Origin of the sequence: Kitasatospora sp. NPDC101235, assembly GCF_044767505.1 — a bacterium.
GTDB lineage: Bacteria > Actinomycetota > Actinomycetes > Streptomycetales > Streptomycetaceae > Kitasatospora.
The window spans coordinates 376,528-434,198 of sequence record NZ_JBIWNZ010000002.1; the positions used below are offsets into that span (position 1 = coordinate 376,528).

At 72.4% G+C, this 57,671-nt stretch carries 47 protein-coding genes, 1 pseudogene and 1 riboswitch (1 of these 49 running past the window's edge); of the genes and pseudogenes, 20 read left to right on the forward strand and 28 right to left on the reverse strand.

The genetic code is table 11. The features are described 5' to 3' along the window. Positions 1-167 precede the first annotated feature (167 nt). From ACIRRH_RS05115 to ACIRRH_RS05140, 6 genes are all read left to right on the forward strand, one after another. On the forward strand, positions 168-1,193 hold the full coding sequence (locus ACIRRH_RS05115; RefSeq protein ID WP_403061949.1) for a carbohydrate ABC transporter permease: 1,026 nt from the start codon (positions 168-170) through the stop codon (positions 1,191-1,193). Further along, entirely contained in the window at positions 1,190-2,020 is an 831-nt protein-coding gene (locus ACIRRH_RS05120) for a carbohydrate ABC transporter permease (RefSeq protein ID WP_403061952.1), read from the forward strand. The genes ACIRRH_RS05115 and ACIRRH_RS05120 overlap by 4 nt, the downstream gene beginning before the upstream one ends. Positions 2,021-2,026: 6 nt before the next feature. Next, entirely contained in the window at positions 2,027-3,580 is a 1,554-nt protein-coding gene (locus ACIRRH_RS05125) for a glycoside hydrolase family 3 protein (protein ID WP_403061955.1), read from the forward strand. A gap of 438 nt (positions 3,581-4,018) precedes the next feature. Next, complete coding sequence (locus tag ACIRRH_RS05130) at positions 4,019-5,317, forward strand: extracellular solute-binding protein (RefSeq protein ID WP_403062425.1); 1,299 nt, start codon at positions 4,019-4,021, stop codon at positions 5,315-5,317. 228 nt (positions 5,318-5,545) lie between these two features. Then, complete coding sequence (locus ACIRRH_RS05135; RefSeq protein ID WP_403061958.1) at positions 5,546-6,625, forward strand: SIS domain-containing protein; 1,080 nt, start codon at positions 5,546-5,548, stop codon at positions 6,623-6,625. A gap of 433 nt (positions 6,626-7,058) precedes the next feature. Beyond that, complete coding sequence (locus ACIRRH_RS05140) at positions 7,059-8,579, forward strand: sensor histidine kinase (RefSeq protein ID WP_224280720.1); 1,521 nt, start codon at positions 7,059-7,061, stop codon at positions 8,577-8,579. A gap of 462 nt (positions 8,580-9,041) precedes the next feature. Here the strand turns inward: ACIRRH_RS05140 and ACIRRH_RS05145 are convergent, their stop codons facing one another. Both ACIRRH_RS05145 and ACIRRH_RS05150 read right to left on the reverse strand, forming a co-directional pair. Beyond that, positions 9,042-9,293 carry a WhiB family transcriptional regulator gene (locus ACIRRH_RS05145; RefSeq protein WP_014138019.1) on the reverse strand — a complete coding sequence of 84 codons (252 nt, stop codon included), beginning with the start codon at positions 9,291-9,293 and terminating at the stop codon, positions 9,042-9,044. Between the two features lie 368 nt (positions 9,294-9,661). Beyond that, the gene (locus ACIRRH_RS05150) at positions 9,662-10,633 is read right to left on the reverse strand and encodes a diacylglycerol/lipid kinase family protein (protein ID WP_403061961.1); all 972 of its coding nucleotides are present in this window, start codon (positions 10,631-10,633) and stop codon (positions 9,662-9,664) included. 50 nt (positions 10,634-10,683) lie between these two features. On the opposite strand from ACIRRH_RS05150, the gene ACIRRH_RS05155 reads away from it, so the two are divergent. After that, complete coding sequence (locus ACIRRH_RS05155; protein WP_363382554.1) at positions 10,684-11,112, forward strand: hypothetical protein; 429 nt, start codon at positions 10,684-10,686, stop codon at positions 11,110-11,112. Between the two features lie 62 nt (positions 11,113-11,174). Here ACIRRH_RS05155 and ACIRRH_RS05160 read toward each other — a convergent pair whose 3' ends face one another. The 7 genes from ACIRRH_RS05160 to ACIRRH_RS05190 form a co-directional block, all read right to left on the reverse strand. Continuing rightward, complete coding sequence (locus tag ACIRRH_RS05160; RefSeq protein ID WP_403061965.1) at positions 11,175-12,188, reverse strand: RNA polymerase sigma factor SigF; 1,014 nt, start codon at positions 12,186-12,188, stop codon at positions 11,175-11,177. Between the two features lie 169 nt (positions 12,189-12,357). Further along, positions 12,358-12,768 (reverse strand): anti-sigma regulatory factor, encoded by a 411-nt coding sequence (locus ACIRRH_RS05165; protein WP_403061967.1) that lies wholly within the window; start codon positions 12,766-12,768, stop codon positions 12,358-12,360. A gap of 188 nt (positions 12,769-12,956) precedes the next feature. After that, positions 12,957-13,433, reverse strand: a complete 477-nt coding sequence (locus ACIRRH_RS05170) for a GNAT family N-acetyltransferase (protein WP_403061970.1) — start codon at positions 13,431-13,433, stop codon at positions 12,957-12,959. A gap of 10 nt (positions 13,434-13,443) precedes the next feature. Continuing rightward, positions 13,444-13,827, reverse strand: a complete 384-nt coding sequence (locus ACIRRH_RS05175) for a nuclear transport factor 2 family protein (protein ID WP_363382562.1) — start codon at positions 13,825-13,827, stop codon at positions 13,444-13,446. Between the two features lie 87 nt (positions 13,828-13,914). After that, positions 13,915-14,907, reverse strand: a complete 993-nt coding sequence (locus tag ACIRRH_RS05180; protein WP_403061974.1) for an ABC transporter substrate-binding protein — start codon at positions 14,905-14,907, stop codon at positions 13,915-13,917. 25 nt (positions 14,908-14,932) lie between these two features. Continuing rightward, positions 14,933-15,757 carry an ABC transporter ATP-binding protein gene (locus tag ACIRRH_RS05185; protein WP_403061977.1) on the reverse strand — a complete coding sequence of 275 codons (825 nt, stop codon included), beginning with the start codon at positions 15,755-15,757 and terminating at the stop codon, positions 14,933-14,935. Continuing rightward, entirely contained in the window at positions 15,754-16,833 is a 1,080-nt protein-coding gene (locus ACIRRH_RS05190; RefSeq protein WP_403061980.1) for a FecCD family ABC transporter permease, read from the reverse strand. The genes ACIRRH_RS05185 and ACIRRH_RS05190 overlap by 4 nt, the downstream gene beginning before the upstream one ends. Before the next feature lie 92 nt (positions 16,834-16,925). Continuing rightward, a riboswitch (cobalamin riboswitch) is annotated at positions 16,926-17,075 on the reverse strand. A gap of 230 nt (positions 17,076-17,305) precedes the next feature. Here ACIRRH_RS05190 and ACIRRH_RS05195 point away from each other — a divergent pair. Together ACIRRH_RS05195 and ACIRRH_RS05200 are read left to right on the forward strand one after the other, a co-directional pair. Continuing rightward, positions 17,306-17,962: pseudogene (locus tag ACIRRH_RS05195) on the forward strand (hypothetical protein); the annotation flags it as partial. A 52-nt stretch (positions 17,963-18,014) separates the two neighbouring features. After that, positions 18,015-18,608, forward strand: a complete 594-nt coding sequence (locus tag ACIRRH_RS05200) for a zinc-binding dehydrogenase (RefSeq protein WP_403061983.1) — start codon at positions 18,015-18,017, stop codon at positions 18,606-18,608. A 53-nt stretch (positions 18,609-18,661) separates the two neighbouring features. On the opposite strand, the gene ACIRRH_RS05205 is transcribed toward ACIRRH_RS05200, so the two are convergent. The 3 genes from ACIRRH_RS05205 to sodN all read right to left on the reverse strand — a co-directional run bounded on the left by ACIRRH_RS05205 (position 18,662) and on the right by sodN (position 21,663). Continuing rightward, complete coding sequence (locus ACIRRH_RS05205; protein WP_403061986.1) at positions 18,662-20,218, reverse strand: MFS transporter; 1,557 nt, start codon at positions 20,216-20,218, stop codon at positions 18,662-18,664. Between the two features lie 68 nt (positions 20,219-20,286). Further along, positions 20,287-20,910, reverse strand: coding sequence for a TetR/AcrR family transcriptional regulator (locus ACIRRH_RS05210; RefSeq protein WP_403061989.1), 624 nt, complete (start codon positions 20,908-20,910; stop codon positions 20,287-20,289). A gap of 357 nt (positions 20,911-21,267) precedes the next feature. Then, positions 21,268-21,663 carry a superoxide dismutase, Ni gene (sodN, locus tag ACIRRH_RS05215; protein WP_224280729.1) on the reverse strand — a complete coding sequence of 132 codons (396 nt, stop codon included), beginning with the start codon at positions 21,661-21,663 and terminating at the stop codon, positions 21,268-21,270. Positions 21,664-21,938: 275 nt separating this feature from the next. On the opposite strand from sodN, the gene sodX reads away from it, so the two are divergent. Beyond that, positions 21,939-22,301: a nickel-type superoxide dismutase maturation protease gene (gene sodX, locus ACIRRH_RS05220; RefSeq protein ID WP_263455005.1), complete on the forward strand. Its 363-nt coding sequence runs from the start codon at positions 21,939-21,941 to the stop codon at positions 22,299-22,301. 6 nt (positions 22,302-22,307) lie between these two features. On the opposite strand, the gene ACIRRH_RS05225 is transcribed toward sodX, so the two are convergent. The 5 genes from ACIRRH_RS05225 to ACIRRH_RS05245 form a co-directional block, all read right to left on the reverse strand. Beyond that, entirely contained in the window at positions 22,308-22,889 is a 582-nt protein-coding gene (locus ACIRRH_RS05225) for a CGNR zinc finger domain-containing protein (RefSeq protein ID WP_403061992.1), read from the reverse strand. Positions 22,890-23,024: 135 nt separating this feature from the next. After that, complete coding sequence (locus ACIRRH_RS05230) at positions 23,025-23,828, reverse strand: amino acid ABC transporter ATP-binding protein (protein WP_403061995.1); 804 nt, start codon at positions 23,826-23,828, stop codon at positions 23,025-23,027. Continuing rightward, a complete protein-coding gene (locus tag ACIRRH_RS05235) occupies positions 23,825-24,799 on the reverse strand; it encodes an amino acid ABC transporter permease (protein WP_403061998.1) in 975 nt (324 codons plus the stop codon). The genes ACIRRH_RS05230 and ACIRRH_RS05235 overlap by 4 nt, the downstream gene beginning before the upstream one ends. Positions 24,800-24,836: 37 nt before the next feature. Further along, positions 24,837-25,757, reverse strand: a complete 921-nt coding sequence (locus ACIRRH_RS05240; protein ID WP_403062001.1) for an ABC transporter substrate-binding protein — start codon at positions 25,755-25,757, stop codon at positions 24,837-24,839. Positions 25,758-26,187: 430 nt separating this feature from the next. After that, complete coding sequence (locus tag ACIRRH_RS05245; RefSeq protein WP_403062004.1) at positions 26,188-27,114, reverse strand: ABC transporter substrate-binding protein; 927 nt, start codon at positions 27,112-27,114, stop codon at positions 26,188-26,190. A 584-nt stretch (positions 27,115-27,698) separates the two neighbouring features. Between ACIRRH_RS05245 and ACIRRH_RS05250 the strand changes: the two genes are divergently transcribed. Beyond that, positions 27,699-28,895 carry an NADP-dependent malic enzyme gene (locus ACIRRH_RS05250; protein WP_224283191.1) on the forward strand — a complete coding sequence of 399 codons (1,197 nt, stop codon included), beginning with the start codon at positions 27,699-27,701 and terminating at the stop codon, positions 28,893-28,895. A 98-nt stretch (positions 28,896-28,993) separates the two neighbouring features. After that, positions 28,994-29,956, forward strand: coding sequence for a zinc-binding dehydrogenase (locus ACIRRH_RS05255; protein ID WP_403062007.1), 963 nt, complete (start codon positions 28,994-28,996; stop codon positions 29,954-29,956). A gap of 103 nt (positions 29,957-30,059) precedes the next feature. Here ACIRRH_RS05255 and ACIRRH_RS05260 read toward each other — a convergent pair whose 3' ends face one another. The 7 genes from ACIRRH_RS05260 to ACIRRH_RS05290 form a co-directional block, all read right to left on the reverse strand. Further along, positions 30,060-31,094 (reverse strand): PadR family transcriptional regulator, encoded by a 1,035-nt coding sequence (locus ACIRRH_RS05260; RefSeq protein WP_403062010.1) that lies wholly within the window; start codon positions 31,092-31,094, stop codon positions 30,060-30,062. 1 nt (position 31,095) lies between these two features. Next, positions 31,096-32,004, reverse strand: coding sequence for a DUF4097 family beta strand repeat-containing protein (locus ACIRRH_RS05265; protein ID WP_403062013.1), 909 nt, complete (start codon positions 32,002-32,004; stop codon positions 31,096-31,098). Between the two features lie 212 nt (positions 32,005-32,216). Then, positions 32,217-32,396 (reverse strand): DUF6104 family protein, encoded by a 180-nt coding sequence (locus tag ACIRRH_RS05270; protein WP_049649445.1) that lies wholly within the window; start codon positions 32,394-32,396, stop codon positions 32,217-32,219. Between the two features lie 46 nt (positions 32,397-32,442). Beyond that, entirely contained in the window at positions 32,443-34,425 is a 1,983-nt protein-coding gene (locus ACIRRH_RS05275) for a protein kinase (RefSeq protein WP_403062016.1), read from the reverse strand. 302 nt (positions 34,426-34,727) lie between these two features. Further along, positions 34,728-38,450, reverse strand: coding sequence for a multifunctional oxoglutarate decarboxylase/oxoglutarate dehydrogenase thiamine pyrophosphate-binding subunit/dihydrolipoyllysine-residue succinyltransferase subunit (locus tag ACIRRH_RS05280; protein WP_403062019.1), 3,723 nt, complete (start codon positions 38,448-38,450; stop codon positions 34,728-34,730). 233 nt (positions 38,451-38,683) lie between these two features. Continuing rightward, positions 38,684-39,871 carry a sensor histidine kinase gene (locus ACIRRH_RS05285; protein ID WP_403062022.1) on the reverse strand — a complete coding sequence of 396 codons (1,188 nt, stop codon included), beginning with the start codon at positions 39,869-39,871 and terminating at the stop codon, positions 38,684-38,686. A 93-nt stretch (positions 39,872-39,964) separates the two neighbouring features. Beyond that, positions 39,965-40,702 carry a response regulator transcription factor gene (locus ACIRRH_RS05290; protein ID WP_030057574.1) on the reverse strand — a complete coding sequence of 246 codons (738 nt, stop codon included), beginning with the start codon at positions 40,700-40,702 and terminating at the stop codon, positions 39,965-39,967. 618 nt (positions 40,703-41,320) lie between these two features. Here ACIRRH_RS05290 and ACIRRH_RS05295 point away from each other — a divergent pair. The 4 genes from ACIRRH_RS05295 (at position 41,321) to ACIRRH_RS05310 (ending at position 46,625) form a co-directional block, all read left to right on the forward strand. Next, on the forward strand, positions 41,321-42,031 hold the full coding sequence (locus ACIRRH_RS05295; RefSeq protein WP_403062025.1) for a rhomboid-like protein: 711 nt from the start codon (positions 41,321-41,323) through the stop codon (positions 42,029-42,031). 217 nt (positions 42,032-42,248) lie between these two features. Further along, positions 42,249-44,711 (forward strand): endopeptidase La, encoded by a 2,463-nt coding sequence (lon, locus tag ACIRRH_RS05300; protein ID WP_403062028.1) that lies wholly within the window; start codon positions 42,249-42,251, stop codon positions 44,709-44,711. An 87-nt stretch (positions 44,712-44,798) separates the two neighbouring features. Further along, complete coding sequence (locus ACIRRH_RS05305) at positions 44,799-45,398, forward strand: GtrA family protein (RefSeq protein ID WP_403062031.1); 600 nt, start codon at positions 44,799-44,801, stop codon at positions 45,396-45,398. A gap of 18 nt (positions 45,399-45,416) precedes the next feature. After that, the gene (locus ACIRRH_RS05310; protein ID WP_403062034.1) at positions 45,417-46,625 is read left to right on the forward strand and encodes an ROK family protein; all 1,209 of its coding nucleotides are present in this window, start codon (positions 45,417-45,419) and stop codon (positions 46,623-46,625) included. A gap of 102 nt (positions 46,626-46,727) precedes the next feature. Here the strand turns inward: ACIRRH_RS05310 and ACIRRH_RS05315 are convergent, their stop codons facing one another. Further along, entirely contained in the window at positions 46,728-47,768 is a 1,041-nt protein-coding gene (locus ACIRRH_RS05315) for an ABC transporter permease (RefSeq protein ID WP_403062037.1), read from the reverse strand. A 126-nt stretch (positions 47,769-47,894) separates the two neighbouring features. Here ACIRRH_RS05315 and ACIRRH_RS05320 point away from each other — a divergent pair, with 126 nt between their 5' ends. After that, on the forward strand, positions 47,895-48,344 hold the full coding sequence (locus ACIRRH_RS05320; RefSeq protein WP_403062040.1) for a MarR family winged helix-turn-helix transcriptional regulator: 450 nt from the start codon (positions 47,895-47,897) through the stop codon (positions 48,342-48,344). A 154-nt stretch (positions 48,345-48,498) separates the two neighbouring features. After that, positions 48,499-50,052 carry an MDR family MFS transporter gene (locus tag ACIRRH_RS05325; RefSeq protein WP_403062042.1) on the forward strand — a complete coding sequence of 518 codons (1,554 nt, stop codon included), beginning with the start codon at positions 48,499-48,501 and terminating at the stop codon, positions 50,050-50,052. A 115-nt stretch (positions 50,053-50,167) separates the two neighbouring features. Here ACIRRH_RS05325 and ACIRRH_RS05330 read toward each other — a convergent pair whose 3' ends face one another. Continuing rightward, on the reverse strand, positions 50,168-50,419 hold the full coding sequence (locus ACIRRH_RS05330; RefSeq protein WP_403062045.1) for a hypothetical protein: 252 nt from the start codon (positions 50,417-50,419) through the stop codon (positions 50,168-50,170). Between the two features lie 26 nt (positions 50,420-50,445). Further along, complete coding sequence (locus ACIRRH_RS05335; protein ID WP_403062048.1) at positions 50,446-51,618, reverse strand: anion permease; 1,173 nt, start codon at positions 51,616-51,618, stop codon at positions 50,446-50,448. A 337-nt stretch (positions 51,619-51,955) separates the two neighbouring features. Here ACIRRH_RS05335 and ACIRRH_RS05340 point away from each other — a divergent pair, with 337 nt between their 5' ends. Further along, on the forward strand, positions 51,956-53,494 hold the full coding sequence (locus ACIRRH_RS05340; RefSeq protein WP_403062050.1) for a C40 family peptidase: 1,539 nt from the start codon (positions 51,956-51,958) through the stop codon (positions 53,492-53,494). A 92-nt stretch (positions 53,495-53,586) separates the two neighbouring features. Here ACIRRH_RS05340 and ACIRRH_RS05345 read toward each other — a convergent pair whose 3' ends face one another. Next, positions 53,587-55,866 carry an FdhF/YdeP family oxidoreductase gene (locus tag ACIRRH_RS05345; RefSeq protein WP_403062053.1) on the reverse strand — a complete coding sequence of 760 codons (2,280 nt, stop codon included), beginning with the start codon at positions 55,864-55,866 and terminating at the stop codon, positions 53,587-53,589. Positions 55,867-56,063: 197 nt separating this feature from the next. Between ACIRRH_RS05345 and ACIRRH_RS05350 the strand changes: the two genes are divergently transcribed. After that, positions 56,064-57,671 carry the 5' portion of a protein kinase gene (locus tag ACIRRH_RS05350; protein ID WP_403062055.1) on the forward strand. Its footprint extends 195 nt past the window's final position, so only the first 1,608 of its 1,803 coding nucleotides appear in the window; the start codon lies at positions 56,064-56,066; the stop codon falls past the right edge of the window.

Sequence of the window (57,671 nt, forward strand, 5' to 3'; positions counted from 1 at the left end):
GGCCGCCCCCCCCCCCCCCCCCCCCACCCCCCCCCCCCCACCGCCCCCCCCCCCCCACCACCCCCCCCCCCCCCCCGGGGGGGGCGCGCCCCCCCCCCCCCCCGGGGGGGGGGCGGCCCCCCCCCCACGCCTTCCGTCGTGGTCGGGTTTGCAAGGAAGAGAGAACGATGGCTGCGCAGTCGGAACGGGTGCAGACACAGTCCCCGGAACCAACGAATTCCGTGGTGGCGTCGACAGACGAGTCCACCACCCCCGGTGCCGAGCGCACCCCGAGGAGGAGCGGCAGACCGTCGGACGGGCCCAGCGCGCTGTCCAGGTTCGCCCCCTACCTGCTGCTGCTGCCGGCCATCGCGGCGACCCTCGTCCTGCTGGTCTGGCCGTTGATCCAGACGGCCGTGGTGTCGTTCCAGAACCTCAACAGGCGGCAGTTCATCCAGCGCGCGACCGAGTGGAACGGCTTCACCAACTACACCGACCAGCTCGGCAGTTCGGAGTTCTGGACGATCACCCTGCGCACGGTGGTCTTCACGGCGGTCAACGTCGTGCTGATCATGGTGTTCGGCACGCTGGTCGGCCTGCTGCTCAACACCCTCGGCAAGCGGATGCGGCTGCTGCTCTCGGTCGGCCTGCTGCTGGCCTGGGCGATGCCGGTGGTCGCCGCGACCACCGTCTACACCTGGCTCTTCGACCAGAACTTCGGCGTCGTCAACTGGTTCCTGGACAAGCTGGGCTGGCACTCCATGGCCCACTTCAACTGGACCAGCGGCCAGTACTCCACCTTCTTCGTGATCATCCTGCTGATCGTGTGGCAGTCGGTCCCGTTCGTCGCGTTCAACATGTACGCGGGCCTGACCACGATCCCCAAGGAGCTCTACGAGGCCGCCCGCATGGACGGCGCCGGCTCGGCCAAGATCTGGAGCTCGGTGATCTTCCCGATCATGAAGCCGTTCCTCCTGGCCACGACCTTCCTCGAAGTCATCTGGGTGTTCAAGGCCTTCACCCAGGTCTACCTGATCAACAAGGGCGGACCGGACGGCCTGACCCGCACCCTGCCGGTGCACGCCTTCCTCGAAGGCATCGGGTCCCAGCACTTCGGTGTCGGCTCCGCGATCGCGGTGCTCACCATCCTGATGCTGTCCGCGCTGATGGCCTACTACTTCCGCATCATTCTCAAGCAGGAGGACGAGCTGTGAGGCGCTCGCTCATCGGACGCACCTGGCCGAACCTGATCGCGGTCGTCCTCTTCGTCTTCTTCATCTTCCCCGTCTACTGGATGTTCTCGACCTCGTTCAAGCAGAACAAGGACATCGTCAGCCGGGACCCCGTCTTCCTGCCGCTGAACGGCACGTTCGAGCACTTCGACCGGGCCGTGAACGTCCCGCACTTCTGGACGTACGTCACCAACAGCCTGATCGTCACCGTCGGCGCGGTGCTCGGCTCGCTGGTGATCGCCACCCTGGCCGCCTTCGCGATCGCCCGGATGCGCTTCCGCGGCCGCAAGAGCTTCGTCCTGGTCGTGATGGCCGCCCAGATGGCGCCCTGGGAGGTCATGATCATCGCGGCCTACCTGATCGTCCGCGACAACGAGATGCTCAACAGCCTGGTGCCGCTGACCGCCTTCTACCTGATGATGGTGCTGCCCTTCACGATCTGGACGCTGCGCGGCTTCATCGCCGCCGTGCCGAAGGAGCTGGAGGAGTCGGCCATGGTGGACGGCTGCACCCGCACCCAGGCCTTCGTGAAGGTGATCTTCCCGCTGCTGGCTCCCGGCCTGATGTCGACCTCGCTGTTCGGCTTCATCACCGCGTGGAACGAGTTCCCGCTGGTCAACATGTTGAACAAGAACGAGACGGCGCAGACCCTCCCGGTCTGGCTCTCCTCGTTCCAGACGGCGTTCGGCACCGACTGGGGCGCGACCATGGCCGCGTCCACCCTCTTCGCCCTGCCGATCCTGATCCTGTTCATCTTCCTGCAGCGCAAGGCGGTCAACGGACTGACCGACGGCGCCGTGAAGGGCTGAGTCAACGTGAGCATCCTCGTTCCCACCGTGCAGGACAGCGACCAGCTGCACCGCGACGCCCTGACCGTCCTCCAGCCCGGCTTCGTCGGCACCGAGCCGCCGGAGTGGCTGCGCCGCCACCTCGCCGCGGGCCTCGGCTCGGTCGCGCTGTTCGACCGCAACGTGGCCGACCTCGACCAGCTGTCCATGCTCACCCGGGCGCTGCGCGCCGAGAACCCGGACCTGCTGATCGCCATCGACGAGGAGAGCGGCGACGTCACCCGGCTGGAGGCGGGCTCCGGCTCGTCCTGGCCCGGCAACCTCGCGCTCGGCGCGATCGACGACCCGGCGCTGACCCGGGACGTCGCCCGCGAGCTGGGCCGGGCGCTGGCCGCGGCCGGCGTCAACTACAACTGGGCGCCCACCGCGGACGTCAACTCCAACCCGCGCAACCCGGTCATCGGCGTCCGCTCCTTCGGCGCCGACCCCGAGCTGTGCGCCCGGCACACCGCCGCCTGGGTCGAGGGCCTGCAGTCGGCCGGTGTGGCCGCCTGCTCCAAGCACTTCCCCGGCCACGGGGACACCGCGGTGGACTCGCACCACGGGCTGCCGGTCATCGACGTCGACCTGGACGTGCTGCGCGCCCGCGACCTGGTCCCGTTCCAGGCGGCGATCGCGGCCGGCACCAAGGCCGTGATGACCGCCCACATCATGATCCCGGCGCTGGACCCGAAGCTGCCCGCCACCCTGAGCCCGACCGTGCTGCGCGACCTGCTGCGCGCGGCCCCGGCCGACGGCGGCCTCGGCTACCAGGGCCTGATCGTCAGCGACGCGATCGAGATGGGCGCCATCGCCGACACCTTCGGGATGGGCGAGGGCACCGTGCTGGCCCTGGCGGCCGGCGCGGACGCGATCTGCGTCGGCGGCGGGCTCGCCGACGAGGAGACGGTGCTGATGCTGCGCGACGCCATCGTGGCGGGCGTGCGCTCCGGCCGGCTCGCCGAGGAGCGGCTGGCGGACGCCGCCGAGCGGGTCCGGTCGCTGGGCAGCTGGGGCCGGATCGCGGCCCAGGGCGAGCGGATCGAGCCGGACCTGGCGGTCGGCCTGCGGGCCGCGCGCCGGGCGCTCAGGGTGGTCCGGTCGCCGGGCCTGGTGGTGCCGCCGGTGAGCGAGCGCCCGTACGTGGCCTCGTTCTCGGACGAGCCGAACATCGCGGTCGGCGACGTCACCCCGTGGGGCGTGGCCGGCATGCTGGCCGACCGCTTCCCCGGCACCCGTACCCGCGAGGTGTCGGCGGCCGAGGCCGCGCCGGAGCTGCTGGACGCCCTGGTCGACGAGCTGGTGGCCGGGGCCGAAGGGCGTCGTCTGGTGCTGGTGGTCCGGGACGTGCACCGGCACGCGTGGATGTCCGCCGCGCTGGGCCGCCTGGTGGCGGCCCGGCCGGACGCCGCCGTGGTCGAGATGGGCCTGCCCCAGTCCGAGCCGGTCGGCGCGCTCCACATCGCCACCCACGGCGCCGCCCGGGTCTGCGGGCTGGCGGCCGTGGAGGTCCTCACCGGGCAGCCGGGAGCGGTCGGCTGAACCGATCGACGAGACGTCACCGGCCGTGTCCGGCAGGCGTCGGCCGACGGGCCCGTCATGCGCATGTCGCATGGCGGGCCCGCGCCGTTTCCCCGGCGTTGACCTGCGGGTTCGCCAAGTGACCGTGCTCCCTCAAGCAGGCCTTAAATCCACCTTAAGATCCACTTAGGGTGACGGAACGGCGACTGGCCGCCACGCGGTACAACAGCTCTGCAACGGCCCCCCCGAGTAAGGCTTTTGGTCGTTGACACCACCTATGGTCTAGGCCAGAGTCCAGTCATCCGGTTCGAGATTCAACCTCGCCGGATGTGGTATCGGCCCTCCCTGAAGCTCTTCGCCGCCCCCTGTCCGGACTCTCCGCCGCGGGCGCCAATCACGCTGCCGGCGGGCAACACGGCTCTACACCCCTCGGAGGATGGCGTGAAGAAGCGTCAGCTCATGTCGACGCTCGGGACCATGGCACTGGCGGTCGGCCTGACGGCCTGTTCCTCGTCCGCGAAGCCCGCGGGCGACGGCGGCGCGAGCGGCTCCGCGGACCCGAAGGCCGCCGGCGGCACCGTCACCGTCTGGCTGATGGACGACGCCCAGAAGAACTGGCCGGACCTGGTCCAGCGGGTCAACGACGAGTTCGCGGCGAAGTACCCGAACGTCAGCCTGAAGCTCACCTACCAGGGTTGGGCCGACAAGGTGGGCAGGCTCGACAAGGCCATCGCCGACGGCAACGCACCCGACGTGGTCGAGCTGGGCAACACCGAGACCATGAAGTACGTGCTCTCCGGCGCACTGGCCCCGGTGGACCGCAGCACCTTCGACAACTCCGACAGCTGGATCAAGGCGCTCGCCAACACCTGTACGTACCAGGACAAGCTCTGGTGCGTGCCCTACTACGCCGGCTCCCGCGTCGCCATCTACAACTCCGCCGCCTTCCAGCAGGCCACCGGCAGCGCCGACTTCCCGAAGACCGAGGCGGACCTGCTGGCCGCGCTGGACAGGATCGCGGACCGGAACAAGGCCGACAGGACCTTCTCCCCGCTCTACCTGCCCGGCCCGTACTGGTACGCCGCGATGAGCTACGTGGCCGGGTACGGCGGCAGCATCGCCAAGTTCGACAGCTCCGGCAACTGGCACGGCACCCTGCACGACCCCAAGTCCCAGCAGGGCATCAGCCACTTCGTCGACCTGGTGCGCAAGTACAACAAGGGCGACCTGGCGGTGAACGAGCAGAACCAGTTCGAGTCGATGGCCCGCGGGCACGCCGCGTCCTTCTACGGCAACGGCTACGAGGCGGCCAGCGTGACCGCGCCGGTCACCGGCGACCCGAGCATCAAGGACGCGGTCAAGGTGGCCACCATGCCCGGTCCGGACGGCAAGCCGCTGCCGACCTTCATCGGCGGCTCCGACCTCGCCGTCACCGCCAAGTCCCCGCAGGTGGCACTGGCCACCGACTGGATCCGGATGTTCACCAGCACCAAGTCGGAGCAGGCGCTGGCCGACAAGGACATCCTGCCGAACAACCTGACCCAGCTGAACCCGCTGAAGAACAAGCCGGCCACCGCCGCCGCGGCCAACGCCGTCCCGGACGCCTGGTTCACCCCGCTGGCCCCCGGCTGGGGCGCGGTCGAGAAGCAGAAGATCATCCCGGACATGCTGACCGCGATCCTCAAGGGCAAGTCGGTGGACCAGGCCACCAAGGAGGCCGACGCCGCGATCGACCAGCTGATCAACAAGCCGTCCTGACCTTCCGTCGAGCCCGTCGCGGTACGCCCCTGCCGCCTCCGGAGGGGCGTACCGGAGGGGCCTGACGGGGGAGCGCACGAGCGTGCGGACGGAGGTGCCCGGCGGCAGGTGCGCCCGTAGGATTGCGGGACGAAGAACCGCAGCGAGTGTGCGGACTCGCCGCCGTGGAGGTTCCCGCCGGGCAGCCGCCCGAGCGGGGTCGAACCGTCTCATCGGAGGCAGACCCAGATGTCCGACCCGCAGACCGTTCCCGGCCGGATCATGGCGGCGGAGATGGCCGAGCAGCCGGCCGTCCTCCAGCGCATCCTCGACGAGGGTGCCCCACAGATCCGCGAGGTCGCCGCGCAGATCGCCGCCCGCAACCCGCGCTTCGTCCTGCTCACCGCGCGCGGCACGTCCGACAACGCCGCGCTGTACGCCAAGTACCTGATCGAGATCCTGCTCGGCAAGCCGGCCGGCCTGACCTCGATGTCCACCACCACCGCGTACGGCGCCAAGCCGGACCTCACCGACGTCCTGGCCGTCACCGTCAGCCAGTCCGGCGGCTCGCCCGACCTGGTGGCCTCCACCAAGGCCGCCCGCGAGGCGGGCGCCATCACCCTTGCGGTGACCAACAACGCCGCCTCGCCGCTGGCCGAGGTCTCCGAGTTCCACATCGACGTGCTGGCCGGCCCGGAGAAGGCGCTGCCGGCCACCAAGACGTACACCGCCGAGCTGCTGGCGCTCTACCTGCTGGTCGAGGGCCTCGCGGAGGCGTGGGGGTACCCCCGGCCGAAGGCCGGGGGAGGATCGGCCGCCAGGGAGCTGCCCGGCCTGGCCGCCGGGGTGCTGGCCCGCAAGGACGAGGTGAAGGCGCTGGCCGAGCGCTACCGCTTCGCCCAGCGCCTGGTCATCACCTCGCGCGGCTACGGCTACCCGACCGCCCGCGAGGCGGCGCTCAAGCTGATGGAGACCACCTACATCCCGGCCACCCCGTTCTCCGGCGCCGACCTGCTGCACGGCCCGCTGGCCATGGTGGACAACGTCTCGCCGGTCATCGCGATCGTCCCGGACGGCAAGGGCGGAGAGGCCCTCCAGCCGGTGCTGGACCGCCTGCGCGGTCGCGGCGCGGACCTGATGGTGGTCGGCCGGCAGGAGCAGGTGGAGGCCGCCTCGGCGGGCTTCGTGCTGCCGGCCGGCGTGCCCGAGGAGGTGCAGCCGATCCTGGAGATCCTGCCGCTGCAGATGCTGGCCTACGAGGTCACCATCGCCCGCGGCCAGGATCCGGACGCCCCGCGCGCCCTGGCCAAGGTCACCGAGACGAGGTAGCCCGTTGGCATGCGAGCGGGCCCCCGGTCCACAGGCTGTGGACCGGGGGCCCGCTCCCTGAGCGGCGGAACATGGCTCCGGGGGCCGAAAACACTACGGGCCACGGCGCCGACACGGGACCCTCAACCCATGCGGCACCGCAGCCCGGAGCTGTCGTCGGGCGCCGGGCTCGATCGAGAACTGTGCGGGGTCCTCGATCTGCGGCGTCCGACCGAGGAGGGGTCGCGCGCGGTCAGGGCAGTTGCGCGAGAGCCTCTCCTTGGTGCCCTTCCATTGTGGACTAGACCAATCTAGGTTGTCCAGGCCTCTCGGAAAATTGGTCTAAACAACTCTCGGAGGCGGGCAGGCCCCGCCGGGCCTCCCACCAGGCCCCCGCGGGTCCGTCCGCCGGTCCGCCGCGCCCCGCCCGGACCGGCGGCGCTACGCTCGCAATGTGCCCTCGCTGAACGAACTCGTCCGCCGCCACACCACCCTCACCGGGGCCGACGTGGAATGGCTCCACCATCTGGTCTCGGAGTGGCAGCTGCTCTCCGACCTCTCCTTCGCCGACCTGGTGCTGTGGATCCCCACCTGGGACGGCATCCGCTACGTCTCGGTGGCGCAGATGCGGCCCAACACCGGACCCACCTCCTACCAGGACGACATGGTCGGCCACCTCGTCCCGCGCGGCCGCCGCCCGCTGCTGGACGCCGCCTTCGACGAGGGGCGGATCGTGCGCGAGGGCGACCCGGAGTGGCGCGAGGAGGTCCCGGTCCGGGTCGAGTCGATCCCGGTCCGGCGCGAGGGCAAGGTGCTGGGCGTGATCGCCCGCAACACCAACCTGCTGACCGTCCGCACCCCGAGCCGGCTGGAGCTCACCTACCTCCAGAGCGCCTCCGACCTGGCCCAGATGATCGCGGCCGGCTCCTTCCCCTACCCCGGCGTCGAGCAGGCCGACATGGACGCCGCCCCCCGGGTCGGCGACGGCCTGATCCGCCTGGACGCGGACGGCATCGTCACCTACGCCAGCCCCAACGCCCTCTCCGCCTACCACCGCCTCGGCCTCACCACCGACCTGGTCGGCAGCCACCTCGGCCGGGCCACCGCCGACCTCGCCCCGCCCTCCCGCTCGGCCGTCCACGAGGCGCTGGTGAAGCTGGCGAGCGGCTGGGCGCCCCGGCAGACCGAGGTGGAGGCGCAGGGGGGAGTGGTGACCCTGCGGGCGATCCCGCTCAAGCCCAAGGGCACCCTGACCGGTTCGCTGGTGCTCTGCCGGGACGTCACCGAGCTGCGCCGCCGCGACCGCGAGCTGATGACCAAGGACGCCACCATCCGGGAGATCCACCACCGGGTGAAGAACAACCTCCAGACCGTCGCGGCCCTGCTGCGGCTGCAGTCCCGCCGGATGGAGTCGGAGTCCGGCCGGGCCGCGCTGGACGAGGCGGTGCGCCGGGTCGGCTCGATCGCGATCGTGCACGAGACGCTCTCCCAGGCGCTGGACGAGCAGGTGGCCTTCGACGAGATCGCCGACCGGGTGCTGGCGATGGTGATGGAGCTGTCCCAGGACGGCCGGGTGGCGACCCGCCGCACCGGCAGCTTCGGCATCCTGTCCGCCGAGGTGGCCACCCCGCTGTCGATGGTGCTGACCGAACTGCTCCAGAACGCCCTGGAGCACGCGTTCGGCCCGACCGCCTCCGGGAACCTGGAGGTCAGCGCGCTGCGCGGGCGGGCCCCGGCGACCGGGAAGGGCTGGTCGGACAGCTGGAACGGCGGCGCCCGGCCGGAGGAGTACCTGCTGATCACGGTGCAGGACGACGGCCGTGGAATGCCGGAGGGGTTCGACCCGAAGACGGCGGGCAACCTCGGGCTGCAGATCGTCCGGACGCTGGCGACCGGTGAACTGGGCGGCACCTTCGACATGGTGGCCGGCCCGAACGGCGGAACGAAGGTGGTCCTGGAGATCCCGGTCCGCTGAGGCACTGGTTCGCGGAGGCTCCGGTTCGCTGAGAAGCTGCTGAGAATCCGTTGCGCGAAGGCGTACGGCGGGGGCGTGCGCTCGGCGGAAGCGCCGCGTGCACGCTCCACGCGCCGGAGTGCGGAAGCCGGAGCGCGAAAACAGAAACGAGGCCCTGTCGACCGGGGGGGTGGGTCGACAGGGCCTCTCAACCCGTTCCGGCCGTCGGGGGGAGTCGGCCGGAACGGGGGCTCTGGGTGGTGCGACACCTCGCCGGTGCGTTGCACACGGTGAGCGCCACAGCTCCACGATATTGCTCTAAGTGAACAGTATCAAGTGTCTGGGCGGGCTCGGTGTCGCGGGACCTGGCTGGGCAAGGTCCTTTGTGCGGAAGGCTTCACCAGGAGGTGCAGGGAAGCCTTTGATCATGTGTCGATCGGTACTGCGGTTCTGCCGGTGCTACGGCGTGTGATCGCTGGGCGATCAGGCGGTGCGGGCGCGGTTGCGGGCGGCGCGGCGCTTCATCGCGCGACGCTCGTCCTCGCTCATGCCGCCCCAGACGCCGGCGTCCTGGCCGGTCTCGAGCGCCCACTGGAGGCACTGCTCCATCACCGGACAACGGCGGCACACGGCCTTGGCTTCCTCGATCTGCAGCAGAGCAGGACCGGTGTTCCCGATCGGGAAGAACAGCTCCGGGTCCTCTTCGCGGCAGACAGCGCGGTGGCGCCAGTCCATGGTCGTCCAACTCCTCCTGCCGCGGGGGGTGGCCCGATCGGCATAATCGAATGGCTTGTGAATGTGAACGCTTTCACGAATCCCGCAACAGCAAAAGAGACCAAAGGCCCACCGGGCCCGGGTGGTCTGTGCTGGGGGGATTCGGCGATTCGAGGGGCACTCCGCGGTCGGCGCTCCTGTGGTTCCGGAGTTGCCGTCGCTGCGATGTGTCCCGATCGCCATGTAGAGGTTCGCAAACCTCGGGCTCGGATACAACCCCCTTCGGGGAGGAATTTTGGATTCTTCGGTGTCGCCTAGCTCACAGCCAGTACTTCTATGGAGTGAAGGGGGCTTGTGCGTTCGAGAAGAAGGGGGAAGCCCCATTCCAGTCACACAATCACACGCAGTGCCCGCCGTACGCCTGTGAAACTGACGCGACTCCTGTCTCCAAGATGGTCCCCGTCGACCTGGAACGGGGCCGGTTCCTCTGAAACCAAGGTGAAGTGTCTGACGTCGTGATAGGAGACGACGTGCCTCCCGGAAGGCCCGACCGGAGGGGCGCCGTCGCTCGAAGACGTGTACGACCGCAGGATCTGACGGACCGTTCGAGCCGTGCCGAACGCCGTCATCCGGGTGATGCCGAAGACGTCCAGATCCGTGTCGAAGGAGGCCAGCGGTGAGGGGTAGACCGGACGGTTGCCGAGGAAGGTCCAGGGCGAGGTGTTGCTGACTATCGACAGGACCAGGCCCGGAACCCGTTCGCGGCCCGGCAGCTCCAGGGAGATCGGGCCGGAGCGGCGCTGCTCACGCTGGGTGAAGTAGTGCCGGAGCGCCTGGCCGACGTATAGGGCGTGGGTGGACTTGCGCCCGGCCCGGCGCTGCTCCTCGACCCGGCCGACCACCCCGGCGTCGAAGCCGAGGCCGGCGGTGAAGGTGAACCAGCGGTCCGGCAGCCCGTCGGTCATCGCCTTGCCCAGCCCGATCGGCCGCTCCCGGCCGTGCTCCAGCGCGTCCAGCAGAGCGCCGGTGGCCTCCACCGGGTCGTTGGGCAGACCCAGCGCGCGGGCGAACACGTTGGTCGAACCGCCCGGCACCACGGCCAGTCGCGGGACCTTCTCGCCCGGGCCGTGCGCCAGCAGCCCGTTCACCACCTCGTTGACGGTGCCGTCCCCGCCCAGCGCCACCACCAGGTCGACCGTGCCGTCCTCCGACGCCTCGCGGGCCAGGTCGCGCGCGTGGCCCCGGTACCGGGTCTCGGCGACCTCCAGCTTGAGATCGCTGCGCAGCGCGTGGATCAGGACGTCCCTGGTCCGGCCACTGGTGGTGGTGGCCTTGTGGTTCACGACCAGGAGAGCGCGCATGGGGAAAGCCTACGGGTCGGTACGGACCAACCGGCGGCTACCCTGCTGGAGTGACCGCAGAAACCTCCGCACCCGCACCCTCGGCCGGCTCCGGCCGCCCGGCCTCCCTGACCCTGGGCGCCGCCATCACGGCCCTGGAGGGCGCCGCGCTGGCCGTCGTCGGCGTCTGGGACATGGTGGCCGCGCTGTCCGGCCAGGCCAAGCAGCTGGCCCTGAACGAGTTCGGTGGAGCGGTCATCGTGCTGCTCGGCGTGCTGCCGGTCCTGGCCGCCCTCGCGCTGCTCAAGGAGCGCCGCTGGGGCCGCAGTCCGGCGGTGCTGACCAACTCGATCTGCCTGCCGGTCGCCTACTACATGTTCCAGAGCGGCGGCGCGATGGTCGCGGTCGGCGTGCTGGTCGGCGTGCTCGGCCTGGTGGGCATCGGCTGCCTGCTGAACCCGAAGTCGACGGCGGCCCTGTACGCCCCGTCCGAGGACTAGGGGCGCACAGGGCCGCCGGGTGGCCGCACGGCCGCCGAGCCGGAGCTGGGCGGCCGTCAGTCCTACTCCTCCACCAGGAGCTTCTCCCGCAGCTGGGCCAAGGTCCGGGCGAGCAGCCGGGACACGTGCATCTGGGAGATCCCCACCTCGGCGGCGATCTGCGACTGGGTCATGTTCCGGAAGAACCGCAGCACCAGGATCTTCTGCTCCCGGGGCGGCAGTTGGGCCAGCAGCGGCTTGAGCGACTCGCGGTACTCGACGCCCTCCAGCGCCTCGTCCGTCGCGCCCAGGGTGTCCGCGACGGCCGGCGACTCGTCGTCGCTGTCCGGAACGTCCAGGGACAGCGTGGAGTACGCGTTGGCGGACTCCAGGCCCTCCAGGACGTCCTCCTCGGAGATCCCCAGGTGCTCGGCCAGCTCGTGCACCGTGGGGGAGCGGCCGTGCCGCTGGGAGAGCTCGCTGGTCGCCGTGGTGAGCGACAGCCGCAGCTCCTGGAGCCGGCGCGGGACGCGCACCGCCCAGCCCTTGTCGCGGAAGTGCCGCTTGATCTCCCCGACGATGGTCGGCGTCGCGTAGGTGGAGAACTCGACGCCGCGCTCGTGGTCGAAGCGGTCCACCGACTTGATCAGGCCGATGGTGGCGACCTGGGTGAGGTCGTCCAGCGGCTCGCCCCGGTTCCGGAAGCGCCGGGCCAGGTGCTCGACCAGCGGGATGTGCATCCGCACCAGCTGGTTGCGCAGCTCGACCCGCTCCGGGGAGCCCTCGGGCAGTGCGGACAGCCGGACGAACAGCGCGCGGGCGGCCTCCCGGTCCGGGGCGCCGGTGCGGTGCGAGCTCTGGGCGGGCACGGCGCCGTGCAGCTCGGCCTCGACCTCCTGGTCCGTCCCGTCCACCGGATCCGGCGGTGGCACGGAGGCAGGCGTCGGCTCGGACGTCGGCTCGGTGGGGTGGCTCATCCGGTGGGCGTCCTTCGGGTGCGCTTCGTCGTTGGCGGCGAGGCCGGGAACGCTCGCCTGGGTCGGTACGGCAGGTCCCGCCGTCGCGAGGCCGGTACGGTCCAGATCACTCACGGCCATTCCCCCGTTCCGTTCCGGGAGCACCGGGGCCGGTGGCCCCGGAATTGTCTCGTTGGTCGTACCGCCCGGGGGCGGTACCGGGAGCCGTCCGTCGGGCCCCGGGTCGGGGGAGCGGCGGACGGCCCTTGCGTGGGTGCTGCTCGGTCGTGCGGTTCGGTCCGGCGCCCGACTAGTGGGCGGGGGACCCGCCGCGCTTCTTGTGCAGGCTGATCGACACGGTCTTGTCCTCGCCGACCGAGGAGTCGACCTCGCCGGCCAGGGCGGAGAGCACCGTCCAGGCGAAGGTGTCCCGTTCGGGCGCCTTGCCGTCGGTGGTCGGGGCGGAGACGGTGACCTTCAACGAGTCGCCGACCAGCCGGAACTCGCAGGACAGTACGGAACCGGGCACCGCCTGCTGGAGCAGGATGGCGCAGGCCTCGTCGACCGCGATCCGCAGGTCCTCGATCTCGTCGAGCGTGAAGTCCAGCCGGGCCGCCAGCCCGGCCGTCGCTGTTCGCAGCACGGAGAGGTAGGCCCCTGCTGCGGGCAGCCGGACCTCCACGAAGTCCTGAACACCGAGATCGCCGTCGATCTGGGACACCCTTGCCTCCTGGGTGGCGCGCTGTGCTTTCTTGGTACCCCGCTTGTTACCGCTTGCTACCCCCGAAGGGGGCCCGGCGTCGCGGATCCGCCATCGCTCTGCCTTCCGCACCCCGGTTCGGGAGTTACTCATGGTAAGGCATTGCGACGCAGGGTGGCAGACCCTTTCCCCGGACTCCGGACGGCCGTTCAGCGCCGTCCGGCGGAGGCCAGCGCCTCGTCGGTGAGCCGGTACACCGTCCACTCGTCCATCGACACCGCGCCGATCGACTTGTAGAAGTCGATCGAGGGCTGGTTCCAGTCCAGGACCGACCACTCGACCCGGGAGTAGCCGCGCTCGACGGCGATCCGGGCGAGCTCCAGCAGCAGCGCCTTGCCGTGGCCGCCGCCGCGCGACTCCGGGCGGACGTAGAGGTCCTCCAGGTAGATCCCGTGGGTGCCGCGCCAGGTCGAGAAGTTGCGGAACCAGACCGCGAAGCCGACCGGCTCGCCGGTGGCGTCGTCCTCGGCGATCAGCCCGAACAGGGCCGGGTTCTCGCCGAACAGGGCCTCGCGCAGCTGCTCCTCGGTGGCCTTCGCCTCGTGCAGGGCCTTCTCGTACTCCGCGAGTTCGCGGATCATGGCGTGGATGACGGGGACGTCGGTGGCGACGGCGGTGCGGATCATGCCTGTGAGCCTACTGCTCGGGACCGGTCTCGTCCCAGGCCTGGACGGAGGTCTGGTCGACGATCCGGCCGTCCCGCAGCCCGGCCATCGAGGACATCAGCACCCGGACGCCGTCCGGGTAGCGGCAGGACTCCAGGAAGGCGACGTGGTCGCCCTGGACCACCACCTGTTCCAGCTTGTGGGTCATCTCGCGGCCGTAGATGTCGTCCAGCATGGCGCCGATCTCCTCCCGCCCGTGCATCACCAGGGGGTGGCTGGGCTGGGTCCTGCGATCGACCATGCGCAGTTCGGCGTCCTCCGCGTAGAGCGACAGGAGGGTCTCGGCGTCGCAGCGTTCGATGCCCTCGCGCAGTGCGCGGGTGTCGAAGGCGGTGGGTGCCGCCATGGTGGTCATGATCTCGCTCCTCCGGTCGGGTTCCGTCGGCTCGTACCTTGAGCGTACGCCCGGCCGCCCGTACCGGAGGGGCGGGATCCGGGCCGGTCAGCGGGCCGGCACGGTGCGCAGGTACTCGGCCAGCGCGCTGATCGCGGCCGGGTTGCGCGGGCTCTCCACCAGGTCGACGTAGTCCATGACGAAGATCCGGTCGTTCCTGATCGCGGAGACGTTCGCCAGCGCCGGGAAGGACTTGAGGAACTTCCGCTTCTCCTCGGCCCCGGGCGTCGCGTAGTCGTTGATCACGATCACCTCGGGGTCGCGCTGCACCACGCTCTCCCAGCCGGCCGTGACCCAGCTGTCGGTGAGGTCGCCCATCACGTTGGTCCCGCCGGCCCTGGCGATGATCTCGTTCGCGGCGGCGAACTTCCCGGCGGTGTACGGCTTGTCCTGCCCGCTGTCGTACAGGAAGACGGACGGACGGCGCTCGGGCTGCGGGACGGCGGCGATCTGCGCCTTGAAGTCGGCGATCAGCCTGTCGGCGCGGTCCTTGACGTCGAAGACCTCACCGAGGTTGGCCAGGTCGGTGTAGAGCGCCTCCAGCGGGTCCATCACGCCGCGCTCGGTGCCCTTGCCGCTGCGGCAGGACTCGCTGAGCACGTACGAGTCGATGCCGAGCGCCTTGAAGGCCTGCGGGGTGACGCCCCGGCCCTCGTCGAAGCCGTAGTGCCAGCCGGCGAAGACCAGGTCGGCCCTGGCGTCCAGCGCGATCTCCTTGGTGATCTCCTGCTTGGAGAGCCACGCCGTCTGCTGGTAGCCGTCCTTCCAGGCGACCTTGTCGATCCGCCCCTTGTCGTCGGGCATCACGTAGCCGGCCATCCGGTCGGCGAGGCCGAGCGAGAGCATCAGCTCGGTGATGCCGACGTCGTTGGTCACCACCCGGGCGGGCTTCCGGTCGAAGGTGAGCTCGTCGCCGCAGTTGCGCACGGTCACCGGGTAGTGGGCGGAGGCGGTGGCGGCCTCCTTCGGGGCGATCTCGGCGCCGCAGGCGGTGAGTCCGAGGACGAGCAGGGCGGTGGTGGCAACGGCCTTGGTGCGCACGGTGGTTCCTCTGGAGGGGGTGGGATCAGGCGGAGGGGTCGAGGCGGTCGAACAGCAGCTGGAGGGCGCCCGTCGCCGGGTGCCGCACCGGGGTGCCCCGGACGCCGAACACCTCGGCCAGCAGGGCGGGCCGGAGCACCTCGCCGGGTGGACCGGAGGCGACGATCCGGCCGGCCCGCAGCACGTACAGCAGGTCGCAGTGGCTCGCCGCCAGATTGAGGTCGTGCAGCGCGGTGAGCACCGTCGGACCGGCCTCGCGGGCGAGCGCCAGCACCTCCAACTGGTGCGCGATGTCGAGGTGGTTGGTGGGTTCGTCCAGCACCAGCAGGCGCGGCTCCTGGACCAGCGCGCGGGCGAACAGCACCCGCTGCTTCTCGCCCCCGGACAGGCTCAGGAAGCCCCGCTCGGCGAGGTGCCCGGCCCGGACCTTGCGCAGCGCCTCGGCGCAGCGCTCCTTGTCCCCCTCGGCCGGGGCGCCGAAGCCGCGGCGGTGCGGCAGCCGGCCCATGGCGACCACCTTGGCCACCGTGAAGTCGAACTCGGCGGAGTGCTCCTGGGTCAGCGCGGCCACCCGGCGGGCCGTCTCGCGGGCGGTGAGGGCGTGCAGGTCGTCGCCGGCCAGCCGGACCACGCCGCCGGCCGGCTTCAGCACCCGGTAGACGCAGCGCAGCAGGGTCGACTTGCCGCTGCCGTTCGGGCCGACCAGCCCGACCACCTGCCCGGCGGCGGCCGCCAGGCTCACCTCGTGGACCAGCCGGGTGCCGGCCAGCTCCACCGAGACGGCGTCGACGGCGAGGTCCTGGGCCTGCGACGGTCCGGTCGCGCCGGTCACCTCGGTCTCGTCGGTCATCGGGTGCCTCCGAAGGCCTGGCCGCGGCGGCGCATCATCACCAGGAAGGCGGGCACGCCGAGCACCGCGGTGAACACCCCGACGGGCAGTTCGGCGGGCGCCAGCAGGGTGCGCGAGGCGATGTCCACCCAGACCAGCAGCAGTGCCCCGGCGAGCGGCGCGATCACCAGCACCTGGCGGTGCCCCGCGCCGACCAGCATCCGTGCCAGGTGCGGCATCAGCAGCCCGACGAAGCCGATCGCCCCGCTGACCGCGACCACGGTGCCGGTGACGGCGGCGGTCACCACGAACAGCTCACGGCGCAGCCGGTCCGGGTCCACGCCGAGCGAGGCGGAGGTCTCGTCGCCCATGGCGAGCGCGTCCAGCCGCCCGGCGGCGCAGACCAGGTAGGCGAGGCCGGCCAGTACCGTGACGGCGGCGATCGGCACCTTGCCCCAGGTGGCGCCGCCGAGGCTGCCGAGCAGCCACATCATGGCGTCCCGGGCGGCCTCGCCGCGGTCGGCGGCGAAGACCATCAGGGTGGTGGTGGCGGAGAAGCCGTAGGACAGGGCGGTGCCGGTGAGCACCAGGCGCAGCGGGGTGAGCCCGTACGCGGTGCGGGCGGCGAGGTAGACCAGCGTCATGGCGGCCAGCGCGGAACCGAAGGCGGAGGCGGAGACCGCCCACACCCCGAGCGAGGCGAAGGCGCCGAACAGCAGCACGGCGTTGGCGCCGACGGCCGCGCCGGAGGAGATGCCGAGCACGAAGGGGTCGGCCAGCGCGTTGCGCACCAGTGCCTGGACGGCGACCCCGCAGGCGGCCAGCCCGGCGCCGACCACGGCGGCCAGCACGGTGCGCGGCAGCCGGATCTCCCAGACGATCGCGTACGCGGCCGCCTCGCCGGCGTCCAGCCGGCCGCCCGTCAGCCCGGCGCCCAGCAGCCGCAGCACGCGGGGCAGGCCGAGCCCGGAGGAGCCGAGGGCGACCCCGCAGACCAGCGAGAGCAGCAGCGCGGCGGCGAGGCCGGCGGCGAGCGGGACGACGGGTATTCGACGAGCGGGCGGGCCGACTGCACGGTTGACGGGTGCGCGGTTCACGGGTGCGCCTTGCCTCGGGCCGCGGGTGCGCCGGGGCGGGCGCCGGCCGGAGGCGTGCCGGGGCGCCGTTCCCCTCGCAGTCCGCGGCGAGTTGTCGGGAGGTCAGCGGCCGAGGGCGATCGGGCTGGCGCGGTCGTACGGGCTGGTACGGGCCGTGCTCACCGTTGCGGGTCAGCGCCGGATTCACACCGGACTTCCCCCTCGGACGCCCTGGCAGCATAACAGCCGCTCAGGGCAGGCAACCCTTACCGCGCCGGATCGGACGTGAACGCACGACCGCCCCCGTCCGGCGGCGCGGACGGGGGCGGTCGGGCGGCGGCGCGTCGGGGCGTCACCGCTCCGGCGTGACGGAGCGGCTGAGCGCCGTCGAGCAGGAGCCGCACCCGAACCGGGGCCTAAACCGACACCAAACGGTCCGTCAACTGGGCCTGGTGTCAAGATAGTTTGCTCTTCAGGCGGCTATGGCCGGATCATGAACCAGCGCAATCGCAGCGGGCTCGGGGCGGTCCGCGCCCGGGTCGCGGCCGTCCCCCGGTCCTGGGTGCCGGCGGCATCGGGCCTGGCCTGTCAGGTGATCGGCCTCCTGGACCTGTTGAACGCCGTCTTCCCGGGGTTCAGGCGCTCGCGCGTGCACGGCTGGCTGGGCGGCTTGCCCGGCGGCGTGACCACCCTGGCAGCGGTCGGATCGCTGACCAGCGGGCTGTTGCTGCTCCTGCTGGCCCACGCGCTGCGCCGACGCAAGCGCCGGGCCTGGCGGGCGGTGGTCGTGCTGCTGCCCGCGAGCGCGGTGCTGCACCTGCTGCACCGGCATCCGGCGGCCGCCGTGGTCCCGCTGGTCCTGCTGGCGGCGATCCTGGTCCACCGACGGGAGTTCTACGCCGCCGCCGACCCCGGGACCCGCCTGCGGGCGCCGGCGGGCCTGCTCGGCCTGGGCACGCTGAGTGTGCTGCTGGGGCTGGTCATCGTCAGCGTCCATCCGTCGAGCCAGAGCCCCGGCCCCACGCTCGCGGAGCGTCTGGAGCACGTGGTGTACGGCCTGGTCGGGGCCGAGGGACCGATCCGGTACGCCTCGGAGCGAGCCGCCGACCTGGTCGGCTGGTCGCTGGGCACGCTCGGTCTGCTGACCGCTCTCGCCACCGCCTACCTGGCGCTGCGCGCGGAGACGCCCGAGCCGGGGCTCGGTGCACGCGCTCTTCGAACGCCGCCCGGTCCGCCTCGGCGAGACCGTGGTGGTCCAGGGCAGCGGCCCGGTGGGCCTGGCCGCCGCCGCCCTGGCCCGGTTGTCCGGCGCCGCCAAGGTGGTACTGGTCGGTGGCCCGGAGCAGCGGCTGCGGCTGGCCGCGAAGGCCGGGATCGGGGACGTGCACATCGACATCGCCGGGGCCGCCGACCCGCAGCAGGTGCTCGCCGAGGTGCTGGCGGCCACCGGCGGGCACGGTGCCGACCTCGTCATCGAGTGTGCGGGCGTGCCGGCCGCGGTCGCCCAGGGGTTGTCCCTGGTCCGCCGCGGCGGCTCCTACCTGGTGATCGGCCAGTACACGGACGCCGGCGACACGATGCTGAACCCGCATCAGATCGTCCACCGGCAGCTGGACGTGGTTGGTTCGTGGGCGTTCTCCGGCGCTCACGTGATCGAGTACGTCAGGCTGCTTCCGGCGCTCACCGAGAGCTTCGACCTGGCGGGCCTGGTGACGGTCTTCCCGTTGGAGGCGCACGCCGAGGCACTCGCCAGGGTGGGCGACGGGTCGGTGATGAAGGCCGTGTTCGCCGGCTGAGCGCCGCGGCGGGCGGGGGCTCCCTGATCGGGGGTCCCCGCCCGCCGCTGTGCTCAGGCGTGCAGGGCCGGCTCCTGCGGGTGGGTGGACTGGTCTTCGGCGGGGGCGGCGCCCTGGCGCGGGGCGTCGATCAGGGTGAAGGCGACCACGGCGGCCGCGGCCAGGGCGGCCACCGCGCACCAGGAGGCGGTGGCGAAGCCGTGCACCGTCGCCCGGTCGGCGAAGTGCTCGGCGCCGAGGGCGGGCGCGTCGGCCAGGTGGGTGCTCGCCCAGCGGTGGGCGGCGCCGGCCGCCAGGGTGCTCAGCAGCGCGGTACCGAGCGCGCCGCCCACCTGCTGGGAGGTGGAGACCATGGCGGAGGCGACCCCCGCGTCGCGCGGCGCCACCTTGTGGGTGGCGAGGCTGGTCGCAGGCATGAACGCCGTTCCCATCCCGATCCCGAGCAGGACCTGCGCCGGGAGCACCAACGCCACGTACGAGCTGTCGGGGGTGAGCCGGGTGAGCAGCAGGATGCCCAGCGCCGAGGCCAGGAAGCCCGGGCCCATGAGCAGCCGGGGCGGGAGGCGGTTCATCAGCCGGGAGCCGATCTGGGTGGAGCCGGTCACCATGGCCACGATCATCGGCAGGAAGCTGAGGCCGGAGGCGACCGGAGAGTAGCCCTTGACCGTCTGCAGGTAGTAGGTGAGGAACAGGAAGAGGCCGAACATGCCGATCACGGCCAGACCGAGCGCGAGGTAGACCCCGCCCCGGTTGCGGTCGGTGACGACGCGCAGGGGCAGCAGCGGTGCCGCGGTGCGGCTCTCGACCAGGACGAACGCGCCGAGCAGCAGCACGGCCGCGACCAGCAGGGCGACGGTGGTGCGGGCGTGCCAGCCCTCGGTCTCCGCCCGCGAGAAGCCGAGTACGAGGGCGGACAGGCCGCTGGTGGCCAGCAGGACGCCCGGCACGTCGAGGCGGGGCGGTTCCGGGAGCCGGCCGGCGGGTTCGCGCACGACGGTCAGGGCGCCGATGATGCCCGCGGCGGCGAAGGGGAGGTTGACGAACAGTGCCCAGCGCCAGCTCAGGTACTCGGTGAGGACGCCGCCGAGGATCAGTCCCAGCGCGCCGCCGCCGCCGGAGACGGCGCCGTAGATGCCGAACGCCTTCGCCCGTTCGGCGGGCCGGTGGAACATCACGGACAGCAGCGACAGGGCGGCGGGCGCCAGCAGCGCGCCGAAGACGCCCTGCAGCGCGCGGGCGGCGAGCAGGGTGGCGGTGGAGACGGCCGCGCCGCCGAGGGCGGAGGCGCCGGCGAAGCCGATCAGGCCGATGGTGAACATCCGGCGCCGGCCCACGAGGTCGGCGATCCTTCCGCCGAAGAGCAGCAGTGAGCCGAAGGCCAGCGAGTAGGCGGTGATGACCCACTGGCGGTTGTCGTCGGAGAAGCCGAGGTCCTGCTGGGCGGAGGGCAGCGCGATGTTCACCACGGTGGTGTCGAGGACGACCATCAGCTGGGCCAGCCCGATGAACAGCAGCGCCTTCCAGCGCCGGGGGTCGGCCGGCGGGGCGAGTTCGGCGGGCTCGGTGTGCCGGGTGGGTTCGGTGTCCGGATCGTCCGGTGTCCGTGGCATGGCGTTCCCCCGCGGGAGTCGGTGGTGGACCCGGCTGTCGTGGGCTTGCGGCGCGGCCGGGTGGGGGCTCAGTGCGCCGCGGTGATGCCCAGTTCCGGCAGGATCGCGGACAGCGTCCGCACCGCGTCCTCCAGGGCCTGCCGGGCGCCGGCTCCCTCCCCCGCGGTGCGGGCGAGGATGCCCTCGCGCATGGCGAGCAGGGTCGCTGCGACGGCGCGCAGCGGGACGGCGGTGCGTGCCGTCGCCGGGCGGGAGCGTTCCAGCAGGCCCGCCAGGGCGTCGGTGACGGCGCGGTCGTGCTCGTGGAGGCGGTCGGCGAGCTGCGCGTCGCGGGCGGCGTGCGCCCGGAACTCCAGGAACAGCAGGATCCAGTTCCGCTCGACGGGGTCGACCTCCAGCAGCGAGCGGGCCAGTGCGTCGAGCCGGCCGTGCGCGGGCGCGTCGAGCAGCCGTTCCAGCTGGTCGAGGCGGTTGGCGGCGTGCTGGTCGAACAGCGCCAGGACGAGGTCGTCCTTGCTGGAGAAGTTGGAGTAGAACGCGCCGCGGGTGTAGCCGGCGGCGGCGCAGACGTCCTCGATGGTGGCCTGGGCGTGGCCGCGCTCGACGATGACCCGGCCGGCGGCCTCCAGCAGGCGGGCGCGGGTGTGCACCCTGCGGCGGGGCGGGCGGGCATCGGGGCTGGGTGTGCTCACCCGGCTGACGATGCATCACGTATTTAATACGCACCATATTGAACGGTGGGCGCGGCGGGGCGCGCCCGTGCCCGTCGGTGGTGGGTGAACGGGCGTGTGGTGCGCGGGTGTTGGGGTGCCGGCGCGGGGGCGGGTGGAGGTGCGGGAGTGCCCGCATGTCACCCTCCCCGCGTCCCGAAACGGAGGAGCCCCTCACCCCGGAAGGGGGTGAGGGGCTCCTCGTGCTCACGATCGTTCGGGTGACGAGCGGGTGATGACCTCGGGTTTCACCCTGCGTCGCGGTGCGTCGTGCTGCACCCGAACGGCATCGGCCATCGGCGCTCCCGGTCGGGATGGCGCCGGAAGGCCGCGTCGGGCTCAGGCCTGCTTGGTCTCCCAGAAGATCTTGTCGACCTCGGCGATCAGGTCCAGCAGGGCCTGGCCGGTGGCCGGGTCGGTGGACGCCTTGGCGGCCGAGGCGGCCTTCAGGGTGTCGTTGATCAGCTGGTGCAGCTGCGGGTACTTCTCGAAGTGCGGGGCCTTGAAGTAGTCGCTCCACAGCACCGAGATGTGGTGCTTGACGGCCTCGGCGCGCTGCTCCTTGATGATGATGGCGCGGGCGCGGAAGTGCGGGTCCTCGTTGGCCTGGTACTTCTCCTGGGTGGCCTTGACCGACTCGGCCTCGATCCGGGCCTGCGCCGGGTCGTACACGCCGCAGGGCAGGTCGCAGTGGGCGTGGGCGGTGGCGCGCGGTGCAAACAGACGAGAGAACATGGGAGTCCTTCCTTAGATCGTCTTCCCGCGCCCGAGATTACCCTTCCGCCCTCCCGGTTTCGCGATCGGGCGGTGGGCCTAGGGCAAAAGGCGGACCTGGAAACGGGGCATTCGGGACATCGAACGGGTGACGGTCCGTACGGCAGACTGGGGGCGGGCGGATCGGAGGAGGAGTCGTGGCGCGGAGCACGCGGCCGGAGGATGCCGGAGCCGGGAGGCAGGGCCGGGACGGTGGCGCGCTGCCGTTCGGGCTGGTCGACGTGGCGGGGCCGTCGATGGTCCCGACCCTGCGCGAGGGCGACCAGCTGCTGGTCCGCTACGGCGCGCCGATCCGGCCGGGCGCGGTGGTGGTCTTCCGCCACCCGTTCCAGCAGGACCTGCTGGTGGTGAAGCGGGCCGCCGAGCGCCGGGCCAAGGGCTGGTGGCTGCTCTCCGACAACCGTCCGGTGGACAGCGACAGCCGCAGTTACGGCGCAGTCCCGGACGAGCTGGTGCTCGGCCGGGCGCTGCTGCGGCTGCGCCCGAGCCCGGCCTGGCTGGCGCCGGGGCGACGCCTGGAGCGGCTGCTGCTCGCCCCGCGGCTGGCCCGGGTGCCGGGCCTGGCCCGCCGGCTCGGCGTCTGGGTGGAAGAGGTCTAGGACCGGCTAGGCGCGGGCCGCGGCTTCCGCCTCCTGGCGCTTGCGGGCCCGGTAGGCGGCCACGTTGGCGCGGGTCGCGCAGCGGTCCGAGCAGTAGCGGCGGGAGCGGTTGGTCGAGGTGTCCAGGTAGGCGTTGCGGCAGGGCGCGGCCTGGCAGATGCCCAGGCGGTCGGCGCCCAGCTCGGTCAGGTGGACGGCCAGGCCCATGCAGGCGACCGCGCTGAAGTGCGCGGTGGCGGTCGGCGAGTTGTCGGCCAGGTGCAGGTGCCAGCGCGGCCGTCCGGCGTCGTCCAGGTGGTCGTGCCCGGAGATCAGCGGGCTGACGGGGTACTCCATCAGCAGGCTGTTCAGCAGGTCGACCCCCCGGGTCTCGTCCCCTTCGGCGGCGGCCTCGAAGACCCCGCGCAGCCGGGTCCGCACCGCCCGCAGCCGGGGCAGGTCGGACTCGTCGGCGAGGGCGGCGGCCCGCGAGGAGTCGGAGAACAGGGCACGCACCGCCTCCACGGAGGTCAGAGTGTCGGTGCCGCGCTCGGGCTCCTCGGTGTTCACCAGCCGAACGGCGAGATCGGCGTAGGCGGCGAGCTCCACAGGGGTCCTTCCAGAATTCGGTAACGGGCTGACTGCCTCCAGCCTATTACCCGTGCGGGGCTCCAGCCGCTTTTTCCTGGCGGGAAGGCGTCGGCGCCCGGCAGGACGGACCTGTCGGGCGCCGACGGTACGGGCTCAGAGCACCTTGGACAGGAAGGCCCTGGTGCGCTCGTGCTGGGGGTTGGTGAGCACCTCGCGGGGGTTGCCGGACTCGACCACCACCCCGCCGTCCATGAACACCAGCGCGTCGCCGACCTCGCGGGCGAAGCCCATCTCGTGGGTGACGACCACCATGGTCATGCCCTCCTCGGCGAGGCCGCGCATGACGTCGAGGACGTCGCCGACGAGCTCCGGGTCGAGCGCGGAGGTGGGCTCGTCGAAGAGCATCAGCTTGGGCTTCATGGCCAGCGCGCGGGCGATCGCCACGCGCTGCTGCTGGCCGCCGGAGAGCTGCGAGGGGTAGTTCCTCGCCTTGTCGGCGAGGCCGACCCGCTCCAGCAGGGCCATCCCGCGCTCGCGGGCGTCGGCCTTGCTCTCACCCTTGACCTGGACCGGCGCCTCCATGACGTTCTCGATGGCGGTCATGTGCGGGAACAGGTTGAAGCGCTGGAAGACCATGCCGATGTCGCGCCGCTTGAGGGCGACCTCGCGGTCCTTGAGCTCGTGGAGCTTGTCGCCCTTCTGCCGGTAGCCGACCAGCTCGCCGTCCACCCAGAGGCGGCCGCCGTTGATCTTCTCCAGGTGGTTGATGCACCGCAGGAAGGTGGACTTGCCGGAGCCGGACGGGCCGATCAGGCAGAACACCTCGCCCTGCCTGACCTCCAGGTCGATGCCCTTGAGCACCTCGACCATGCCGTAGGACTTGTGCACGTTCTCGGCGCGGACCATCGGCTCGGCGGACGCGCCGGCGCCGGCGGGGGTCTTGGTCAGATCGGTCATACGTGACCACCTCCCTCGAGCCCCGGGACGACGTCGGCGTTCGTCCTGGGGGCGGGCTTCCCGGCGAACAGGCCCCGCAGCCGCTGCAGCGGGGTGGGCGGGAGGGTGCGGTTGGAGCCTCGGGCGTAGTGGCGCTCGATGTAGTACTGGCCGATGGTCAGCACCGAGGTGAAGAAGAGGTACCAGATGCTGACCACGATCAGCAGCGGGATGTTCTGGTAGTTCCGGGAGTAGATGACCTGGCCGGCCCGGAAGATCTCCTCCAGGGAGATCACGGAGACCAGCGAGGTGGTCTTGAGCATCGAGATGGTCTCGTTGCCGGTCGGCGGGATGATCACCCGCATGGCCTGCGGCAGGACGATCCGGCGCATGGTCTGGAACCGGCTCATGCCGAGGGCGTGCGAGGCCTCGGCCTGGCCCTCGTCCACCGACTGGATGCCGCCGCGGACGATCTCCGCCATGTAGGCGGCCTCGTTGAGGCCGAGGCCCAGCAGCGCGGCGACGAAGGTCGGGATCAGCACGTTGGTCTGCTCGGACCAGAACTCCGGCCCCCACGGGACGCCGATCGACAGCTTGGCCCAGATCAGGCCGAGGAAGTTCCAGAACACCAGCTGCACCAGCACCGGGGTGCCGCGGAAGATCCAGATGTAGACCCAGGCGACGCCGGCCAGCAGCGGGTTCGGGGACAGCCGCATCACCGCGAGGATGATGCCGCCGACCACACCCATGAGCATGGCGAGCGCAGTCAGCTCCAGCGTCACCAGCAGGCCGTGCATGATGCTGTCGTGGAACAGGTACTGACCGACGATGTCCCACTTGAAGGCGGGGTTGGTGAAGAGGGCGCTCAGCAGCATCGCTCCGAGTACGGCGATGACGACTGCGCCCGCCCAGCGTCCGGGGTGGCGGACCGGGACGGCCTTGATGGTCTCAGGCCGCCCCTTCTCCGCCGTCCCCTTGTCCAAAGAGTTCACGGTGTGGCCTCGGGGGAGAAGGTGAAGCGTACGAGGGTCAGTTGGCGCCGTTGATGACCGACTTGTCGATGGCTCCGGCCTCGACACCCCACTTGGTGAGGATCTGCTTGTAGGTGCCGTCGTCGATCAGCGACTGGACGGCGCCCTGGATGGCCGGGGCGAGCTTGGAGCCCTTGGCCAGGGCGACGCCGTAGGGGGCCACGCCGTAGGTCTCGCCGACCTTCTCCAGCTGGCCGCCGGACTGCTTGACCGCGTAGTCCACGACCTGGGAGTCGGCCATCATCGCCTGGTCGCGCCCGGAGACCACGGCGTTGGTGACGTCCGTCTGGAGGTCGAATTTGTCGCCGCCGTTCTGGATGCCCGGCTTGCCGGCCTTGGCGCAGTCCGGGTCGCGGGTGTCCTTGATCTCGTCGGCCTGGGTGGTGCCGGTCTGGACGGCGACCTTCTTGCCGCAGAGGTCCTTGGGGTCGATCTTCTCCGGGTTGCCCTTCTTCACCGCGACGGCGCTGCCGGAGTTGAAGTAGGTCACCATGTCGACGATCTGCTCGCGCTCCTTGTTGTCCGTGAAGGACGACATGCCGAGCTGGAACTTGTTCGACTGGATGCCGGGGATGATCGCGGTGAAGCCGGAGTCCTGGACCTCGGCCTTCAGCCCCAGCTTGGCGGCGATGGCGTTGGCCAGGTCGACGTCCAGGCCGATGACCTTGCCGCTGTCGTCCTTGAACTCGTCCGGCGCGTACGAGGCGTCCGCGCCCACCACGAGCTTGCCGGCCGACTTGACGTCGTCCGGGACGAGCGCGGCCAGCTTGGGGTCGGCCTTGACCTCGTTGACGGTCGCGGAGGCGTTGGGGGCGCCGCTGCTTTCGCTCGTGCTGCTGCAGCCGGTCAGCGCGAGGGAGACGGAGGCGGCGACCAGACCGGCTGCGAAGAGCCGGTTGCGCCGGGTGCGGGTGGTCATGAGGGGGATCTCCATCCTGGGGGAGAGAGGTCGGGCGGAGCGCGCCGCGGGAGCGGCGCACCGGAAACGGCGAGCCGCGCGGCTCGGTACGGGTGCGTGTCGCCGTACGTCGTCGTACGTGCAGGCCGGGTCGTGCAGCTGCCCGGGCGCGGGGGAGCCGCCCGGGGTTCTACGAGGTACTGCTACCGCCACCCTCCGCCGAGGTGGACGTTGACCGAACGGCCTCGACCAGTGGCCGACTCGATCCGGGATGGGGGGAATCCTGCCATCTGATGACAGTCAGGTGGCCCTCATCCAGATCAAAATCGGATAACGAGGGGCCGCGCTGTCCGCTATTCGGACTTATCCCGTGTCCCTGTCACGCTGCGCATAAGTATGCAGACCTGTCTGTTCCGCTCCCGGAGGCCCGCCGCCCCGCCGCCCCGCCGGCTCAGATGCCCCCGTTGACCACCGCGTTCTGCGCCGCGCCGGCGCTGACGTTCCACTTGGCCAGGATCTTGTCGTACTCGCCGCCGCGGATCAGCTGGTCGATCGCCTTGGCCAGCACGTCGCGCAGCGGCGTGTCGTCCTTGCGCACCGCGATCCCGTACGGGTTGGAGGTGGACTGCCCGCCGGTCACCTCGAAGCGGCCGCCGCCGTCGGTGGTCTTCGCCGCGTAGGCGGCCACCGGGAAGTCGTTCAGCTCGGCCGCGGCGGCGCCGGAGGCGACCTCGGCCAGTGCCTTGGTGTCGGTGTCCAGCTTGTGGGGGGTCAGCGGCGGGCGGCCGACCCGCGCGCAGACGGCCACCTGACGGGTGACGATCTCGTCCTGGGTGGTGCCCTGCTGGAACGCGACGGTCTTGCCGCACAGGTCGTCCAGGGACTTGATCGCCCTGGGGTTCCCCTTCGGGACGACGATCGAGGTGCCGGCGATGAAGTAGTCCACGAAGTCCACGCCCGGACCGGCCTGCTTGCCGTTCTCGTTCAGGGCGTCGCGGCGCTGGCGGGTGTCGCTGAGCGCCGACATCGCCAGGTCGTACTGCTTGGCCTGGAGGTTCGGTATCAGCTTGTCGAAGGGGGTGTCGACGAACTCGACCCGCACGTCGAGGATCCGGCCCAGGGCGGCGGCGATGTCCGGGTCCAGGCCGGCCGGCTTGCCGTCGGGGCCGGGGAACTCCACCGGGGCGTAGTTGACGTCCATGCCGATCCGCAGGACCCCGGCCGCCCGCTGGGCCTTCGGCAGCTTGGCGCGGAGGTCCTTGACCGGGTCGTCCTGGGCGGCCTGCCCACCGCCGCAGCCGGTCAGCAGCAGGGCTCCGGCGGTGACCAGGGCGGCGCCGGCCGGGATCGGGCGACGGGCGTGGCGGACGTGAGGCATGAGGGCGGCTCCTGAGGGCGGGACGTGCGGTCGCCACGGTGTCGCGGGGGTGTACGCGAAATGGCGGACAAGCGATCCTGCCATCCCGACCTGCCGGGCCCGGCGGCGGGTGTGTCAGAATTCGGTACCGGGTGACCCCCGAACGCTCGAACCGGACCGACGAGCCCCGACAGGCTCGGGGTGCTCGGGAACGGAAGTCCTCACGCGGCTCCGTATCCGGGGCACCGACTCCCCTTCGGATCTGCGTTCACTCCTGCGGGTGCGCGTGCGCTCATGCCGTTGCCGCCGCCGGAGCCCGGCGCTTGAGACGCCGGGCCCCTGTGAAGCGACAGCGCGGCGATGAACCGTACGCGACGAGGACGAAAAGGCATAGGTGCGATGCCTTTGTCCGACCTACGCTCGGCCCGGAAGCACAACGCGGACAACACAGACCCCATAACACCCTCATCCGAGGGCGCCGCCCGACGGCAGCGCCCCGACCCTGACCCCGGGTCCGCTTCGGCGTACCCGGTTTCCGGTTTCCGGACGGGTCGCCCTGCCCGTCGGCCGCGCGTCCTCGCCAGATCAATGACGAAGAGGTCATCGTGGCAGCGGAGATCATTCACAGCAGCACCCAGGACACCGACGATCCGGTCGACGCGGTTTTCGCGCTGCACCGCGGCGGCAAGATGGAGATCCGGGCGACCGTCCCGGTGCGCGACGCGGACGACCTGTCCCTCGCCTACACGCCCGGTGTCGCCCGGGTCTGCACGGCCATCGCCGAACAGCCGGAGCTGGTCGACGACTACACCTGGAAGTCCAACACCGTCGCGGTGGTCACCGACGGCACCGCGGTGCTGGGCCTCGGCGACATCGGCCCGCAGGCCTCGCTGCCGGTGATGGAGGGCAAGGCCATCCTGTTCAAGCAGTTCGGCGGCGTGGACGCGGTGCCGATCGCGCTCGCCTGCACCGGGGTCGACGAGATCGTCGAGACCGTGATCCGGCTGGCGCCCTCCTTCGGCGGCGTCAACCTGGAGGACATCTCCGCGCCCCGCTGCTTCGAGATCGAGCGCCGGCTCCAGGAGGCCCTGGACATCCCGGTCTTCCACGACGACCAGCACGGCACCGCGATCGTCACCACCGCCGCCCTGTGGAACGCCGCCAAGGTGACCGGCCGTGAGATCGGCTCGCTGCGGGCCGTCATCTCCGGCGCCGGCGCGGCCGGCATCGCCATCGCCAAGATGCTGGTCGCGGCCGGCATCGGCGACGTGGCCGTCTGCGACCGCAAGGGCGTGGTGTACGAGGGCCGCGGGGACCTCACCGACGTCAAGGCGGAGATCGCCGGGCAGACCAACCGCACCGGCCTCAAGGGCTCGCTGGCCGACGCGCTGGCCGGCGCCGACGTGTTCATCGGCGTCTCCGGCGGCACCGTGCCGGAGGAGGTCGTCGCGACCATGGCCGAGGGCGCGTTCGTCTTCGCGATGGCCAACCCCACCCCGGAGATCCACCCCGAGGTCGCGCACAAGTACGCCGCGGTGGTCGCCACCGGCCGCAGCGACTTCCCGAACCAGATCAACAACGTGCTGGCCTTCCCGGGCATCTTCGCGGGCGCCCTCCAGGTCCGCGCCTCCCGGATCACCGAGGGCATGAAGCTGGCCGCCGCCAAGGCGCTGGCCGGCGTCGTGGCCGACGAGCTGACGCCGCAGAAGGTCATCCCCTCGCCGTTCGACGAGCGGGTCGCGCCGGCGGTCACCAAGGCCGTCGCCGAGGCCGCCCGGGCGGAGGGCGTGGCGCGGATCTGACGATCCGACCGGACATTCGGCAAACGGCCCGGGGCCGGGACACGCGTCACACCTCCGCGTGGTTCCCGGCCCCGGCCGTCGCGGCTATCGTCCGGGGCATGTTCGCTGCCTATGCCGCACGTATCGACGCCGCCGACCCGTTGAGCGGGCTGGAGCTGGGCGACCTCCCCGAGCCGCAGGCCCGTCCCGGGTGGAGCGTGGTCACGGTCCGGGCCGCCAGCCTCAACCACCACGACCTGTGGTCGCTGCGCGGGGTCGGCCTGCCCGCCGAGAAACTGCCGATGATCCTCGGGTGCGACGCCGCCGGCGTCGACGAGCACGGCAACGAGGTGGTCCTGCACTCGGTGATCGGCCAGAGCGGCCACGGGGTCGGCCCCGACGAGCCGCGGTCCATCCTGACCGAGCGCTACCAGGGCACCTTCGCCCAGCGGGTCGCGGTGCCCACCTGGAACCTGCTGCCCAAGCCCGCCGAGCTGAGCTTCGAGCAGGCCGCCTGCCTGCCCACCGCCTGGCTGACGGCCTACCGGATGCTGTTCACCAACGCCGGGGTCAAGCCCGGCGACACCGTCCTGGTGCAGGGGGCGGGCGGCGGGGTGGCGACCGCGCTGATCGTCCTCGGCAAGGCGGCCGGCCTGCGGGTCTGGGTCACCGGACGGGACGAGGCCAAGCGCGCCCGGGCGGTGGAGCTCGGCGCCGACGCGGCCTTCGAGAGCGGCGCCCGGCTGCCCGAGCGGGTGGACGCGGTGCTGGAGACGGTCGGCGCCGCGACCTGGTCGCACTCGGTGAAGTCGCTGCGCCCGGGCGGCACCATCGTCATCTCCGGGGCCACCTCCGGCACCAACCCGAGCTCCGTCGAGCTGAACCGGATCTTCTTCCTGGAGCTCAAGGTGGTCGGCTCGACCATGGGCACCAAGGAGGAGCTGGCCGGGCTGCTCTCGTTCTGCGCCAACACCGGTGTCCGGCCGGTGATCGACTCGGTGCTGCCGCTGGCCGAGGCCCGGGACGGCTTCGCCCGGCTCGCCAAGGGCGACGTCTTCGGCAAGATCGTCCTCACCCCCTGACGGTCCGGGCGCACCGGCGCACCCTCACGCGCGGCGGCCCGGTGCCTCCCGAACGGGGGCACCGGGCCGGTGCGGAGTCGGCGTCAGGGCGCCGGCCGTCGGCTCAGCCGAGCAGCCGCTTCAGCCGCTCGCCCGCGGAGCCCAGCACCGCGCGGGCCTCGGCCAGCTTGTCCGCGCTCACCCCGCCGTCCCGGGCCGCGTCGCGGACCTGGTCGCGGAAGCGGTCGAGCAGCCGCTCCAGCTCGCGGGCCGGGTCCCCGGCCGGGTCGGTGCGGGCCCACGGCGGCAGGTCCGCCGGGGCGCCGGGCTCGTCCTTGTCCAGGTCGATCCGGGTCACGGTGATCCGCTCGGCGGGCTCGGCGGGCGGCTCGTCCGCGCCGTGGCCCCAGCGGGCCGCGTCGGCCAGCCCGGCGAGGCCCTTGGTCAGCTCGGACAGGCCCTCGGCCAGTCCGGTCGGCCAGTCGCCCTTCGCGGCGTGCTCGCGCACCTGCTGCTCGACCCGGCGCTTGATCCGCAGCGCCTCCTGCTGCGCGGCGGTGCGCGAGGCCTTGGCCTGCTCGCGCAGCCGGCGGGCCTCCTCCTCGGCGGCCTTCGCCTTGGCCTTGGCGGCCCGCTCCTGCTCCCGGGCGCGCTTGGCCTGCTCCTTGGCCTGCTGCTTGAACTGGGCGAACTCCTCCTTGGCGCGCTGCCAGGACTCGTTGTCGCCCCAGGGCCCGGCCCACGGGTCGCCGCTCTCGGTGCGCTCCGGCCGCGGTGCCTGCCTGGCGGCGTTCCACAGCTCCTCGCGCAGGTCCTTGGCGCTGTCCCGGACGTCCTCGCGGATCGCCCCGGCGAGCTGCGCCACGGAGTCCCGGATCTCCAGCTCCAGCTCGTCCAACTCGCCCTGCCGGGCTTCGAGTTCGGTGCGTCCGGCGTCGGTCAGCCGGTACACCTTGCGGCCGCCCTCGGTGCTGTGGGCGACCAGGCCCTCCTGCTCCAGCTTGGCCAGCCGCGGGTAGACCGTCCCGGCGGAGGGGGCGTACAGGCCCTGGAACCGCTCCTCCAGCAGCCGGATCACCTCGTAGCCGTGCCGCGGGGCCTCGTCCAGCAGCTTCAGCAGGTAGAGGCGCAGCCGGCCGTGGCCGAACACCGGTGTCATCTCAGGCCTCCTTGGTGAGGTTCGGCGTGCCGGGGCCGGCCGGGATCTCCTTGACCACCACCGGGCCCTCCTCCTCCGAGTCGGGGCGGCGCAGCACGGTGACCGCGCCGGAGACGGTGGTGACGTTGAGGCTACCGCGGCCCTCGCCGAGTCGGCCGGAGATCTTCTTGGCGCCCCAGGTGCTGCTCATCTGGAGCTGCTCGAAGGTGCTGGAGACGTCGCCGCTGGTGGAGCCGGCCTCGACGGTGGCGTCGGCCAGCGAGGGTATCCGGACCACGACCGCGCCGCTGACGGTGTTGACCTTGACGTCGGTCTCGCCGGCCACGTCGAGGTCCAGGGTGACGGCCCCGGTGACGGTGTTGGCCTGGACCCGGTCGGCGGTGCCGGCGATCACGGTGAGCTGCCCGGAGACGGTGTTGACCTTGAGCCGGCCGCCCACCGCCTGGGCGTCCACGTCGCCGGTGACGGTGCCGGCCTCGATGAGGCCGGTCACCCCCGCGAGGGTGGTGTCACCGTTGGCGCTCTGCACCGAGACGTGCCCGTCGACGCCGCTGACGGTGGCGTCGGCCGACACGGTGCCGACCTTGACCTCGACCTCGGTCGGGACGGTCACGGTCACGCCGGCGATCCGCTTGCGCTTGAAGGAGCCGAAGAGGCTCTTCACCGAGCCGACCGACTTGAGCCGGTCGCCGAACTCGCTCCAGCTGTTGATGTCCTTGTAGGTGACCGTCAGGACGCCGTCCACCAGGGTCACGTGCAGGGGCTCGCCGACCAGCTCGGTGACCTCCAGACGGGCCGGGCCCTCGGCCGCCACCACGTTCACCGTGCCCTCGATGGTCCGCACGTGCAGCGCGCGCACCGGCTCGTCGAAGGTGATCCTCTCGGGGCCGTCGACCGTCCACTGGCTCATCTCTGCCGCCTCCCGTTGCCGATCGCGATGTATCGCGTTCTCTTTTAAAGACGATATATCGCGTGCGGGCAGAGTCAAGCGCGCCGGCCCCCGATCCCGACCCCGATCCGCCCCCGAGGTCTCCCCTACGGGGCCGTGGGGCCGCCGTACCCGGACACGCGCGAGGCCCGGGAGGCGGTTGCCTCCCGGGCCTCGCGGCGGCCGTCACCGGGTCACTCGTCGTCCTCGTCGTCGAGCCGCGCCAGCCAGGTGGCAAGCCGCTCGACCGGGACCTCGAAGTCCGGGTTGAGGTCGACGAACGTGCGCAGCTGCTCGGCCAGCCACCCCAGGGTGACCTCCTCCTCGCCGCGCCGGTTCTCCAGCTCCTCGATGCCTCGGTCGGTGAAGTACACGGTTCGCTCCGGTCCGGTGGGGATTGACCTGGTCAGGATAGTCCGGTCAGCCGGCCCGCCAGGTGCTGACGGTGACCTTGGCGGCCCCGGTGGTCGGGTCCGCCTGCTCGATCACCGCGACGGCGATGTTGCGGGTGACCCGGTCGCGGACGCACAGCAGGCGGCCGGGCGCGACCCGGTTGTACGAGAGGTCGGTGTCCGGCCGGGAGTCGATCGCGGCGGCGCACTGCTCGGCGGTGACGGACGGCTCGGTGATCACCGCGAAGTCCGACTTGTTGTCGCCGTAGCTGGTGAAGGAGTTGGCCTTGCTGCCGCCGGTGCCGCCGGCGTTGACCACCCCGAGGCCCCACTTGAGGTCGGTGGAGCGGGGGACCACGGTGCCCGAGTCCAGGTCGATCCGGTAGGCGTCGGAGGAGTACTCGGCGCTGGGGATCGCCAGCGACTTCTTGTCCAGCATCGGGGAGTAGCCGGCCGGCCGGGCCGGGGCCGAGGCGGTGCTCTGGCCGGGCTTCGAGGGCGTGGCCGTCACCGGGTCGGAGGACGCCGAGGCACTCGGGGAGGACTTCGCCTTGGTCGCGTCCGGGCTCTGGGTCACGGTGACCGCGGCGGCCGGCCTGTCGCCCGACTTGGTGTCGTCGCCCAGCTTCTTCATCAGCACCACGCCGCCCGCGGTGCCGCCGACCGCCATCACCAGGGCGACGGTGAGCAGCACCTTCCAGGACACCCCGCCCTTGCGCTTGGGCTCGGGCTCCGGGGCGGCGGTCACCACCGGTCCGGGCGGCGGGGTGTCGTACGACGGCGGCTCCGGCTGCTGGAGCCGGGCGGTCGGCGGGGCCGGCAGCACCGGTGCGGTCGGCGACTCGGTGGGCGGCTGCGGGGCGCCGTACGAGCCGACCGGCGGCGGCGCGAAGCCCGGCGGGGGCGTCACGGGCGGCTGCTGCGGGTGCACCGCGGTGGCCGGGTGGGTCGGGGCGGAGACGGGGTGGGTCGGCGCGACGGGCGGCTGCGGGGGAGCGGCCGGGACGGCGGCCGGCATCGCGGGCACCGGGGTCGGCGGGGTGGCCGGCGCGGCCGGCAGCGGTGTCGGCGGCGTCTTGGGGAGGTCGGAGCGGCGGGTGATCTCGGTGTTGACCTCGCGCGGCAGCCAGTCGTCGCCGAACCGCAGCTGGCCGCCGACCTCCGGGTGGTTGCGGGCGACCTGGATGATCTCGGCGGGGGTCGGGCGGTCCTCCGGGCTCTTCGCCAGGCAGCGCTGGATCAGCTCGCGCAGGTCGGCCGGGACGGCCGACAGGTCCGCCTCCTCGTGCACCACCCGGTAGAGCACCGCGGTGTCCGGGCCGTCGCCGAACGGCGCGGTGCCGCCGGCCACGTACGCGGCCAGGGCGCCGAGCGCGAAGACGTCGGTGGCCGGGGTGACCGGGCGGCCCTGGGCCTGCTCGGGGGACATGAAGGCGGGGGAGCCGATCCGGTAGCCGGTGCCGGTCAGGGCGGTGGCGTCGGCGGCCCGGGCGATGCCGAAGTCGATCACCCGCGGTCCGTCCCCGGCGACCAGCACGTTGGCGGGCTTGAGGTCGCGGTGGACCACCTCGACGCTGTGGATCGCCTGGAGGGCCTCGGCGATGCCGCCCATCAGCAGCAGCACGGTGCGCACCGGCAGTGCGCCGTTCTCGCGCACCACCTGCTGCAGGGACGGGCCCGGGACGTACGCGGTGACCAGCCAGGGGGCGTCGCCGTCCAGGCCGCCGGAGTCGATCACCTGCGCGGTGTAGAGCCCGTGGATGCGCTGGGCGTTGCTGACCTCCTGCGCGAAGCGGCGGCGGAACTCGCCGTCCTCGGCGAACTCCGGGCGCACCACCTTGAGCGCGACCGGGCGTCCGCCCGGGGTGTAGGAGAGGTAGACCCGGCCCATGCCGCCGGCGCCCAGCCGGGCGAACAGCCGGTAACCGCCGACCTCCCGGGGGTCGTCCGGGAGGAGCGGCTGGAAGACCGGTGGGAGCTTGCCGGCGTCCCGAGGCGTGTCGGCGTTCATGTGGTGATCCCCCTGGGAGAGCGGTGAGGTGGTACGGCCGTGGCGGCCGGGCGAGCTGACGGGCGCCGGGGCTGCCGAACGGCGAGGCATAACCTATCGACCCGTCAGGATCTCGCGCACCGCGGTTCCGGTTTGGTTGCAGAGCTGGGACCTAACGGGCGGGGAGCACGAACGCAGGGCGGGGAGCACGAACGCGGGGCCGGGAGCACGAACGCGGGGCCGGGAGCGCGAACGCCCGCGGCCCCGCCCTCCCGGTGGGGAGGGCGGGGCCGCGGGCGTGGAAGGCGCGGGGCTTCAGCGCGTCAGAGCGCGAAGACCTCCTCGACCAGCGCCTGCTGCTCGGCGGCGTGCCGCTTGGCCGAGCCGACCGCCGGGGACGAGGCCGCCGTGCGGGCGACGCGGCGCAGACGGGCGTCGCCGCCGCTGCGGCCGATGACGACCTGCAGGTGGTCGACCAGGTTCATCGCGATGAACGGCCAGGCGCCCTGGTTGGCCGGCTCCTCCTGCGCCCAGACGAACTGGACGTTGTCGCCGTAGCGGGCCAGCTCCTCCTGGAGCTCGGCCACCGGCAGCGGGTAGAGCCGCTCGACCCGGACGATCGCGGTGTCGGTGACGCCGCGCTCGGTGCGGGCCGCCTCCAGGTCGTAGTAGAACTTGCCGGCGGTGATGACCACCTTGCGGACCTGCGCCGGGTCGACGGTGGTGTCGCCGATGACCGGGCGGAACGAGCCGGACAGGAACTCCTCGGTCGCACTCGCCGCGGCCTTCAGACGCAGCATCGACTTCGGGGTGAAGACGACCAGCGGCTTGTGGTGCGGGTTGTGCGCCTGCCAGCGCAGCAGGTGGAAGTAGTTCGACGGCAGGGTCGGCATGGCGACCGTCATGTTGTTCTGCGCGCACAGCTGGAGGAAGCGCTCCGGGCGGGCGGACGAGTGGTCCGGGCCCTGGCCCTCGTAGCCGTGCGGCAGCAGCAGGGTGACGCCGGAGTGCTGGCCCCACTTCTGCTCGGCGGAGGCGATGTACTCGTCCACCATGGTCTGCGCGCCGTTGACGAAGTCGCCGAACTGCGCCTCCCACATGACCAGCGCGTTCGGGCGGGTCAGCGAGTAGCCGTACTCGAAGCCCATGGCCGCGTACTCCGACAGCAGGCTGTCGTAGACGGTGTAGCGGGCCTGGTCCTCGGTGAGGTACTGCAGCGGGGTGTAGTCCTCGCCGGTCTTGCGGTCGATCAGGACGGCGTGCCGCTGGCCGAAGGTGCCGCGGCGGCTGTCCTGGCCGGCCAGGCGGACCGGGTGGCCCTCCATGAGCAGCGAGCCGATGGCGAGGGTCTCGCCCATCGCCCAGTCGATGGTGTTGTCCTCGACCGAGCCGGCGCGGCGCTGCAGCTGCGGCAGCAGACGCGGGTGGACGGTCAGCCAGTCCGGGTGGTTGACCTGCGAGGCGGCGATCCGCTTGACCATCTCCTGGGAGATGCCGGTCCGGATGGAGACCGGGAAGTCGGCGACCGGCTTGCCCGCGGTGGCGTCGGCCGGCGCCTGGGCCGCGTCGCGGACCTCGGCGAAGACCTTCTCCAGCTGGCCCTGGAAGTCCTGGAGCGCCTGCTCCGCCTCTTCCATGGTGATGTCGCCGCGACCGATCAGGCCCTCGGTGTACAGCTTGCGCACCGAGCGCTTCTTGTCGATCAGGTCGTACATCAGCGGCTGGGTGAACGACGGGTTGTCGGCCTCGTTGTGACCGCGGCGGCGGTAGCAGATGAGGTCGATCACCACGTCCTTGTGGAACTCCTGGCGGAACTCGAAGGCGAGCCGCGCGACGCGGACCACGGCCTCCGGGTCGTCGCCGTTCACGTGGAAGATCGGGGCCTCGATCATGCGGGCCACGTCGGTGCAGTACATCGAGGAGCGCGAGGACGCCGGGGCGGCGGTGAAGCCGACCTGGTTGTTCACCACGACGTGCACGGTGCCGCCGGTGCGGTAGCCGCGCAGCTGCGACATGTTCAGGGTCTCCGCGACGACGCCCTGGCCGGCGAAGGCCGCGTCACCGTGGATCTGGATCGGCAGCACCGGGAAGGTGGTGCCGCCCTGGTCCAGGATGTCCTGCTTGGCGCGGGCGATGCCCTCGACGACCGGGTCCACGGCCTCCAGGTGGGAGGGGTTCGCGGCGAGCGAGACCTTGATGGTCTCGCCGTCCAGGCCGGTGAAGGTGCCCTCGGCGCCCAGGTGGTACTTGACGTCGCCGGAGCCGTGCATCGACTTCGGGTCGAGGTTGCCCTCGAACTCGCCGAAGATCTTGCCGTACGGCTTGCCGACGATGTTGGCCAGCACGTTCAGGCGGCCGCGGTGGGCCATGCCGATGACGGCCTCGTCGAGGCGGTGCTCGGCGGCGGAGTCGATGGTCGCGTCCAGCAGGGCGATCAGCGACTCACCGCCCTCCAGCGAGAAGCGCTTCTGGCCGACGTACTTGGTCTGCAGGAAGGTCTCGAAGGCCTCGGCCGAGTTCAGGCGGCGCAGGATGCGCAGCTGCTCCTCGCGCTCCGGCTTCGCGTACGGCTTCTCCAGGCGCTCCTGCAGCCACTTGCGCTGCTTCGGGTCCTGGATGTGCATGTACTCGATGCCGACGGTGCGGCAGTAGGTGTTGCGCAGCAGGCCGAGGATGTCGCGGAGCTTCATCATCTTGTGGCCGCCGAAGCCGCCGACCGCGAACTCGCGCTCCAGGTCCCACAGGGTGAGGCCGTGCTGGACGACGTCCAGGTCGGGGTGCTTGCGCTGCTTGTACTCCAGCGGGTCGGTGTCGGCCATCAGGTGGCCGCGGACCCGGTAGGAGTGGATGAGCTCCATGACGCGCGCGGTCTTGTTGACCTCGTCGTCGTGGGTGGTGGCGACGTCGGTGGCCCAGCGGACCGGCTCGTACGGGATCCGCAGCGACTCGAAGATCTCGTCGTAGAAGCCGTTCTCACCGAGCAGCAGGCGGTGGATCTCGCGCAGGAACTCGCCGGACGCCGCGCCCTGGATGACGCGGTGGTCGTAGGTCGAGGTCAGCGTCATGATCTTGGAGACGCCCAGGCGGGACAGGGTCTCCGGGGCGGAGCCCTGGAACTCGGCCGGGTACTCCATGGCGCCGACGCCGACGATGGTGCCCTGGTTCTGCATCAGGCGCGGCACGGAGTGCACGGTGCCGATGCCGCCGGGGTTGGTCAGCGAGACCGTGACGCCGGTGAAGTCGTCCATGGTCAGCTTGTTGGCGCGGGCCCGGCGGACGATGTCCTCGTAGGCCTGCCAGAAGCCGAAGAAGTCGAGCGTCTCGGCCTTCTTGATGGCCGCGACGACCAGCTGGCGGTCACCGTTGGGCTTGACCAGGTCGATGGCCAGGCCGAGGTTGACGTGCTCCGGCTTGACCAGGAAGGCCTTGCCGTCCTCCACCTTGTAGCTGTGGTTCATGCCCGGGGCGGCCTTGATGGCCTGGACCAGGGCGTAGCCGATCAGGTGGGTGAAGGAGACCTTGCCGCCGCGGGCGCGCTGCAGGTGGTTGTTGATGACGATGCGGTTGTCGATCAACAGCTTCGCCGGCACGGCGCGGACCGAGGTCGCGGTCGGCACCTCCAGCGAGGCGTCCATGTTGCTGGCGACGGCCTTCGCCGGACCGCGGAGCTGGACCAGCTCGGGGCCGGCAGCGGCGGCGGGCGCGGCCGGCGCCGGGGCGGCGGCCTTGGGGGCCGGGGGCGCGGCGGGCGCGGCGGCGAGCGGGGCCGGAGCGGCCGGGGCGGCGGCGGGCGCGGCCGGAGCAGCAGCGGCGGGCGCGGGGGCAGCGGCAGGGGTCGGCGCGGGGCCGGCCTGGGTCGCGGCCTGGGTCACTGGGGTCACCTCGGTACCGGGCTTGTAGTCGGCGAAAAAGTCCCACCAGGCTCGGTCGACCGAGTTCGGGTCCTGGAGGTACTGCTGGTAGATCTCGTCGACGAGCCACTCATTGGGGCCGAAGCCAGTGGAGCTTGCCGAGCTGTTGGGGGTTTCAGGGGACTGTGGCGACACGGCGGCAACCGCCCTCTTCCGCTTCCTTTTGGGATGTTTGGACAGCGGGGATTAAGGCTACGCCCCTGACCGGTGATCGCGCAGTCCCCGAGGCCCAGGCGTCGTCCAGATCACAGTGTTGACCTGCACTTTGGCTGAAAAAGTGCGTTAGAAAGCCGTATCTGGGGGGAACCGATCGGCGCCGAACAGGATCCATACCGGGGCGAAACCGGACAAAAACTCGGCCGAATCCGCTAACGATCTTCGTGTACCTCTGTGTCGGATCTGTGACAAATGTCCTGACCGTCGCCCTGGCGCTGTCCGGGCAGCCGGACCTCGATCCGGCAGCCGCGGGGGGACTCGGCCACCGCGATCCGTCCGCCGTGCAGGTCCACCGCCCAGCGGGCGATGGCCAGGCCCAGCCCGGTGCCGCCGTCCGCGCCCGGCCCGGCGGCGGTCGCGGTGCCGCTGCGGCTGAACCGCTCGAAGACCCGGGTGCGGTCGGCGGGCGGGATGCCGGGGCCCTCGTCCTCGACCTCCAGCAGCAGGCCGCCCCGCTCGCCCTCCGGTCGCGCCCGCACCGTCACGGTGCCGCCGGGCGGGGAGTGCTTGCAGGCGTTGTCGACCAGGTTGGCGACCACCTGGTGGAGCCGTTCCGGGTCCGCCACGCCGGTCAGGCCGACCGGGCTGACCTCCAGGGCCAGCCGGACGTCCCCGCGCCGGGAGAAGGCGCCGCCGGCCGTCGCGCCGTCCACGGTGACCCCGCGCAGCACGCCGTCCAGGAACTCGCGCACCTCGAAGGGGCGGGCGTCCAGGTCGACCACGCCGTCGTCGATCTTGGAGAGGTCGAGCAGGTGGGTGACCAGGCGGCCGAGCCGCTCGGTCTGCTCCAGTGCCGCCTCCAGGGTGGCCGGATTGGGCTGGACGACGCCGTCCACCACGTTCTCCAGGACGGCGCGCAGCGCGGCGATCGGCGTCCGCAGTTCGTGCGAGACGTTGGCGACCAGCTCGCGGCGGTGCCGGTCGGCGGCCTGGAGGTCGGCGGCCATGGCGTTGAAGGCGGCCGCCAGTTCGCCGATCTCGTCGCGCGAGTTCACCTCGACCCGGCGGCTGTAGTCGCCGGAGGCCATCGCGCGGGCGGCGGCCGTCATCTCGCGCAGGGGGGCGGTCAGCCCGTGCGCGAGGAACTGCATGAAGAGCAGTGAGGCGATCATGGAGAAGACCATGATGATCCGGATCTGGGTCTCGGACCGGATCGCCACGACCACCATCCCGGTGGCCAGGAACACGGAGACGATCACGAGCAGGGCGAGTTTGCCCTTGATCGAGCGGACCGGGTCGAGCGGCCGGATGTCGGCCCAGACCCGGCGGGCGGCGCGGGCGGCGAGGTTCTGCGGCCGCGCGTCGTCGGATTCCCCGTTGCGTTGCTGTGGAAAGGTCATTGTCCCGTGTGGTCCCCGCGTCGTCCCCCCGCGTGGTGGCCCGGCGTCGTCCGGACACGGGCCCCCCGGCGGCCCGTCGCCCGCGAAGCCGTCCTAGGAGAGCGGGGCCTCCAGCGCGTAGCCGACGCCGTGGACGGTGCGGATCCAGCTGGCGCCGATCTTCCGGCGCAGCGCCTTGACGTGGCTGTCCACGGTGCGGGTGCCGGAGGCGTCGGTCCAGTCCCAGACCTCGGCCAGCAGCTGCTCGCGGGTGAGCACGGCGCGCGGCTGGGCGGCCAGGCAGGCGAGCAGGTCGAACTCGGTCGGCGTCAGGTGGACGTCGCCCGAGGCCAGCCGGACCCGGCGCTGCACGTGGTCGATCTCCAGCTCGCCGAACCGCAGGCTGCCCAGCGCGGGCGTGCGGGCGGCCTGCTGGGCGCGCTCGACGCGGCGCAGCAGGACGTTGACGCGGGCGGCCAGCTCGCGCATCGAGAACGGCTTGGTCATGTAGTCGTCCGCGCCCACGCCGAGGCCGACCAGCAGGTCCGTCTCGTCGTCGCGGGCGGTCAGCATCAGCACCGGCACCGGGCGCTGGGCCTGGATCCGGCGGCACACCTCCAGGCCGTCGAAGCCGGGCAGCATGATGTCGAGGACCACCAGGTCCGGCTGCCAGGTGTGGAAGCCGTCGACCGCGCCGGGGCCGTCGTGGGCCACGGCGACCTTGAAGCCCTCGGCGCCCAGCCGGGCGGCGATCGACTCGGCGATCGTGGGCTCGTCCTCCACCACCAGGACTCTGCGCTGGCTGCTCACAGTGCCACCGGTGTTGTGGTTGTCCTGCTGAATTTCTGTCACGGTCACGCCACCGCCCCCAGGGCTGCGGGCCGGCCACCTGTGGGGATGGCGGGGCTCCGCTCGTAGTCTTGTTCCGTCGTGGACTGTGCCGGGTCCGCCGTCCCGTCGTGCGACAGGGAGCCGAGGACGGATGGTCGGCCGCCCACTTCTCCCGCGCACTTCGCAGCGTACGGACAGCGGATGCTTCCCGGCAGGTGGACCGGACGTTTCCGGCCCGTGGGCCGGCTGTCGGGCCGCCCTCGGACCCACTGCACGAGTGGGCACGGGCCGATACCTTACCCGGCGAATTTTCTCTGCGTAACGGTACGTATGCAGTCCAGTTGACGCCAAGTCGCCGGTCAGAGGCCGTGCTGCCGCGTTGGCGGGGAGAAGGTCTGGACCAATGTCGGGAATCCTCCGGTCCGCTACGGTCGGGGTCCTCACGGGCTTTTCCCAGGTGCCTCCCAGGACCTCGACGTACCGTGGCCGCGACAACACCCGACCGGGCGGAATCCGTGGCGCGCGCCGGTACGTTGGGCACCACGCGAGGAGCCGGTGGCTGCGGCGTGGAGCGGAGGCGGCATGGCGGGACCGGGGTGCGGTGCCGGCGGAGCCCGGACCGCGGGAGCGCCGTACGGAATGCTCCGCCTCGGGCTGCGCGCCGGTGTCGTGGAGTGGCTGCTGGAACGGGTGCCGACGCCCCGGCGAACGCCCTTCACGCTCGGGTACCTCGCCGTCGTGGGAGCCACCACGACCTTCGCCGGACTCGCCGATCCGGAACTCGTCCAGCGGTTGCAGGAAGCCTCCAGTTCGGACGGGCACAACCTGCTCCAGCATCCCCTGCGCGCCCTTGCGCTGAGCGGATTCTGGGTGGCCGGCGAGGTGTGGATGCCCTACCTGTGGGGATTCGCGCTCACCCTCGCGCCGCTGGAGCGCAGGATCGGCCCGGCCCGGGCGGCGGCCGTGTTCGCGGCCGGGCACGTCGTGGCGACGCTGCTCTCCCAGGGGGTGGTGATCGCCGCGGTGGAGACCGGGCGGATGGCGCCCGAGGTGATGGACCGCCTGGACATCGGGGTCAGCTACGGCGTGCTCGCCTGCCTGGGGGCGGTGGCCGGGCTGCTCTCCCGGCGCGGGCGGCTGCTCGCGCTGGGCGGCGCCGGGCTGATGATCGCCGAGCAGATCGCCACCGACAGGGACGTGATCACCGGTGTGGGGCACCCGGCCGCGGTGCTGACCGGGGTCGCGCTGTGGCGCTGGGTGCGCCGGGCCGAACGGCGCCCGCTGAGGCCGCGTCCGGCCCCGGCGACGGCCGCCGGCGGTGCGCCCGCGCGGGTGTGGACGGCGCGTTGACGCCGCTGCCCGGCCGTGATCGTTCCGGGGCCGTGGATCTTCGCCCCGGGATTTCCGGAGACGTTTCCGGTGCGCTTTCCGTGCTCTTTTGACGGAGCCCGGCGCGGCACCTCCCGCCCCGATCCGTGTTCGCTCACGGCGAACGGAGGGCCGGGAACATCCGGTGGTCGCGAGGCCTTAGTCAGGTCGACTCAAGTTCGCTGACTGGGGAGAGATCATGGCATCGACGTCCACACCGCTCACCCTGCCCGTGCTGCCGCTCGACGACGAGGTCGTCCTGCCGGGCATGGTCGTTCCGCTGGACCTGAAGGACACCGAGGTGCGCGCCGCGGTCGAGGCCGCCCGGGCCGCTGCCACCGGCGCCGGCAAGCCGCAGGTCCTGCTGGTCCCGCGGGTGGACGGCTCGTACGCGGCGGCCGGCACGCTGGCCACCGTGGAGCAGGTCGGCCGGCTGGCCGACGGCCCCGACGCGGTCGGGCAGCCCGCCGCGCTGGTGCGCGCCGTGCGCAGGGTCCGGATCGGCGTCGGTACCACCGGCCCCGGCGCCGCCCTCTGGGTGGAGACCACGCCGTTCCGGGAGTCCTCGGTGGGCACCCCGGTGGCCGGCCGGGCCGCCGAGCTGGTCAGGGAGTACAAGGCGCTGTCCACCCAGTGGCTGCGCAAGCGCGGCGCCTGGCAGATCGTCGACCGGGTGGCGCAGATCGAGGGCGTCGGCGAGCTCGCCGACAACATCGGCTACGCGCCCTTCGTCACCGCTGAGCAGAAGCTCAAGGTGCTGCTGGAGGCCGACCAGGTCGCCCGTCTCGAGTACGCGCTCACCCTGCTGCGCGACCACCTCGCCGAGGAGGAGGTCAACGACACCATCCGCAAGGACGTCGAGGAGGGCGTGGCCAAGCAGCAGAAGGAGTTCCTGCTCCGCCGCCAGCTGGAGGCCGTCCGCAAGGAGCTGGCCGAGCTGAACGGCGAGGCGGCCGACGAGGAGGGCGACTACCGCGCCCGGGTCGAGGCCGCGGACCTCCCTACGAGCGTCCGCGAGGCCGCGCTCAAGGAGGTCGACAAGCTGGAACGCGCTTCCGACCAGTCGCCCGAGGGCTCCTGGATCCGCACCTGGCTGGACACCGTCCTGGAACTGCCCTGGAACGAGCGCACCGAGGACGCGTACGACATCGCCGGCGCCCGCGCGGTGCTGGACGCCGACCACGCCGGCCTGGCCGACGTGAAGGAGCGGATCGTCGAGTACCTGGCCGTCCGCAAGCGTCGGGCCGGCCAGGGGCTCGGGCCGGCCGGCGGGCCTCGGCCGGAGGGGCGGAGCGAAGCGCTCCCCAGGAAGAGCGGTGGGCGGCGGGAGGGAGCGGTGCTGGCCCTGGTCGGCCCGCCCGGCGTCGGCAAGACCTCGCTCGGCGAGTCGGTGGCCCGAGCGATGGGCCGCACGTTCGTCCGGGTCGCGCTCGGCGGCGTCCGGGACGAGGCGGAGATCCGCGGCCACCGGCGCACCTACGTCGGCGCACTGCCCGGCCGGCTGGTGCGGGCGATCAAGGAGGCCGGCTCGATGAACCCGGTCGTCCTGCTGGACGAGATCGACAAGGTCGGCTCCGACTACCGGGGCGACCCGGCCGCCGCCCTGCTGGAGGTGTTGGACCCGGCGCAGAACCACACCTTCCGGGACCACTACCTGGAGGTCGAGCTCGACCTCTCCGACGTCGTCTTCCTCGCCACCGCCAACGTCCTGGAAGCCATCCCCGAGCCGCTGCTCGACAGGATGGAGCTGGTCCGGCTGGACGGCTACACCGAGGACGAGAAGGTCGTCATCGCCCGCGACCACCTGCTCCCGCGCCAGTTGGAGAGGGCCGGCCTCGGCGGCGAGCAGGTCACCGTGGACGAGCCGGCGCTGCGCAGCCTCGCCGGGGAGTACACCCGGGAGGCGGGCGTCCGCAACCTGGAGCGCTCGATCGCCCGGGTGCTGCGCAAGATCGCCGTACAGGCCGAGCTGGGCGAGCGCGAGCTGCCCGCCGCGGTCGGGGCGCAGGACCTGCGCGCCCTGATCGGCCGGCCGCACCACGTGCCGGAGTCCGCCCAGGAGCCGGCCGAGCGCCGCACCGCCGTCCCCGGCGTGGCCACCGGCCTCGCGGTGACCGGCGCCGGCGGCGACGTCCTCTACATCGAGGCCTCGCTCGCCGACGCCGAGACCGGCGGCACCGGGCTGACCCTCACCGGGCAGCTGGGCGACGTGATGAAGGAGTCCGCGCACATCGCGCTCTCCTACCTGCGCTCGCGCGGCGCCGAGCTGGAGCTGCCGGTCACCTCGCTGCGCGACCGCGGCGTGCACCTGCACATCCCGGCCGGGGCCGTCCCCAAGGACGGGCCGAGCGCCGGCATCACCATGACCACGGCGCTGGCCTCGCTGCTCTCCGGCCGCAAGGTGCGCACCGACGTGGCGATGACCGGCGAGGTGTCGCTGACCGGGCGGGTGCTGCCGATCGGCGGGGTGAAGCAGAAACTGCTCGCCGCCGACCGGGCCGGGGTCACCACGGTGATCATCCCCAAGCGCAACGAGGCCGACCTGGACGACCTCCCGGCCGAGGTGCTGGAGCGGCTCACCGTCCACCCGGTGGCGGACGTGCGGGAGGTGTTGGAGCTGGCGCTGGAGCCGGCCGCGGCCACGGTGCTGGTGGCCGCCTGACCGGAGGCCCGGGCCGCCCGAGCGGTGGCCCGGGCCCCACCGGCGGTCCGAAGGGCCGGCGGCATCCCCGCGTGCGAGACTGCGGAGATGCCGTCCCCCACGCAGCGCGCTCTGGCCCGGGTGCCCGACCGGCTGCGCCCCTTCCTGGTACGGCACCGCCGGCTGGTGAAGTTCCTGCTGGTCGGGAGCGGCTGCTTCGTGCTCACCACGGTGATCGACTTCGAGCTCAAGTTCACCGTGCTGGAGCACAAACCGGTGGTCGCGCTGACCGTCGCGACCGTGATCGGCACCGTCGTCTCGTACGTGCTGAACCGCCGCTGGGCCTTCCGGGCCGCCGGCCGGCAGCGCGAGGCGCTGATGTTCGTCCTGGTCAGCGCGGTGGCGATCGTCGTCAACGACGTACCGCTGGCGCTCTCCCGGTACGTCCTGGACCTGCGCGAGCCGTACGTCGGCCCCTGCGGGCAGGAGCTGGCGGACTTCCTCAGCGGGATGGTCGTCGGCACCTTCGTCGCGATGCTGTTCCGCTACTGGGCGATGCGGCGGTGGGTCTTCGCCCCGCCCGCCCCGCCCGCCGGGCCCGGCCGGGCCGAGCCCGTTCCCGTGCCGGCGAGGGTGCTCGCGGAACCGGCGACGGTGCTCGCGGAACCCGGTTACGCTGCACCCGAGATGCCACGGGATGTGCCGTAAAGGGGCGAGGTGAGCCTTATGTACGAGCCGGACCCCGTCCCGACCGGGCCCGCCAGCCAGCAGGGGATGCGCCGGGCCAACCTGGCCCTGGTGCTCGGGACGATCGCGAGCGGACCGCGCTCGCGCGCCGAGGTGGCCGCCGGGACCGGGCTGACCAGGGCGGCCGTCTCCTCGCTCGCCGAACAGCTGATCGCCGCCGGCCTGGTGGTCGAGGAGGGCCCCGCCGCGCCCAGCGGCAAGGTCGGCCGTCCCGGCACCGCGCTCGGCCTCAACCCGGCCGGGCCCGGCGGCCTCGGCGCCGAGATCGGGGTGCGGCACCTGGGTGCCTGCGTGGTCGACCTGCGCGGGGAGGTCCGCGCCTGGCGGCGCCGGGAGGTCTCCAACCACGGCCGCGCGCCCGCCGCCGTGATGGCCGACCTCGCCGACCTGCTGCGCGAGGCCGTCGCCGAGTCGGGGCTGCGCCCGGCCGGACTCACCCTGGCCGTGCCCGGGCTGGTCGGCGGCTCCGGCGGGATGCTCCGGCGGGCCGCCAACCTGGGCTGGCAGGACATCCCGCTGGCCGCGGCACTGCGCCCGGCGCTGCGGACGGCCGGGGGAGGCCTGGCCGAGCTGCCGATCGAGGCGGACAACGAGGCCAACCTCGGCGGACTGGCCGAGCGCTGGCTGGGCGAGGGCCCGGAGGACTTCCTGTACGTCTCCGCCGAGGCCGGGGTCGGCGCGGCGATCGTGGTCGGCGGCCGGCTGCTGCGCGGGGCCGGCGGCTATGCCGGCGAGTTCGGCCACGTACCGGTCCACCCCGGGGGGCGCCGCTGCGCCTGCGGGGCGCACGGCTGCCTGGAGCAGTACGCGGGCGAGGCGGCGGCCCTGCGGGCGGCCGGCCTGACCGGGGCCCGGGGCGACTGGGTGGCGCTGCTCGCCGACCGCGCCGGGGCCGGGGACGAAGCCGCCCGCGCGGCGCTCGCCGGGGCCGGCACGGCGCTCGGCACCGCGGCAGCCGGCGCGGTCAACCTGCTGGACCCGGCCGAGGTGGTGCTGGGCGGCGGCTACGCCCGGCTGGCGCCCTGGCTGCTGCCCGCGATGCGGGCCGAACTGGCCGCCCGGGTGACGGTGCGGCCCTGGTCCGAGGACCGGCTGACGGTCTCCCGGCTGGGCCGCCGGGGCCCGCTGCTGGGCGCGGCGGTGCGGGTCGTGCGGGCCATCGTGGCCGACCCCGGGCCGCTCGGCTAGGAGCCCCGGGCCCCGCGGGTGGCACGCGTGCCGGGACCGGGAGCGCGACCGAGCCCCCGGCCGGGGCGGCCGGGGGCTCGGTGACGGTCGCAACCGGGCGGCTCAGGCCTCGGCGGAGACCAGCTCGCGGCGCTGGGAGCGCGGGTGCCGCAGCACGGCGAGCAGGGCGACACCGATGCCGATCAGCGCCCAGACCACCAGGACCAGGACCGGCAGCCCCAGGTTGGTGGAGTCGAAGTAGGCGACCGACTTGGCCGCGCTGGTGCCGGCGCCGTTCGGGATCCAGGAGCTGATCGCCCGCCAGAACGGCGGCATCATCGGCGCCGGGTAGACCCCGCCCGCGCTCGGGTTGCCGAGCACGACGAAGATCAGCACCGCGATGCCGATGCCGATGATGTCGAACAGGCACTGGAGCGCCATGGTGAAGGCGCCGACCGAGAACACCACGAGCGCGCCGACGGCGCTCAGGCCGAGGATCGGGCCCGGCAGCGCGTCCAGCACCGGCCCGGCGATCAGCGTGCCGAGCACCGCGGCGCCGATCGAGTAGAGCGCGAGCGCGCCGAGGCGGATCAGCAGGCGGTGGACGTTGGCGGGCTTGGAGCCCGCGCTGATGCCCAGGATCGAGGCGACCAGGTAGCCGCCGACGCACCAGCCGATCACCAGGTAGAAGGCGGAGAGGCCGTTGGTGTCGCCCGCGGCGAGCGGCACCACGTCGTGGACCTTGACGGTGCGGCCCTGGCTCTGGTCGATCGCGGTGGTGATGGTCTCGGCGGCCTTGGCCGCGGACGTGCCGCGGGCGCCGCCGACCAGCAGGGTGTCCTGGGTGCCGGTCGGGTCCACGACCAGCGCCGCGTAGATCTTCTGGTCCTTGATCTGCTGGGTCGCCGTCTCGGCGTCCGGTGCGGTGAGGGCCCTGACGGCGTCGTTCGGCACCGCCTCCAGCGCGCCGACCAGCTTGGGGGCGACCTGCGGCGGGGCGACCACCGCGATGGAGAGGTTCTGCGGGGCCGGCTTGTGCAGCGCCCCGATGTACGAGGTGATGAAGCCGAGTTGGAGCAGCAGCACTCCGAGCACGAGCGGTGCCGCGCGCGGGGTGACCGCACTCTTCAGTTCGGCGACGAAACCCTGCCCCGGGGCTGCCATCCACATCTCCTTGCGTAACGGGGGAAAACGGTACTTCCAGAACCGATACTTCATACCATGAAGTAGTTGGCTTGTCGCACCTTCGGTACTGGCTTCCGGCGGGTGTCGCTGCGCGATACTGGCGCGGTGAGTGACGAAGAAGCCCTGGTGGCGGTGGAGAGCGAGGTCGCGCTGATGTTCCGGCGGGGCCGGGCCAGAGTGGCGGAACTCTCACGGCGGGTGCACCCCGGACTGGAGGGCATGGCGTACAGCATGCTCGGCTACATCGAGCAGGCCGGGCGGGTACGGGTGACCGACGTCGGCGTGCACTTCGCGGTCGGCAAGGCGACGGTGAGCCGGCAGATCCGGGCGCTGGAGGAGCTGGGCCTGGTGGCCCGGGAGGCGGACCCGCTGGACCGCCGGGCCGCGCTGGTCTCGCTCACCGAGGACGGGCGGCGGCGCTTCCTGGCCGCGCGGGACGTCCGGATGCGGCGGGTGCGCGAGGTGATGGGCGGCTGGTCGCCGGAGGACGTGACCCGCTTCGCCGAGCTGCTGCACCGCTTCAACGACGTGCTGGGGGAGTCGCCGGTCGACTGACCGGGCGGCCGTCGGCGGCGCGACCGGGCCCGCAACCGCGGGCTTTACTTGCCCTTGAAGAAAGTTGCCTAATTCAACCATCTCGCCGTATGGTTGCTTAAGGCAACGAAATTTCATGATCCGCGCATCCCGCACGCTTCGCCGAAGGACCCAGATGACCGTGACCACCGAGGCCGCGAGCGGAACCGCCGCCGCGGCCGACAGCTCACAGATGACGCACCGGCAGGTGATGGAGGCGCTCTCCGGCCTGCTGCTCGGCCTCTTCGTGGCCGTGCTCTCCTCGACCATCGTCTCCAACGCCCTGCCGCACATCCTGGCCGACCTGCACGGCGGCCAGTCCGCGTACACCTGGGTGATCACCGCGTCCCTGCTCACCCTCACCGCCTCCACCCCGATCTGGGGCAAGCTCTCCGACCTCGCCAGCAAGAAGCTGCTGCTCCAGATCGCCCTGCTGATCTACGTCGGCACCTCGGCGCTGGCCGGCCTCTCGCAGAACACCGGTGAGCTGATCGCCTGCCGCGCGCTCCAGGGCATCGGCGCCGGCGGTGTCGTGGCGCTCGGCCAGATCTGCCTGGCCGCGATGGTCCCGCCGCGCGAGCGCGGCCGGTACAGCGGCTACTTCGGCGCGGTCTTCGCGCTCGCCACCATCGGCGGCCCGCTGATCGGCGGCGTCATCGTGGACACCTCCTGGCTGGGCTGGCGCTGGTGCTTCTACGTCGGCATCCCGTTCGCGCTGGCCGCGATCCTCGTGGTGCAGCGCACCCTCAAGCTGCCGGTGGTCAAGCGCCAGGCGAAGATCGACTACCTGGGCGCGCTGGTCATCACCGCCTCGGTCAGCCTGCTGATGATCTGGATCACGCTGGCCGGCAAGAACTACGCCTGGCTGTCCTGGCAGACCGCGGCCATGGTCGGCGGCGGCCTGCTGCTGGGCGCCCTGGCCGTCGTGATCGAGCGCCGCGCCGCCGAGCCGATCATCCCGCCGGACCTCTTCAAGTACCGCACCGTCACCCTGGCCGCGCTCGCCAGCGTGCTGGTCGGCGTCGGGATGTACGGCGCGACCACCTTCCTCAGCCAGTACTTCCAGCTGGCCCGTGCCAAGTCCCCGACCGTGGCCGGCCTGATGACCCTGCCGATGATCCTCGGCCTGGCGGTCTCCTCCGCGGTGGCCGGCCGGCTGATCACCAAGTACGGCAAGTGGAAGGCCTACCTGGTCTCCGGCACCGCGCTGCTCGCCGTCGGCTTCGGCCTGCTCGGCACCGCCCGGGCCGAAACCGACTACGTGCTGCTCTCGGTCTACATGGCGATCACCGGCGTCGGCCTCGGCCTGACCAGTCAGAACCTGGTGCTCGCGGTGCAGAACACGGTGCCCCGGCACGAGCTCGGCGCGGCCAGCTCGGTGGTCACCTTCTTCCGCACCATGGGCGGCGCGATGGGCGTCTCCGCGCTCGGCGCGCTGATGACCAACAAGGTCGGCCACTACCTGGCCGAGAACCTGGCCGCGGCGCACATCCCGGCGTCGCCCGCGGCGTCCGGCGGCGGCATCCCGGACCTGGCCAAGCTGCCGGCCCCGATCGTGCCGCTGGTGACGGACGCCTTCGGCCACGGCGTCGGCACCGTCTTCCTGTGGGCCGCCCCGTTCGCGGCGCTGGCCTTCGTCACCGTGCTGTTCATCCGGGAGACGGTGCTGAAGACCACCCAGGAGAACTGACCACCCGGGAGAACCGACCGGCCAAGGGGCCGACCGGCAGTCGGGATGCGCGAACGGGCCGGGGAGTGCGTGAGGCACTCCCCGGCCCGTTGTCCTTGTGCGCGGCGCGCGGCGGTTACTTGCCGGCGATCAGCGACAGTCCGTAGAGGACGGCCCCGCCGCACAGCGCGAAGCAGACGTACGCGCCGGCCAGGGCGAGCCTGCCGCCGCCCGCGGCCCCGGTGCCCTCGCCCTCACGGGCGGCGCTCACCGCGGCCTCGCGGCGGGACAGCGCCAGGATGCCGAGCGCGAAGACGGCGACCACGGCGACGGTGACGCCGAAGCTGACCCCGGCGGTCTGGGCCAGGGCGTTCCACTTGATGTGCATGGTGAGTGCTCCTCAGTCGACGGCGCTCAGGCCGCGACCGTGGTCGAGGCGGGGGTGGGGGCGTTCGCGGTACCGGCCGGTGCGACCTCGACCGGAGTGACGTCGTTGACGTTGTCCGCGCCGACCGGCTGGCGGCGGGAGATCAGCCACATCGCACCCGCGCCGGCCACCAGCACGGCGCCGACCAGCGCGACGCCCCAGCTGCCCTGCTCGGCCAGCAGGGCCGCGCCGCCGGAGACCACGGCGGCGGCCGGCAGGGTCAGGCCCCAGGTGTAGACCATGCGGCGGACCATGCTCCAGCGCAGGTCGCCCTTCGGGCCGCCGAGGCCGGCGCCCATGATGCCGCCGGAGCAGACCTGGGTGGTGGAGAGGCCGAAGCCCATGTGTGAGGAGGTCAGGATGACGGTCGCGGCGGCCGACTCGGAGGCGAAGCCCTGCGGCGGGCGGATGTCCGCCAGGCCCTTGCCCATCGAGCGGATGATCCGCCAGCCGCCCATGTAGGTGCCGAGCGCGATCGCGCCGCCCGCGGAGACGATCACCCAGGTGGGGGGCAGCGCGCCGTGCGGCAGGGCGCCGACCGAGACCAGGGTCAGGGTGATGATGCCCATCGTCTTCTGGGCGTCGTTGGTGCCGTGCGCGAGCGAGATCAGCGAGGAGGAGAACACCTGGCCGGTCTTGAAGCCCTTCTCGGTGGCCGCGGTGTCGCCCTTGCGGGTGATCGCGTAGGCCAGCTTGGTGGCGCCCCAGGAGGCCAGGCCGGCGACGAACGGCGAGGCGACGGCCGGGATGAGGATCTTGGTGATCACGGTGTCGAAGTTGACGCCGTTCATGCCGACGCCGACGATCGTGGCGCCGATCAGGCCGCCGTACAGGGCGTGCGAGGAGCTGGACGGCAGGCCGCGCAGCCAGGTCAGCAGGTTCCAGAGGATCGCGCCGGCCAGGGCGGCGAAGATGATCTCGGGATGGACGCCGGCCTTCTCGTTGACGATGCCGCCGGAGATGGTGGTGGCGACCTTCACGGACAGGAACGCGCCCGCGAAGTTGAGCAGGGCCGCGATGGTGACCGCGACCTTCGGACGAAGGGCTCCGGTCGCGATCGCGGTGGCGGCCGCGTTGGCGGTGTCGTGGAACCCGTTGGTGAAGTCGAAGGCGAGCGCCGTGATGATCACAACGGCCACCAGGAACGAGATGTGTTCCATACCCAAACAATCGTCGTAGTTGTCGCACGGACGTTGATGACGTCGCGACCGTAGGTCTGTTTGGTAAACGGAAGGTGAACTGGGTCGGGAATCGTGGTTCCGAGGGTTGACTCCCGGTGACCATCGGCTTTCATCGGAGTGACCTGGGGCGCGCTGAACTGGACGCTAGCGAAGAACATGCCGGTTCGACCCGGTTTGCTGAGAGCTGTCTCACAGATCAATCGAGAATTAACCTCCCAGTCCGCACGCGCCCTGTTTCCGGCGAGTAACCCGTGGGAGGATCTGCGGGATCCGGGAAGCCGGGACAGGGGCAGTGCGCGGCGGGGAGGACCAGGCCATGGGCGGGGCGGCACAGAGAGCGGAGACGGCACGCGTACGGCCCTGGGTGCGGGCGGCGCTGCGCTGCGGAGCCGTCCTCGCGGCCGCGGCACTCGCACTGCCCGCCGGCGCCCAGGCCGCCTGGGCCGCACCCGACCCGGGGGCCGGCCAGACCGTCGCCGGCGGTGACCCGCTCGCTGCCGCCAAGGCCACCCTCGGCCCGATGCTCGACCGGCTGCACGCGCTCTACCAGGGCGCCGAGGCCGCCACCGAGCAGTACAACGGTGCCGTCGCCAAGGTGACGGAGCAGCAGGCCTCGCTCACCGACCTCCAGGGCCGGCTGGACCGCCAGCAGAAGCAGGTCGACGCGGGCACCGACATCGCCTCGCAGCTCGCCGCCGCGCAGTACCGCAACGGGGCCGCCTCCGCCTACGCCGAGCTGCTGCTCTCCAAGGACCCGTACGAGGCGGTCGTCATCGCCGAGCTGCTCGCGTCGGCCAGCCGCTCGCAGTCGGAGTTCCTGGACAGGCTGAAGAGCGACCGGGACGCGCTGGACGGGTTGAAGAAGCAGACCGAGGAGGCGCTGGCGACCTCCCGGACGCTGGTCGCCGAGCAGGACGCGGCCAAGGCCAAGGCGGCCGCCGACCTCGCCGCGGTCGAGCAGATGGTCTCCTCGCTGACCGGCGCCCAGCGGGCCGAGCTGGAGCAGCTGGAGAAGACCAAGGCGGACGAGGCGCAGCTCGCGTTCCTTGCCTCCGGGGCGCTCGGCAAGGGGGAGCGCACGCCCTCCCTGCAGGGCCGCGGGGCCATCGCCTTCGCGCTGGCGCAGCTGGGCAAGCCGTACCTGTGGGGCGGCACCGGCCCGGACTCCTACGACTGCTCGGGCCTCACCTCGCAGGCCTGGCTGCACGCGGGCAGGCCGATCCCGCGCACCAGCCAGGAGCAGTGGGCGCAGCTGCCGCACGTGGCGCTCAACCAGCTGCGGCCCGGCGACCTGGTGGTGTACTTCCAGGACGCCTCGCACGTCGGGATGTACATCGGCGGCGGGCTGGTCGTGCAGGCGCCGCGGCCCGGGGCGTTCATCAAGATCTCGCCGGTCGGCTCGATGCCGATCCTCGGGGCCGTCCGGCCGGACCCGTCCGGTGCGGCCGACGACGCCGGCGGCGCCTGGAAGGTGCCCGACCTCCCGACGGGCTGGGACTCCGTCACGCCGATCGCGCCGAGCCCGGCCAACCAGGTGCCGGCCACGCCGGCCCCGGGTGGCGCGGTGACGCCGCCGACCGTGCCGGGCACGCCGACCGGGACGCCGAGCACGCCGACCGACCCGGGGACGCCGTCCGGCGGCACGCCGACCTCGACGCCGACCGGGACGCCGACCGAGCCGGGCACGCCGACCCCGACGCCGACCGGGACGCCGGGCACCCCGAGCGGGACCGGCACGCCCACCTCGACCGGCACGGGGACCCCGACGGGGAACCCGAGCGGTACCGGCTCGGCGACCGCCTCGGCCCCGGGCAGCGCCACGGCCACGCTGTCGCTCGGCACGCCGACGCACTGATGAGGCCATGAGGAGGCCGCCCCACGTCCGGTGACGTGGGGCGGCCTCCGCGCTGTCGGGGCCGGGCGGCCGGCCGGGCGCGCCCCGGGCGGCTACTCGCCGCTGTCGGGGGCGAAGCGGATCACGACGGCCTTGGAGGTGGGGGTGTTGCTGATGTCGGCGGTGGAGTCGAGCGGCACCAGGACGTTGGTCTCGGGGTAGTAGGCCGCCGCGCCACCGCGGGCGACGGGGTAGTGGACGACCCGGAAGTGCGGGGCGCGGCGCTCCACGCCGTCGCTCCACTCGCTGACCAGGTCGACGTACCGGCCGTCGACGAGCCCGAGTTCGTCGGCGTCGGCGGGGTTGACCAGGACCACCCGGCGGCCGCCCTTGATGCCGCGGTAGCGGTCGTCGAGGCCGTAGACGGTGGTGTTGTACTGGTCGTGCGAGCGCAGGGTCTGGAGCAGCAGCCGGCCCGGCGGGACCTCGGGGGCGGTCAGCGGGTTGACGGAGAAGTTGGCCTTGCCGGTCGCGGTCGGGAAGGTGCGGGAGTCCCGGGGGCCGTGCGGCAGGGTGAAGCCGCCGGGGCGGCGGACCTTCTCGTTGTAGTCCTCGAAGCCCGGGACGACGCGGGCGATCCGGTCCCGCAGGGTGTCGTAGTCGACGGCGAAGTCCTCCCACGGCACGGTGTCCTGCGGTCCGAGTACGGTGCGGGCGAGCCGGCAGACGATCGCGGTCTCGGAGAGCAGGCCGGGCGCCGGCGGGCGCAGGCCGCCGCGGGAGGCGTGCACCTGGCCCATCGAGTCCTCGACGCTGACGAACTGGGCGCCGCGCGTGGTGACGTCCCGGTCGGTGCGGCCCAGGGTCGGCAGGATCAGGGCGCGGGCGCCGGTGACCACGTGCGAGCGGTTGAGCTTGGTGGAGACGTGGACGGTCAGCCGGCAGCGGCGCATCGCGGCCTCGGTGACCTCGGTGTCCGGGGTGGCCGCGACGAAGTTGCCGCCCATCGCGAAGAAGACCCCGACCTTGCCGTCGCGCATCGCGCGAATGGTGTCCACCGCGTCGAGGCCGTGCTCGCGCGGCGGCTCGAAGCCGAACTCCCCGCCCAGTGCGTCCAGGAAGGCGGCGGTGGGGCGCTCGAAGATGCCCATCGTCCGGTCGCCCTGGACGTTGCTGTGTCCGCGCACCGGGCAGACCCCGGCGCCGGGGCGGCCGACGTTGCCGCGCAGCAGCAGGAAGTTGACCACCTCGCGGATGGTCGGCACGGCGTGCTTGTGCTGGGTGAGGCCCATCGCCCAGCAGACGATGATCTTCTTCGAGTCCAGCACCAGCCGGCCGAGCTCCTCGATCTGCTCCCAGGGCAGGCCGGTCGCGGCGAGCACCTCGTCGCGGTCGGTCTTCCGCGCCTGGGCCTCGAACTCCTCGAAGCCGTGGCAGTGTTCGGCGACGAAGGCGCGGTCGACGCCGTCGTGCTCCAGGACGATCCGGTTCAGCGCGCGGAACAGGGCGAGGTCGCCGCCGAGGCGGATCTGCAGGAAGAGATCGGTCAGCTTGGTGCCGTTGCCGACCAGGCCGCGCGCGTGCTGCGGGTTCTTGAACCGCTCCAGGCCCGCCTCCGGCAGCGGGTTGACGCTGACGATGGTGGCGCCGGCCCGCTTGGCGCGCTCCAGCGCGGAGAGCATCCGGGGGTGGTTGGTGCCCGGGTTCTGGCCGGCCACGATGATCAGGTCGGCCTGGTAGAGGTCCTTCAGGCCGACGCTGCCCTTGCCGACGCCGAGCGTCTCGGTGAGCGCCGAGCCGGAGGACTCGTGGCACAGGTTGGAGCAGTCCGGCAGGTTGTTGGTGCCGAGCCGGCGGGCGAACAGCTGGTACGCGAAGGCGGCCTCGTTGCTGGTCCGGCCGGAGGTGTAGAAGGCGGCGCCGTCCGGGGTGTCCAGGGCCTTCAGCTCCTCGGCGATCAGCGCGAAGGCGTCGTCCCAGGAGACCGGCGTGTAGTGGGTGGCGCCCTCGTCGAGCAGCATCGGCTGGGTGAGCCGGCCCTGCTGGCCCAGCCAGTAGCCGGAGCGCTCGGCCAGGTCGGCGACCGGGTGGGCGGCGAAGAACTCGGCGCGGATGCGGCGCTCGGTGGCCTCCTCGGCGACGGCCTTGGCGCCGTTCTCGCAGAACTCGGCGGTGTGGGTCCTGTCCGGCTCCGGCCAGGCGCAGCCGGGGCAGTCGAAACCGTTCGGCTGGTTGAGCTTGAGCAGGGTGGTCAGGGCGCGGCGGGCGCCCATCTGCTCGGCGGCCATCCGCAGACTGTGGCCGACGGCGGGCAGCCCGGCGGCCGCGTGCTGGGGCGCGGACACCTCGGGGGCGTCCTGCACCGGGTCGCTCTGCGGGGCCTGCTTGGCCATGGCCGCTCTCCTCGGGTCGGGCTCTGCTGGTCCGAGCCGCCGCACCGTCGCGGGGCCGACGGCCCATCCTTGCACCCGGGGCCTGTCCCGTGGAGCCCCGCGGGGTCCGCGAACGTCCCGGAGGCAGGCCCTGGCCGTGTCGGGGGAGGGCCGTCGGTAGAGTCTGGGCGTCATGGCGGGAGGGAGGGGAGGGGCGCGTGCGAGTCGGGGACGTCCTGGACGGCCGGTACGAGCTGGTGGAGAAGCTCGGACAGGGCGGGTTCGGGGTGGTGTGGCGGGCCCGGGACACCCGGATGGGGCGGCCGGTGGCGGTCAAGGTCATCGGTCACCACGGCGGCGACCGGGCGAAGGCCGCGCTGCGGTTCGTCCGGGAGGCCGGTGCGGCCGGCAACCTCTCGCACCCGCACATCGTCACGGTGCACGACCTCGGGCAGTGCGAGCTCGGTGGCCAGGAGGTCACCTACCTGGTGATGGAACTGCTCACCGGCCGCACCCTGACCGAGGTGCTGCGGGACGGCCTGCCGGAGCCGGAGCAGAGCCTGCGCTGGGGGCGGCAGATCAGCGGCGCGCTGGCGGCGGCGCACGACGCGGGCGTGGTGCACCGGGACATCAAGCCGGACAACGTGATGATCACCGACGCCGGGCAGCTGAAGGTGCTGGACTTCGGCATCGCGCAGCTGGACACCGGCGCGGGCGGGCTGACCACCACCGGGACGATCGTCGGCAGCCCGGCGTACATGGCGCCGGAGCGGTGGACCGGCGGCCGGGTGGACGGCCGGGCCGACCTCTACGCGCTGGGCTGCGTGCTGGTCGAACTCTTCACCGGGGCGCGGCCGTTCGGCGGGGACTCGACGCCGGTGCTGATGTACCAGCACCTCAACGAGGCACCCGCGCCGCTGGACCCGGCGCAGTTCGGGCTGCCGCCGCAGGTGGCCGGGCTGGTCGCGGAGCTGCTGGCCAAGGATCCGGCGGACCGGCCGGCCGACGCCCGTACGGTCGAGCGGCGGCTCGCCGCGCCGGCCGGGTGGCAGGGCGGCCAGGCGGCCGCGGCGGCGCCGGTGCCCACGGTGGTGGAGCGCCCGGCGCCGGTGGTGCCGCCGCCGCCGAGCGCTCCGCCGGTGGTCCCCGCGCCCGCCGTGCCGCCCGCCGCCGCGTCGGTGCTGTCGCCGCTGACCACGCCCCCGGTGACGGCCGCGCCGCCGGCCGAGGCCGTACGGGCCGGGCTGCGCGAGCGGCGGTCGGCCGCGTACCGGGCGGCGACGGCCGGTGAGTCGGCGATGCTCCTGCAGGCCCTCGCCCAGGAGTGCGTGACCGTGCTCGGCGCGAGCGACCGGGACACCCTGTGCACCTGGCGGGACTTCGCCTGGTACCTCAGCCGGACCGGGGACCTGAACGGCGCGATCCGGCTGCTGACCGCCCTCGTGGGCGACATGCGGTCGATGCTCGGCCCGATCGACCCGGACACCCTCGGCGCCCGCTACCACCTGGTCTGGTGCATCGGCGAGAGCGGTGCGCCGGTCACCACGATCCGGCTGATGAACGAACTGCTGCCCGACCTGCACGCCGCCTGGGGCCCGTACGACCCCCGGGTCCTGAAGGCCCGGCACGACCTCGCGCTGTACCACGCCAACCGGGGCGACCAGCAGGGGGCGGTGATCCAGCTGCGCGGGCTGTTGCCGGACCTCGCCCGGGTGCTGGGCGAGCACCACCCGAGCACCGTGCAGGCCTGGCAGGACCTGGCCGGCTACCAGCAGCGGCTGGCCCAGGCCGGCCGCAAGGGAGCGGGGCAGCGCCGCCGGACACCG

Coding starts and splice junctions, on each gene's coding strand:
- ACIRRH_RS05115 (WP_403061949.1), top strand. CDS start 168: ATGGCTGCGCAGTCGGAACGGGTGCAGACACAGTCCCCGGAACCAACG.
- ACIRRH_RS05130 (WP_403062425.1), top strand. CDS start 4,019: ATGTCGACGCTCGGGACCATGGCACTGGCGGTCGGCCTGACGGCCTGT.
- ACIRRH_RS05135 (WP_403061958.1), top strand. CDS start 5,546: ATGTCCGACCCGCAGACCGTTCCCGGCCGGATCATGGCGGCGGAGATG.
- ACIRRH_RS05145 (WP_014138019.1), bottom strand. CDS start 9,293: ATGGACTGGCGCCACCGCGCTGTCTGCCGCGAAGAGGACCCGGAGCTG.
- ACIRRH_RS05150 (WP_403061961.1), bottom strand. CDS start 10,633: ATGCGCGCTCTCCTGGTCGTGAACCACAAGGCCACCACCACCAGTGGC.
- ACIRRH_RS05160 (WP_403061965.1), bottom strand. CDS start 12,188: ATGGCCGTGAGTGATCTGGACCGTACCGGCCTCGCGACGGCGGGACCT.
- ACIRRH_RS05170 (WP_403061970.1), bottom strand. CDS start 13,433: ATGATCCGCACCGCCGTCGCCACCGACGTCCCCGTCATCCACGCCATG.
- ACIRRH_RS05175 (WP_363382562.1), bottom strand. CDS start 13,827: ATGACCACCATGGCGGCACCCACCGCCTTCGACACCCGCGCACTGCGC.
- ACIRRH_RS05185 (WP_403061977.1), bottom strand. CDS start 15,757: ATGACCGACGAGACCGAGGTGACCGGCGCGACCGGACCGTCGCAGGCC.
- ACIRRH_RS05205 (WP_403061986.1), bottom strand. CDS start 20,218: ATGCCACGGACACCGGACGATCCGGACACCGAACCCACCCGGCACACC.
- sodN (WP_224280729.1), bottom strand. CDS start 21,663: ATGTTCTCTCGTCTGTTTGCACCGCGCGCCACCGCCCACGCCCACTGC.
- sodX (WP_263455005.1), top strand. CDS start 21,939: ATGGTCCCGACCCTGCGCGAGGGCGACCAGCTGCTGGTCCGCTACGGC.
- ACIRRH_RS05230 (WP_403061995.1), bottom strand. CDS start 23,828: ATGACCGATCTGACCAAGACCCCCGCCGGCGCCGGCGCGTCCGCCGAG.
- ACIRRH_RS05240 (WP_403062001.1), bottom strand. CDS start 25,757: ATGACCACCCGCACCCGGCGCAACCGGCTCTTCGCAGCCGGTCTGGTC.
- ACIRRH_RS05245 (WP_403062004.1), bottom strand. CDS start 27,114: ATGCCTCACGTCCGCCACGCCCGTCGCCCGATCCCGGCCGGCGCCGCC.
- ACIRRH_RS05255 (WP_403062007.1), top strand. CDS start 28,994: ATGTTCGCTGCCTATGCCGCACGTATCGACGCCGCCGACCCGTTGAGC.
- ACIRRH_RS05260 (WP_403062010.1), bottom strand. CDS start 31,094: ATGACACCGGTGTTCGGCCACGGCCGGCTGCGCCTCTACCTGCTGAAG.
- ACIRRH_RS05265 (WP_403062013.1), bottom strand. CDS start 32,004: ATGAGCCAGTGGACGGTCGACGGCCCCGAGAGGATCACCTTCGACGAG.
- ACIRRH_RS05275 (WP_403062016.1), bottom strand. CDS start 34,425: ATGAACGCCGACACGCCTCGGGACGCCGGCAAGCTCCCACCGGTCTTC.
- ACIRRH_RS05285 (WP_403062022.1), bottom strand. CDS start 39,871: ATGACCTTTCCACAGCAACGCAACGGGGAATCCGACGACGCGCGGCCG.
- ACIRRH_RS05295 (WP_403062025.1), top strand. CDS start 41,321: ATGCTCCGCCTCGGGCTGCGCGCCGGTGTCGTGGAGTGGCTGCTGGAA.
- lon (WP_403062028.1), top strand. CDS start 42,249: ATGGCATCGACGTCCACACCGCTCACCCTGCCCGTGCTGCCGCTCGAC.
- ACIRRH_RS05305 (WP_403062031.1), top strand. CDS start 44,799: ATGCCGTCCCCCACGCAGCGCGCTCTGGCCCGGGTGCCCGACCGGCTG.
- ACIRRH_RS05310 (WP_403062034.1), top strand. CDS start 45,417: ATGTACGAGCCGGACCCCGTCCCGACCGGGCCCGCCAGCCAGCAGGGG.
- ACIRRH_RS05315 (WP_403062037.1), bottom strand. CDS start 47,768: ATGGCAGCCCCGGGGCAGGGTTTCGTCGCCGAACTGAAGAGTGCGGTC.
- ACIRRH_RS05325 (WP_403062042.1), top strand. CDS start 48,499: ATGACCGTGACCACCGAGGCCGCGAGCGGAACCGCCGCCGCGGCCGAC.
- ACIRRH_RS05330 (WP_403062045.1), bottom strand. CDS start 50,419: ATGCACATCAAGTGGAACGCCCTGGCCCAGACCGCCGGGGTCAGCTTC.
- ACIRRH_RS05335 (WP_403062048.1), bottom strand. CDS start 51,618: ATGGAACACATCTCGTTCCTGGTGGCCGTTGTGATCATCACGGCGCTC.
- ACIRRH_RS05340 (WP_403062050.1), top strand. CDS start 51,956: ATGGGCGGGGCGGCACAGAGAGCGGAGACGGCACGCGTACGGCCCTGG.
- ACIRRH_RS05345 (WP_403062053.1), bottom strand. CDS start 55,866: ATGGCCAAGCAGGCCCCGCAGAGCGACCCGGTGCAGGACGCCCCCGAG.